General features: G+C 36.7%; 58 protein-coding genes and 2 pseudogenes (1 of these 60 running past the window's edge). 50 read left to right on the plus strand and 10 right to left on the minus strand.

Going from position 1 to position 57,671, the window contains the following annotated elements:
* Positions 1-406 precede the first annotated feature (406 nt).
* On the plus strand, positions 407-1,306 hold the full coding sequence (gene rocF / locus BABA_RS05065; RefSeq protein WP_007084063.1) for an arginase: 900 nt from the start codon (positions 407-409) through the stop codon (positions 1,304-1,306).
* A gap of 38 nt (positions 1,307-1,344) precedes the next feature.
* On the opposite strand, the gene BABA_RS05070 is transcribed toward rocF, so the two are convergent.
* Complete coding sequence (locus BABA_RS05070) at positions 1,345-1,497, minus strand: aspartyl-phosphate phosphatase Spo0E family protein (RefSeq protein ID WP_157273109.1); 153 nt, start codon at positions 1,495-1,497, stop codon at positions 1,345-1,347.
* A 233-nt stretch (positions 1,498-1,730) separates the two neighbouring features.
* Between BABA_RS05070 and sigW the strand changes: the two genes are divergently transcribed.
* From sigW to BABA_RS05150, 18 genes are all read left to right on the plus strand, one after another.
* On the plus strand, positions 1,731-2,294 hold the full coding sequence (gene sigW, locus BABA_RS05075) for an RNA polymerase sigma factor SigW (protein ID WP_007084065.1): 564 nt from the start codon (positions 1,731-1,733) through the stop codon (positions 2,292-2,294).
* 17 nt (positions 2,295-2,311) lie between these two features.
* Complete coding sequence (locus BABA_RS05080) at positions 2,312-2,932, plus strand: anti-sigma factor family protein (protein ID WP_007084066.1); 621 nt, start codon at positions 2,312-2,314, stop codon at positions 2,930-2,932.
* Positions 2,933-3,099: 167 nt separating this feature from the next.
* Positions 3,100-3,927, plus strand: coding sequence for a diadenylate cyclase CdaA (cdaA, locus tag BABA_RS05085; protein WP_007084067.1), 828 nt, complete (start codon positions 3,100-3,102; stop codon positions 3,925-3,927).
* Positions 3,920-5,149, plus strand: a complete 1,230-nt coding sequence (locus BABA_RS05090) for a CdaR family protein (RefSeq protein WP_007084068.1) — start codon at positions 3,920-3,922, stop codon at positions 5,147-5,149. The genes cdaA and BABA_RS05090 overlap by 8 nt, the downstream gene beginning before the upstream one ends.
* Before the next feature lie 38 nt (positions 5,150-5,187).
* Positions 5,188-6,537 carry a phosphoglucosamine mutase gene (gene glmM, locus BABA_RS05095; protein ID WP_007084069.1) on the plus strand — a complete coding sequence of 450 codons (1,350 nt, stop codon included), beginning with the start codon at positions 5,188-5,190 and terminating at the stop codon, positions 6,535-6,537.
* Between the two features lie 478 nt (positions 6,538-7,015).
* Positions 7,016-8,818, plus strand: a complete 1,803-nt coding sequence (glmS, locus tag BABA_RS05100) for a glutamine--fructose-6-phosphate transaminase (isomerizing) (RefSeq protein WP_007084070.1) — start codon at positions 7,016-7,018, stop codon at positions 8,816-8,818.
* Positions 8,819-9,643: 825 nt separating this feature from the next.
* Positions 9,644-11,944, plus strand: coding sequence for an ATP-binding protein (locus BABA_RS05105; protein WP_007084071.1), 2,301 nt, complete (start codon positions 9,644-9,646; stop codon positions 11,942-11,944).
* Entirely contained in the window at positions 11,937-12,089 is a 153-nt protein-coding gene (locus BABA_RS27180) for a hypothetical protein (protein WP_157273110.1), read from the plus strand. The genes BABA_RS05105 and BABA_RS27180 overlap by 8 nt, the downstream gene beginning before the upstream one ends.
* A gap of 147 nt (positions 12,090-12,236) precedes the next feature.
* Positions 12,237-13,229, plus strand: a complete 993-nt coding sequence (locus BABA_RS05110; RefSeq protein WP_235749584.1) for a hypothetical protein — start codon at positions 12,237-12,239, stop codon at positions 13,227-13,229.
* A gap of 51 nt (positions 13,230-13,280) precedes the next feature.
* Positions 13,281-13,505 carry a hypothetical protein gene (locus tag BABA_RS27975; protein ID WP_235749586.1) on the plus strand — a complete coding sequence of 75 codons (225 nt, stop codon included), beginning with the start codon at positions 13,281-13,283 and terminating at the stop codon, positions 13,503-13,505.
* A 77-nt stretch (positions 13,506-13,582) separates the two neighbouring features.
* Positions 13,583-14,185 (plus strand): hypothetical protein, encoded by a 603-nt coding sequence (locus tag BABA_RS05115; RefSeq protein ID WP_007084072.1) that lies wholly within the window; start codon positions 13,583-13,585, stop codon positions 14,183-14,185.
* A 769-nt stretch (positions 14,186-14,954) separates the two neighbouring features.
* Positions 14,955-15,506, plus strand: coding sequence for an RNA polymerase sigma factor (locus BABA_RS05120; RefSeq protein WP_040345345.1), 552 nt, complete (start codon positions 14,955-14,957; stop codon positions 15,504-15,506).
* On the plus strand, positions 15,499-16,257 hold the full coding sequence (locus tag BABA_RS05125) for a hypothetical protein (protein ID WP_007084074.1): 759 nt from the start codon (positions 15,499-15,501) through the stop codon (positions 16,255-16,257). Before BABA_RS05120 ends, BABA_RS05125 begins: the two co-directional genes overlap by 8 nt.
* Position 16,258: 1 nt before the next feature.
* Entirely contained in the window at positions 16,259-17,134 is an 876-nt protein-coding gene (locus BABA_RS05130; protein ID WP_007084075.1) for an ABC transporter ATP-binding protein, read from the plus strand.
* A gap of 5 nt (positions 17,135-17,139) precedes the next feature.
* On the plus strand, positions 17,140-18,402 hold the full coding sequence (locus tag BABA_RS05135) for a hypothetical protein (protein ID WP_007084076.1): 1,263 nt from the start codon (positions 17,140-17,142) through the stop codon (positions 18,400-18,402).
* Between the two features lie 11 nt (positions 18,403-18,413).
* Positions 18,414-19,556: a DUF2254 domain-containing protein gene (locus BABA_RS05140; RefSeq protein ID WP_007084077.1), complete on the plus strand. Its 1,143-nt coding sequence runs from the start codon at positions 18,414-18,416 to the stop codon at positions 19,554-19,556.
* 1,677 nt (positions 19,557-21,233) lie between these two features.
* Positions 21,234-21,758, plus strand: a complete 525-nt coding sequence (locus BABA_RS05145; RefSeq protein WP_007084078.1) for a sigma-70 family RNA polymerase sigma factor — start codon at positions 21,234-21,236, stop codon at positions 21,756-21,758.
* Positions 21,751-22,482: a hypothetical protein gene (locus tag BABA_RS05150; RefSeq protein WP_007084079.1), complete on the plus strand. Its 732-nt coding sequence runs from the start codon at positions 21,751-21,753 to the stop codon at positions 22,480-22,482. The genes BABA_RS05145 and BABA_RS05150 overlap by 8 nt, the downstream gene beginning before the upstream one ends.
* Before the next feature lie 138 nt (positions 22,483-22,620).
* On the opposite strand, the pseudogene BABA_RS05155 reads toward BABA_RS05150, so the two are convergent.
* Positions 22,621-22,926, minus strand: a pseudogene (locus BABA_RS05155) (cupin domain-containing protein); the annotation flags it as partial.
* Positions 22,927-23,212: 286 nt separating this feature from the next.
* Positions 23,213-23,667, minus strand: a pseudogene (locus BABA_RS05160) (MerR family transcriptional regulator).
* A 54-nt stretch (positions 23,668-23,721) separates the two neighbouring features.
* Here BABA_RS05160 and BABA_RS27185 point away from each other — a divergent pair.
* On the plus strand, positions 23,722-23,841 hold the full coding sequence (locus BABA_RS27185; RefSeq protein ID WP_235749588.1) for a zinc-binding dehydrogenase: 120 nt from the start codon (positions 23,722-23,724) through the stop codon (positions 23,839-23,841).
* A 78-nt stretch (positions 23,842-23,919) separates the two neighbouring features.
* Here BABA_RS27185 and BABA_RS05165 read toward each other — a convergent pair whose 3' ends face one another.
* Entirely contained in the window at positions 23,920-24,789 is an 870-nt protein-coding gene (locus tag BABA_RS05165) for a LysR family transcriptional regulator (RefSeq protein WP_040345366.1), read from the minus strand.
* Positions 24,790-25,003: 214 nt separating this feature from the next.
* Between BABA_RS05165 and BABA_RS05170 the strand changes: the two genes are divergently transcribed.
* From BABA_RS05170 to wrbA, 11 genes are all read left to right on the plus strand, one after another.
* Entirely contained in the window at positions 25,004-25,891 is an 888-nt protein-coding gene (locus tag BABA_RS05170) for a DMT family transporter (RefSeq protein ID WP_007084082.1), read from the plus strand.
* A gap of 57 nt (positions 25,892-25,948) precedes the next feature.
* Positions 25,949-26,746, plus strand: coding sequence for a pyrroline-5-carboxylate reductase (gene proC / locus BABA_RS05175; protein WP_007084083.1), 798 nt, complete (start codon positions 25,949-25,951; stop codon positions 26,744-26,746).
* A 214-nt stretch (positions 26,747-26,960) separates the two neighbouring features.
* Complete coding sequence (locus tag BABA_RS26370) at positions 26,961-27,227, plus strand: DapH/DapD/GlmU-related protein (protein WP_476703714.1); 267 nt, start codon at positions 26,961-26,963, stop codon at positions 27,225-27,227.
* A 520-nt stretch (positions 27,228-27,747) separates the two neighbouring features.
* On the plus strand, positions 27,748-28,173 hold the full coding sequence (locus BABA_RS05190; RefSeq protein WP_007084086.1) for a MarR family winged helix-turn-helix transcriptional regulator: 426 nt from the start codon (positions 27,748-27,750) through the stop codon (positions 28,171-28,173).
* A 59-nt stretch (positions 28,174-28,232) separates the two neighbouring features.
* Positions 28,233-28,631 carry a DoxX family protein gene (locus BABA_RS05195; RefSeq protein ID WP_007084087.1) on the plus strand — a complete coding sequence of 133 codons (399 nt, stop codon included), beginning with the start codon at positions 28,233-28,235 and terminating at the stop codon, positions 28,629-28,631.
* Between the two features lie 129 nt (positions 28,632-28,760).
* Positions 28,761-29,699: a ring-cleaving dioxygenase gene (locus tag BABA_RS05200; RefSeq protein ID WP_007084088.1), complete on the plus strand. Its 939-nt coding sequence runs from the start codon at positions 28,761-28,763 to the stop codon at positions 29,697-29,699.
* A gap of 23 nt (positions 29,700-29,722) precedes the next feature.
* Entirely contained in the window at positions 29,723-30,331 is a 609-nt protein-coding gene (locus BABA_RS05205; protein WP_007084089.1) for a flavin reductase family protein, read from the plus strand.
* Positions 30,332-30,356: 25 nt separating this feature from the next.
* Positions 30,357-30,968: an alpha/beta hydrolase gene (locus BABA_RS05210; RefSeq protein ID WP_007084090.1), complete on the plus strand. Its 612-nt coding sequence runs from the start codon at positions 30,357-30,359 to the stop codon at positions 30,966-30,968.
* A gap of 157 nt (positions 30,969-31,125) precedes the next feature.
* Positions 31,126-33,447 carry a M20/M25/M40 family metallo-hydrolase gene (locus BABA_RS05215; protein ID WP_007084091.1) on the plus strand — a complete coding sequence of 774 codons (2,322 nt, stop codon included), beginning with the start codon at positions 31,126-31,128 and terminating at the stop codon, positions 33,445-33,447.
* A 544-nt stretch (positions 33,448-33,991) separates the two neighbouring features.
* Positions 33,992-34,159: a hypothetical protein gene (locus tag BABA_RS05220; RefSeq protein ID WP_007084092.1), complete on the plus strand. Its 168-nt coding sequence runs from the start codon at positions 33,992-33,994 to the stop codon at positions 34,157-34,159.
* Positions 34,160-34,206: 47 nt separating this feature from the next.
* Positions 34,207-34,872, plus strand: a complete 666-nt coding sequence (gene wrbA, locus BABA_RS05225) for an NAD(P)H:quinone oxidoreductase (protein WP_040345354.1) — start codon at positions 34,207-34,209, stop codon at positions 34,870-34,872.
* 68 nt (positions 34,873-34,940) lie between these two features.
* Here wrbA and BABA_RS05230 read toward each other — a convergent pair whose 3' ends face one another.
* The 4 genes from BABA_RS05230 to BABA_RS05245 all read right to left on the minus strand — a co-directional run bounded on the left by BABA_RS05230 (position 34,941) and on the right by BABA_RS05245 (position 38,037).
* Positions 34,941-35,366 carry a threonine/serine exporter family protein gene (locus BABA_RS05230; RefSeq protein ID WP_007084094.1) on the minus strand — a complete coding sequence of 142 codons (426 nt, stop codon included), beginning with the start codon at positions 35,364-35,366 and terminating at the stop codon, positions 34,941-34,943.
* A 19-nt stretch (positions 35,367-35,385) separates the two neighbouring features.
* Positions 35,386-36,138: a threonine/serine exporter family protein gene (locus tag BABA_RS05235; protein ID WP_007084095.1), complete on the minus strand. Its 753-nt coding sequence runs from the start codon at positions 36,136-36,138 to the stop codon at positions 35,386-35,388.
* Positions 36,139-36,586: 448 nt separating this feature from the next.
* Positions 36,587-37,351, minus strand: a complete 765-nt coding sequence (locus BABA_RS05240) for a hydrolase (protein ID WP_007084096.1) — start codon at positions 37,349-37,351, stop codon at positions 36,587-36,589.
* Between the two features lie 350 nt (positions 37,352-37,701).
* Positions 37,702-38,037 (minus strand): 2Fe-2S iron-sulfur cluster-binding protein, encoded by a 336-nt coding sequence (locus BABA_RS05245; RefSeq protein WP_007084097.1) that lies wholly within the window; start codon positions 38,035-38,037, stop codon positions 37,702-37,704.
* Between the two features lie 330 nt (positions 38,038-38,367).
* Here BABA_RS05245 and BABA_RS05250 point away from each other — a divergent pair, with 330 nt between their 5' ends.
* The 4 genes from BABA_RS05250 (at position 38,368) to BABA_RS05265 (ending at position 41,524) form a co-directional block, all read left to right on the plus strand.
* Positions 38,368-38,841 (plus strand): CBO0543 family protein, encoded by a 474-nt coding sequence (locus BABA_RS05250; protein ID WP_235749590.1) that lies wholly within the window; start codon positions 38,368-38,370, stop codon positions 38,839-38,841.
* A 14-nt stretch (positions 38,842-38,855) separates the two neighbouring features.
* The gene (locus BABA_RS05255) at positions 38,856-39,341 is read left to right on the plus strand and encodes a hypothetical protein (RefSeq protein WP_007084099.1); all 486 of its coding nucleotides are present in this window, start codon (positions 38,856-38,858) and stop codon (positions 39,339-39,341) included.
* Between the two features lie 191 nt (positions 39,342-39,532).
* Positions 39,533-40,156, plus strand: coding sequence for a sporulation-specific diadenylate cyclase CdaS (gene cdaS, locus BABA_RS05260; RefSeq protein WP_007084100.1), 624 nt, complete (start codon positions 39,533-39,535; stop codon positions 40,154-40,156).
* 42 nt (positions 40,157-40,198) lie between these two features.
* Positions 40,199-41,524 carry a glycosyl hydrolase family 18 protein gene (locus BABA_RS05265; RefSeq protein WP_007084101.1) on the plus strand — a complete coding sequence of 442 codons (1,326 nt, stop codon included), beginning with the start codon at positions 40,199-40,201 and terminating at the stop codon, positions 41,522-41,524.
* 185 nt (positions 41,525-41,709) lie between these two features.
* Here the strand turns inward: BABA_RS05265 and lspA are convergent, their stop codons facing one another.
* Positions 41,710-42,147: a signal peptidase II gene (gene lspA, locus BABA_RS05270; protein ID WP_007084102.1), complete on the minus strand. Its 438-nt coding sequence runs from the start codon at positions 42,145-42,147 to the stop codon at positions 41,710-41,712.
* A gap of 774 nt (positions 42,148-42,921) precedes the next feature.
* Here lspA and rpiA point away from each other — a divergent pair.
* From rpiA to BABA_RS05320, 10 genes are all read left to right on the plus strand, one after another.
* A complete protein-coding gene (gene rpiA / locus BABA_RS05275) occupies positions 42,922-43,593 on the plus strand; it encodes a ribose-5-phosphate isomerase RpiA (protein WP_007084103.1) in 672 nt (223 codons plus the stop codon).
* A 267-nt stretch (positions 43,594-43,860) separates the two neighbouring features.
* Entirely contained in the window at positions 43,861-44,358 is a 498-nt protein-coding gene (locus tag BABA_RS05280) for a hypothetical protein (RefSeq protein WP_007084104.1), read from the plus strand.
* Between the two features lie 42 nt (positions 44,359-44,400).
* Positions 44,401-44,721 (plus strand): winged helix-turn-helix transcriptional regulator, encoded by a 321-nt coding sequence (locus BABA_RS05285; RefSeq protein ID WP_040345375.1) that lies wholly within the window; start codon positions 44,401-44,403, stop codon positions 44,719-44,721.
* A 297-nt stretch (positions 44,722-45,018) separates the two neighbouring features.
* Entirely contained in the window at positions 45,019-45,153 is a 135-nt protein-coding gene (locus tag BABA_RS05290; protein ID WP_007084106.1) for a BA3454 family stress response protein, read from the plus strand.
* Positions 45,154-45,194: 41 nt separating this feature from the next.
* Entirely contained in the window at positions 45,195-46,142 is a 948-nt protein-coding gene (gene glpX / locus BABA_RS05295; RefSeq protein ID WP_007084107.1) for a class II fructose-bisphosphatase, read from the plus strand.
* Between the two features lie 44 nt (positions 46,143-46,186).
* The gene (gene zwf, locus BABA_RS05300) at positions 46,187-47,689 is read left to right on the plus strand and encodes a glucose-6-phosphate dehydrogenase (protein WP_007084108.1); all 1,503 of its coding nucleotides are present in this window, start codon (positions 46,187-46,189) and stop codon (positions 47,687-47,689) included.
* Positions 47,690-47,717: 28 nt separating this feature from the next.
* A complete protein-coding gene (gene tkt, locus BABA_RS05305; RefSeq protein ID WP_007084109.1) occupies positions 47,718-49,712 on the plus strand; it encodes a transketolase in 1,995 nt (664 codons plus the stop codon).
* A gap of 49 nt (positions 49,713-49,761) precedes the next feature.
* On the plus strand, positions 49,762-50,655 hold the full coding sequence (gnd, locus tag BABA_RS05310) for a phosphogluconate dehydrogenase (NAD(+)-dependent, decarboxylating) (RefSeq protein WP_007084110.1): 894 nt from the start codon (positions 49,762-49,764) through the stop codon (positions 50,653-50,655).
* A 31-nt stretch (positions 50,656-50,686) separates the two neighbouring features.
* Complete coding sequence (gene fsa / locus BABA_RS05315; protein ID WP_007084111.1) at positions 50,687-51,355, plus strand: fructose-6-phosphate aldolase; 669 nt, start codon at positions 50,687-50,689, stop codon at positions 51,353-51,355.
* Between the two features lie 100 nt (positions 51,356-51,455).
* A complete protein-coding gene (locus BABA_RS05320; protein WP_007084112.1) occupies positions 51,456-52,793 on the plus strand; it encodes a glucose-6-phosphate isomerase in 1,338 nt (445 codons plus the stop codon).
* A 67-nt stretch (positions 52,794-52,860) separates the two neighbouring features.
* On the opposite strand, the gene BABA_RS05325 is transcribed toward BABA_RS05320, so the two are convergent.
* A complete protein-coding gene (locus BABA_RS05325) occupies positions 52,861-53,637 on the minus strand; it encodes an IclR family transcriptional regulator (protein ID WP_007084113.1) in 777 nt (258 codons plus the stop codon).
* A 219-nt stretch (positions 53,638-53,856) separates the two neighbouring features.
* Here BABA_RS05325 and BABA_RS05330 point away from each other — a divergent pair, with 219 nt between their 5' ends.
* The 5 genes from BABA_RS05330 to BABA_RS05350 form a co-directional block, all read left to right on the plus strand.
* Positions 53,857-55,020, plus strand: a complete 1,164-nt coding sequence (locus tag BABA_RS05330) for a Gfo/Idh/MocA family protein (protein WP_007084114.1) — start codon at positions 53,857-53,859, stop codon at positions 55,018-55,020.
* A 117-nt stretch (positions 55,021-55,137) separates the two neighbouring features.
* Positions 55,138-56,334: an MFS transporter gene (locus BABA_RS05335; RefSeq protein ID WP_007084115.1), complete on the plus strand. Its 1,197-nt coding sequence runs from the start codon at positions 55,138-55,140 to the stop codon at positions 56,332-56,334.
* Positions 56,335-56,371: 37 nt separating this feature from the next.
* Positions 56,372-56,764 carry a VOC family protein gene (locus BABA_RS05340; protein WP_007084116.1) on the plus strand — a complete coding sequence of 131 codons (393 nt, stop codon included), beginning with the start codon at positions 56,372-56,374 and terminating at the stop codon, positions 56,762-56,764.
* Positions 56,765-56,825: 61 nt separating this feature from the next.
* Positions 56,826-57,113 (plus strand): putative quinol monooxygenase, encoded by a 288-nt coding sequence (locus BABA_RS05345; RefSeq protein WP_007084117.1) that lies wholly within the window; start codon positions 56,826-56,828, stop codon positions 57,111-57,113.
* 50 nt (positions 57,114-57,163) lie between these two features.
* Positions 57,164-57,671, plus strand: partial view of a Gfo/Idh/MocA family protein gene (locus BABA_RS05350; protein WP_007084118.1) — the 5' portion only. It continues 467 nt past the right edge of the window; 508 of the gene's 975 nt are visible here — the first part of the coding sequence; the start codon lies at positions 57,164-57,166; its stop codon lies off the right edge, out of view.

The raw sequence follows: 57,671 nt of genomic DNA on the forward strand, positions 1-57,671 counted from the left end.
GATCCCGCTAGGCTCCACCATCACACTACATATTTCGCCTTAAATCAGATTGCTGATTTAAGGCTTTTTTAATTTTGATATATGGAAAGTTCTTTAACGTAATGCTAAGACGTGGCAATGCATGTATGTTACCTTTTTTTAGTGAAAGAACCTTTTTGGTCACGTAGAGTCCTTCTACGAGCCCTTTTTCTAATTAATAGAGCCATTCAGTCACGTAGAGCCCTTCTACGTGACCAACTGTTAAATAACAAAGTCTTTTCGGTCACATAGAACCAGTTCGTCTGCATCGTCGTTATTTGCAATCCAAATTCAACGACGCATATATATACATTATTTTGTCGAGTTGAGTCAATTGTATGAAAGCGGTTAAAATAGTACTTATCAAGGGCTAGGGGGAATACACACGATGAGTAAGAAGCTATCAATTATTGGAATGCCGATGGATTTAGGTCAGATGAGACGAGGAGTAGATATGGGGCCGAGCGCCATCCGTTATGCGGGGATTAATGAACGATTAACACCCCTATTTGATGAAATTCATGATTTAGGTGATATTCCAATCGGGAGACCGGAAGTGGTGGTCGATCAAGAATCTAACCTGAGGAATTTAGATTTAGTAGCTGAAAAAACTGCTATGCTTGCTGAAAAAGTTGATGAAGCAGTACAATCAGGCTCATTTCCACTAGTACTAGGCGGCGACCATAGTATTGCAATTGGTACCTTGGCTGGTGTCTCCAAGCACTATAAGAACCTTGGCGTAATTTGGTATGATGCTCATGGTGATTTGAATACGGCTGAGACAAGCCCTTCGGGAAACATTCATGGGATGCCGCTAGCAGCGAGCATTGGGTTAGGTCACACAAAATTAGTAGAAATCGGCGGCTATTTTCCTAAAGTTAAACCTGAGAATGTCGTGATTATTGGTGCAAGATCACTTGATGAAGGTGAGCGAGTGTTAATTAAAGAAAAAGGGATTACAGTCTATACCATGCACGAAATTGATCGAATGGGGATGGCGAAAGTCATGGAAGAAACCATTGCCTACCTAAGGGAAAAAACCGATGGCGTACACTTGTCGCTTGATTTGGATGGTTTAGATCCAAGTGAATGTCCTGGCGTTGGGACACCTGTGATGGGCGGAATAAGCTACCGTGAAAGCCATTTGGCAATGGAAATGCTTGAAGAGGCAAAAATTATTACTTCAGCAGAATTTGTGGAAGTAAACCCAATTCTAGATGAAAAGAATAAGACAGCTTCTGTTGCAGTTGGATTAATGGGCTCACTATTCGGTGAAAAACTTTTATAGGAAAAAGCGGCAGCTGTATTCAAAACAATGCAGCTGCTTTACTTTTCTGTTAATTGATTTAATAAATGATCTAATCTTTGACTCGTTTCAATTACTTGTTTATTGTTTAATGATGTTTCAGATGCTAATCGAACCATTTTGTCTCGGCAAATTTCAATTTCTTCTTTTAATCCGCGAAATTGATTACCCATTTTAATTACCTCAATTCTATTTTTATTCTGCATTTACGAGCAAACTTCTGCAAATGAAAGATGCACCCCAATGTATTATCTGTATCTCCATGTGGAAAAACTTTAAACTTATATTACCCAACTATAGTAAATTTTTGTTAATATTATAGGTATTGAAAGATTTCGCCCAAAACGAAACTTTTTCGCTAGCGATTCGTAGTATCGTATAGCAGCATTGGAGCTGAGGAAATTTAATGGAAGCTATTGTAAAAAAAAGAATAAAACAAGTCATCAAAGGAGATCAGGATGCCTATGGTGAAATCGTTGAAATATATAAAAATAGTGTCTATCAGCTATGTTTCAGAATGCTTGGGAATCGGCATGAAGCAGAAGACATGGCGCAGGAGGCATTTATCCGAGCCTTTGTGAATATCAGAACCTTTAATCAGAATTTAAAATTCTCTACATGGCTTTTTCGGATTGCCACAAATCTATGTATTGATCGAATGCGAAAAAAGAAACCGGATTATTATTTAGATGCAGAAGTAGCAGGAACAGAAGGGTTAACGATGTATTCGCAGATTCCTTCTAAAACACCGTTGCCGGAGTCGGAAGTAGAAAGTTTAGAGCTGCATGAAAATGTGCAGAAGGAAATTTTAAAACTGCCGGAAAAATATCGATCCCCGATTGTATTAAAATATATTGAAGAGTTGTCCTTAAATGAAATAAGTGAAATTCTTGATTTGCCCCTCGGAACGGTAAAAACGCGAATTCACCGTGGCCGAGAAGCGTTAAGAAAACAATTACGTTATGTGTGATAAGAGGTGAACCGTACATGTGTCCAGAACAAATCATCGAACTAATGCATGAATATTTAGATGAAGAAATTGAACCTGAAGAGGAACAAATACTGAGGGAACACCTCCAAAGCTGTAAAGAATGTGAAATGATCTTTAATGAATTAAAAAAGACCGTTGCTTTTGTCAAAAGTCTTTCACATATGCAGGCTCCCCCAGATTTTACAGCCCATGTTTTGGCACGTCTGCCGAAGGAAAAGAAAAAGGTTTCGATGCAGCGTTGGTTAAGGAATCATCCTATGCTCGCCGCAGCCTCGGTGTTCTTAATTTTAATGATGGGAAGTTTATTTTCCACCTGGAGCCAGGATCGGGAGTTTTCAGTTTCGAAACAAAAAAATTTGATTGTTAAAAATAATACGGTCATCGTTCCAAAGGGAGAAACGGTCAAGGGTGATGTCGTTGTTCACAATGGAAAATTGAAAATAGAAGGCGAAATCCAAGGTAATGCAACAGTCATTAATGGTGAAAAGTATCTAGCCTCAGCGGGGCACGTAACAGGCCAAATTGAAGAAGTGAATGAAGTATTCGACTGGATTTGGTATCAAATGAAACGGATCTCACAAGAAGTGATTGATGTCTTTGACCAGCCGGAAAACTAATGAGTAAACAAATCACTCTATTGCGAGTGATTTGTTTTTTTAAACAGTTATGTATTGATCGAAAAGCTTCGTGGAAACCCATAGCTTTAGATATGGGAATACTCGTGTTATAATAAATTGGTTGTATTCACCATTATTAGTTTTTAGAAAGTTACGGAGGAAGAACAATGCAGTTTGCTGATTTCACTGTATGGAAGTATCTAGCTAGTATTGTTGATATTGTCCTCGTATGGTATGTCATTTACAAACTGATTAATGTGATAAGAGGAACGAAGGCTGTTCAGTTATTAAAAGGGATTCTCGTTATTCTTCTTGTCAGAGTAGTCGGTGGGTGGCTTGGCTTAACGACATTAAGCTTTATGATGCAGCAGGCCATAAATTGGGGATTTCTTGCCGTTATCATTATCTTTCAGCCTGAGCTTAGAAGGGCACTTGAGCAATTAGGAAGAGGGCGTTTCTTTTCCAGCAGTAGAACGCAGGATGATGATAATCAGGAAAAAACAGTCGAAGCCATTGTGAAGGCGACGGATTATATGGCAAAGCGGCGAATTGGGGCTTTAATCTCAATTGAACGAGAGACAGGTATGAGCGATTACATAGAAACGGGTATCCAGTTAAATTCTAATATTTCTTCAGAATTGCTCATTAATATCTTTATTCCAAATACACCGCTCCATGATGGTGCGGTAATTATTCAAAAAAGTAATGTTTCAGCAGCAGCATGTTATCTTCCCTTATCCGAAAGTCCGTTTATTTCAAAGGAACTGGGCACGAGGCATCGCGCTGCATTAGGAATCAGTGAAGTTACCGACAGCGTGACAGTTGTCGTATCGGAAGAAACAGGTAATATCTCTTTGACAAAGAATGGCGAATTGCATCGAGATATAAAATTAGAGGAATTAAAAGAAATACTTGCGAGGGAAATGGTGATACAAAACAAAACGAAACAGGCTTCTTCAGCTCGTTGGAACTGGAGGGGGAAAAATAATGGATAAACTGATGGATAACCGATGGTTTATAAAGATCCTTGCCTTGTTGTTGGCGGTCTTGTTATATTTTTCTGTACCGTCATCTAAGGGAAAAAATTTTTCCGATGTCAATGTCCCGGGTAAGCAAACGACAGAGACGATCAAAGCTATGCCCGTTAAGGTTTATTACGATGTAGAAAATTTAGTGGTATCTGGTATTCCTAATACCGTTGATATCACGATCAAAGGTCCTATTTCACATGTCCAATCTGCTAAGACATTAAAGAACTTTGAGGTCTATGTTGATTTAACAAATGCCAAGATTGGCAAGCAAAAGGTAAATATAAAAGTAAGAGATTTATCAGATAAACTGAAGGCGACTATAAAACCAGCCAGTGTAAATGTGGCGATTCAAGAAAAGATTACGAAGGAATTTAAAGTAGAGGCCGAAATTAATTCAGGCCAAATTGAAGACGGCTATTCGGCCGGAGCACCAATTATCGAACCTAAAAAGGTGAGAGTCACAGGTGCTAAAGATATTATCGACCGGATTACCTATGTGAAGGCAACGCTTGATGAAAAGAGTAAACTGTCAGAAACCACGACGAAGGAAGCCCGGATTCAGGTACTGGACAAAGTATTAAATAAGCTGAATGTCACCGTCGAGCCAGAGACAGTTAAGGTGACAATTCCCATTAAAAGTAACAGCAAGACGGTTCCTATTAATGTGGTGAATAAAGGAACAGCTCCAGCAGGCGTCACGATTGAGTCAATTGAACTGGATGAAAAAGAAGCGACCATTATGGGGAATGAAGAGGTTTTGAAAAATACGGAAAGTGTCCGAGTGGAAGTGGATCTTAGTAAAATTTCCGAAAATACCACACTGACTTTACCTGTCATCATCTCAAACGGGATTACAAAGGTAACCCCGCAAACGGTTAAAGCAACGGTAGTAGTCAAAAAGCAAGAAGAGAAAACTGTCTCAGGAATACCATTAAACGTCCGGGGATTACCGGATAAATATAAAGCGGATATAAATGACCCGGCAAATCATACGATTAGTTTAGTTGTAAACGGTCCAAGCGGTACAGTCGCGGGACTAAGACAAGAAGATTTTACTGTGTTTATTGACGTGTCAGGGTTAATAGAAGGAAGTCATGATGTAAAAATACAGGTAGAAGGCCCGTCCGATATTAATTGGAAACCTGATAAATCATCTGCGAAAATTACGATAACAAATAATGCATAATATTCAGCAATTCATATGTTGAAGGAGAGATTTTTAAAATGGGAAAATATTTCGGTACCGATGGGGTACGCGGTGTTGCGAATAGCGAATTAACACCTGAAATGGCCTTTAAATTAGGCCGCTTTGGCGGTTATGTATTAACAAAGGACAAGGATCGTCCGAAGGTACTAATTGGCCGTGATACACGCATATCAGGACATATGCTTGAGGGAGCTCTTGTTGCAGGTTTACTTTCTATTGGTGCAGAGGTAATGCGCGTAGGAGTTATCTCAACTCCAGGTGTTGCATATTTGACAAAAGCATTGGGAGCCCAAGCAGGTGTTATGATTTCTGCTTCACATAATCCAGTGGCGGATAACGGAATTAAATTTTTCGGACCGGATGGTTTTAAGCTATCGGATGAACAAGAGGATGAAATTGAAGCGTTAATTGATTTACCGGAAGATCAACTGCCACGGCCAACGGGGGCAGACCTTGGTCAAGTTATGGATTATTTTGAAGGTGGGCAAAAGTATCTGCAGTACTTGAAAAATACGGTTGAGGAAGATTTTTCAGGCATCCATGTTGCCTTAGATTGTGCACACGGTGCAACATCGTCGTTAGCCAGCCATTTGTTTGCTGATTTAGATGCTGATTTGTCTACAATGGGCGCGTCACCTAATGGCTTAAACATTAATGAAGGCGTGGGATCTACACATCCCGAAGCATTGGCCGCTTTGGTTAAAGAAAAAGGCGCAGATGTCGGACTTTCTTTTGATGGCGATGGCGACCGTTTAATTGCCATCGATGAAAACGGAACAATTGTAGATGGCGACCAGATCATGTACATTTGTGGGAAGCACCTGAAAGAACAAGGCCGCTTAAAGCACGGTACGATTGTTTCAACCGTAATGAGCAATCTTGGTTTTTATAAAGCCCTTGAAACCCATAGCATCCATAGTGTACCAACAGCAGTAGGTGACCGCTATGTGGTGGAAGAAATGAAGAAGAACGGCTTTAATCTTGGCGGGGAACAATCAGGTCATATTATATTTTTAGACTATAATACAACAGGTGACGGCCTATTATCAGGAATACAATTAGTCAATATTATGAAGTCGACCGGAAAGCCTTTATCAGAGTTAGCCGGCGAAATGAAGAAGTATCCGCAAAAGCTTGTAAATGTTAGAGTCACGGATAAACATCATGTGACGGATAATTCAAAAGTAAAAGAGATTATTGAACAAGTGGAAGCGGAAATGGCTGGAAACGGGAGAATTCTTGTCCGTCCATCCGGAACGGAACCGCTTGTCCGTGTCATGGCAGAAGCAGCAACAGAAGAATTATGTGCATCCTATGTGGATCGCATTGTTACGGTAGTAAAAGAAGAGATGGAATTAAAAGAATAATATCTAATGAATATGCATAGGGGAACTTAAAGTGTCCCTTATGCATATTTTATTATGTATTATTGTTTTTGAATAAAAGTGTTACCGTTTATTTTTTTGTTGACGGACGACTGACAAATCATGTAAAATTAATCTGCTATGCTGTTTAAATAGCAAAATGGAACCATTTTACCTTTGAAAGGAGGGCAGGAGAGAAGCTGTATTTAAAAGCGCCTGAACTAATCTTCAGTGGTTAGATTAGTTGACGAGGTGGAGGTTTATCGAAAATTCGGCGGATACCTCCCGGTTGGAGACGCACAACCGAAAATTTCGTCTTTAAAACACAGAGGCAACTCTGTGCACAAAGAGAGGAAAATGCGCATACTACCAGTAATGTTTAAAAAGGTATAGACAGATACCTAACAAAAAAACAGAGATAAGGGGGCAAGACTGCCCTCAGAAAGCAACTTGCCCACTGTATTAGGGAGGAACAAGAAAAATGTGTGGAATTGTTGGATATATTGGTCAGGACGACTCGAAAGAGATTTTATTAAAAGGCTTAGAGAAGCTTGAATATAGAGGCTATGACTCCGCTGGGATAGCTGTGAAGAATGAGAATGGCGTTCACGTTTTTAAAGAAAAAGGCCGCATTGCGGATTTGCGCATGATCGTTGATAAGGATGTAATGGCGAATATCGGAATTGGTCATACCCGCTGGGCAACACACGGGGTACCAAGCAAAGTGAATTCTCATCCCCATCAAAGTGCAACCGGACGCTTTACCCTTGTTCACAACGGTGTAATCGAAAACTATGATCTTTTAAAGCGTGAATATTTAACAGACGTTGATTTTATCAGTGAAACAGATACAGAAGTCATTGTTCAATTGATTGAGCTGTTTGTAAACGAAGGCTTAGAGGTGATCGAAGCTTTCCGCAAAACATTGACCCTTTTACACGGTTCATACGCGATTGCGCTTTTAGATGAACAAAACAGTGAAACCATTTATGTTGCAAAAAATAAAAGTCCGCTGCTTGTTGGATTAGGTACTGATTTTAATGTGGTCGCAAGTGACGCGATGGCTATGCTACAAGTAACAAACCAATACGTAGAACTTATGGACAAAGAAATCGTTCTTGTGACAAAGGATCATGTAACGATTCAAAATTTAAATGGTGACATCATTAACCGTGAGCCATATACAGCAGAACTTGATGCTAGTGATATTGAAAAGGGCACATACCCACACTATATGTTAAAGGAAATTGATGAGCAGCCGCTTGTGATGCGTAAAATCATCCAAACATATCAAAATGAACAAGGGCAATTAGTAATTGACCCACCAATTATCACTGCTATGAATGAATCTGACCGAGTGTATATCATTGCAGCAGGGACTTCGTATCACGCGGGTCTTGTTGGCAAACAGTTCATTGAAAATATGGCTAAGCTTCCTGTTGAAGTTCATATTGCCAGTGAATTTGTTTACAATATGCCGCTTCTAACGAAGAAGCCGTTGTTTATCTTTATCTCACAAAGTGGAGAAACAGCTGACAGCCGTGCTGTGCTTGTGAAAGTGAAGGAAATGGGTTATCGTACATTAACAATTACCAATGTTCCTGGATCAACTTTATCGCGTGAAGCTGATTATACACTATTGCTCCATGCCGGCCCTGAAATTGCGGTTGCCTCTTCGAAAGCCTATACTGCACAATTAGCTGTGTTAGCTATTTTAGCTGAAGTAACAGCGAAAAGCCAAGGAATTGCCGTTGACTTTGACCTGATTCATGAGCTTGGGATCATTGCTAACGCAATGGAAGTCCTTTGTGATTCAAAAGAGTTGTTCGAGCACATTTCAAGAGAATTTTTATCAGTTACTCGTAACGCTTTCTTCATTGGCCGTGGTGTTGACTACTATGTTTGCCTAGAAGGTGCCTTGAAGCTGAAAGAAATTTCTTATATTCAAGCAGAAGGTTTTGCCGGAGGCGAATTAAAGCACGGTACCATCGCTTTAATTGAAGAAGGTACACCGATCATTGCTCTTGCTACCCAAGAAAGTGTCAACCTAAGTATTCGCGGAAACGTTAAAGAAGTCGTTGCCCGCGGAGCAAACCCATGCATCATTTCGATGAAGGGTCTTGAAATGGATGAAGACAGCTTTGTCATCCCAGAAGTACATGAATTATTAACACCACTTATCTCTGTCATTCCAATGCAATTAATTGCTTACTACGCAGCACTGCACCGTGACTGCGATGTAGATAAACCGCGTAACCTTGCTAAATCGGTAACGGTTGAGTAGAAGGAAAGTATGTCTTAAATTTGTTGTGTCCCTATATAAAATTAAGGTTCCTTAAATAAAGATAACGGTTCTTAAATAAAAATAATGTTCCAAATCCGAAGGTTTTCCGGTACTTTTCCCGGCAGACCTTCGGTTTTTTTGTGTGAAATTCGGTAGGGTTCCAATCGTAATCCAATCCCACTTTCAATCAAAATTCAATCCGAATCCAATCGTTTTTTTCAATTCCGTATTCCTCCAATTCCTTGTCCAGTAAGGGTCCAGTCTAACTCCAGTTCTTTTCAGTTGGTTACCCCACGCTATTGAATCGGTAACCTTTCCAGTGTTTTTCCTCACTCATTAGAATCAGAAAGTCCTCAATCATCTACTCTGTATTCGTCTATTCTGGGAACGTAATTTTTTTATCAAAATCAATGCAAAATCGGTACAATTTTGGGAGAAAATTGGCAAAAAGGCGGGAACGTAATTATTCTATAACAGAAAATGGAATGGGTATTGAAAGGGGCGTGGACCCTTGTGAGAGAAGGGGTTGAGGGGAGTGAGAAGGGGAAGGGGCGGTGGAACGTAATCTTTTGATGGGGACATAGTAGACGGGATGGGACTTTTGAAATAGAGGTAGGATTCGAATGATGTATGAAAAAATAAAAAAACTAAAGGAATATGTCTGTACAATTTGGGATTCTCTTTTGTCTGTATCCAAAATGTCGAAAAATGTTAATAAATGTTTGAATATTTAGTGTTCCAGTTATGTTTGTAAAACTTTTCCTGTAAAATAGAAATTGACAACAGGCAAAATATTTTAGAAAAGGGAAAAGGCGGGGGGATAGAATGATAGAAAAGATTAGGATTAAGGAAGTTGCTTCTTATGATTCTACAGGAATTGAGGTGAATTTGGGTAAGATCAATTACATTTATGGAAGTAATGGTACAGGAAAGACTACTATTTCTGAGATGTTAAGAAATAGAGACAGAGAGAAGTTTTCTTCTTGTGGCATTGAATGGAAACCAGGCGTTACTGACTTTGACATGTTTGTTTATAATAGGCATTTTGTCGAGGAAAATTTCAATATACGCAGTGATATTAAAGGCATATTCACTTTAGGCAAAGAATCTACTGAGATTTTAGCTTTAATTGATCAAAAAAAGCAGGATGCTGAAAAACACCAGGGGCGGATTGGAAATTTAGAAAATAACATAAAGCAAAGAACAGGGCAGTTAGAAACCTTAAAAACAAATTATACAAATCAATGTTGGGATTTAAAGCAAAAATATGATGAAACTTTTAAAGAGGCATTCACGGGTCTTCGTAATAATAGAGAGAGATTTATGGAAAGGTGTTTGGATGAAGCCGGAAATAACAGCAATGAACTGTTTACATTTGAAGAATTAAAAAGCAGAGTAGCTTCTGTCTTTAATGGCCCCCAAGTAAAAGTTGGAGTAATTTCAACAATTCACTATGATAGTTCCATAGAGGAACAATCTATATTTCAAACAAAAATTATAGGTAAAAAAGATATAGATATTGCTAGATTGATTTCCAAGCTAAACATCAGTGACTGGGTGCAACAAGGACATAAACACACAGAAGGAACAGATAGTATATGTCCATTTTGCCAACAAGAACTACCAATCGGTTTTAAGGAAAAGTTGGATGAGTATTTTGATGAAACATACACTGAACAAATACAAACTCTCAACTACTCCATAGAAAAATATAAAGGAGAAACGATTAGCTTTTTTGAACGCATCCAATTTCTTATCGCTGAAGACGTACCTTTTATTAATAAAGAGAAAGTAGCTTCCCAATTTGAAATAATGAATTCAACATATAAGGAAAATATTCAATTACTTGAAAAGAAGGGAAATGAACCAAGTAGAAATGTTGAGTTAAGTTCAATAAGAAGTTACGTTGAGGAAATAAAATCATTGGTTGAAAAGGCGAATATTCAAATAGCAGAATTAAATAGGGTAATTGATAATATCAAAGCAGAAAAAGCAAGGTTAGTAAAAGATATATGGCGATTTATCGTGGAAGAAAACAAGAGTAATAATGAATATTACATAAGTAATTTAAGAAAAGGGAATAGAGCTATTGATGGACTGGAAAAGGGGATTGTCCAACAAGGGGAATACAAAAAGGGGCTAGAAGAAGAGGCTATTGAACTTCAAAATCAACTTACGAGCGTTTTACCTTCTATTAATGAAATTAATACGCTTCTTAAATCATTTGGTTTCACAAATTTCCAGTTAGCAGAATCTGATGAACGGGGTAATTACAAGATTGTAAGGGAAAGCGGTGAAGATGCAAACGAAACGTTAAGTGAAGGAGAGAAAACCTTTATTACCTTCCTCTATTTCTATCAGCTTATTAATGGAAGTAATGATCAGGACAAAGTAAATACAGCAAGGGTAGTTGCGATTGATGACCCGATTTCTAGCCTAGATAGCAATATACTATTTATGGTAAGCAACCTGATAAATAATTTAAAGAAAAAGGTAAGGAGTAAAGATTCGAACTTTAAACAATTGATAATATTGACCCACAATGTTTATTTCCATAAGGAAATTTCTTTCAATAAAAGCATGAGTAATAAAAGGCAGCCTGATGAAACATTTTGGATTATCAGGAAGACTGGTAATATATCTCGCATTAGTTGGTATGAAGAGAATCCCATTAAGAATTCATATGAACTACTTTGGAAAGAATTACGGGAAAATCCTAATTCAATAACAACACCAAATATTATGAGAAGGATATTAGAAAATTACTTTAAGTTCTTCAGGAACGTTGATGTTAATGAAATTGTTGAAGGGTTTCCTGATGAGGATAAAGTGGTATGTAATTCGTTACTTTCTTGGGCTAACGATGGTTCACATCATGTGAACGATGATTTGTATGTAGATAGCAATCCAGAACAGAATAAGATCTATTTTGAAGTATTTAGAAAGATCTTTATTAATTCTAATCATAAATCTCATTTTAACATGATGATGGGGGACTTTATGATTGATGTTGAAGGAGAGTCTGCCGAACGAGAAGCTACAAGAGAAATCCAATTAGCAGTGGAGCAAGCTGCAGCTAGTCAGGAGCAGGTAAACAACTATAGAAGGGGTGAGGTATATGAGTAAAGAGTGTGAATTCTGTATGTGCCAAAGTAATAAGGGCGTACATGCCGTCGAAGGGGAATTTGGATATTGGCTGTATTGTACCGAATGTGATAGAAAGATAGAAGATGAATTTCATTATTATAATGAACCGGATGACATCTACTAGATTAAAAATGCTTTCCTATAATTAGAACACTACACGTTTTGACAAATGAACGAGGTATATTGTGAGAATGTGTAGTCCAACATAATAGGTGTTAAAATTGGCGAGCGTTGGACATTATTTACCTTACTAGAATATGGGGAGATTGAGATGGACAAGAGAATAAAAGAATTAATTGATATTACAAGAGAAAAATACTGTTTACACGAATATTATTTACATACATTTGACATTCATCGTAATACAACAATTTTCAAAGATACGGTTTATAGACTAAGCATGGAATGGTTTCCAAATCATATTAAAAATTGGGATGATGAAACCTATAATCCAGAAGGGACAGCATGTATTGAGATAGACATCCATTCAAGAAAGACAAAACATGTGATTTTTAGTGAGGGAATATCAACTGTTGATGGTATGACGTTTGATTTGAATAACAGGGATGAAATTATCAAGTGGATTGAAAAGGAAACGGGTCTGATTTATGGAAGGCAGTTTGAGTTCTGGAAGGAAGAAGAAAGGGAGCTTCATTTCAAGGAATGTATAGATGGGGTTGCAGTTTCTCCGTCAGGTTATATTGAATTTAAACTGGATAAAGAAGGGAAACTCACCTTACTTTCTGTTTATGGACAGTTTCCTTCTGAAAAACTTGTAAAACAAGAAAAGTATATGCTTTCTCTTGAACAAGTAGAAGAGTTAGCTAAGGAACAATTGAAGTTAATTGAGTTTCCAGTCATTGAACAAAAGAAGATCGTTCCCGCATTTGCAATCGAGGAGATTTATATTAAGAATGATTGTTCTTCTACTTTGCCTTTTGAATTTATTGTAGATGATAAATTTCCTTTGCGAATGGACAAAGTGATAGAGTGGGATGATCCTATTCAAAAAACTTTTCACGGAAAAATATTATCTCTTGTTGAAAATGTCACACCAGAACAAGCATTTTGGTGTGAACCACATCCAGATTTGCAGCCAATAACAGAGGACGAAATTAAAAAGTGTATCAGTACCATTCGGAAATTTTTAAGTCAAGAATACACGAGTGATTCAGGAAAATGGGCATTAATGTCGCTATGTCGAGATAAGGGATACATCCATGCAACATTAAAGGTAAAGGAACAGAAAGAGCGTGTATTTTAACGAAAAATGAAGCTATTCATTGACTCGGACACTTATGAAGTATTGAATTACATGGATAATAAGCCGTTTCTAAAAATGTATATGGATTTAAAAGAAGCAGAGGAAATAAAGGTTACAAAAGAGGAAGCATTTGAGAAATTAAAAGAATTAATAGAGCTAACACCATATTATGTATATGATTTTGAGCAAGGGTACTATGTATTATGTGGAAAGTTAGATAGTCACTATGCAGTAAAGGCGTATAACGGTGAAGTTGTTGAATTGAGCGAATTGTAATAAAAGCTGTTCTCTCAACAAGAAGCTCATTTTAACGGATTAAAATTATCTTAATTATTTATCTTGGAGGCGTGAATATGAAGCGAATGGCATTTCAACCACCAACAGATCACTACAATGAACAGATAGAATCAATAGATGAACAAATTTGTCATTTAATTAAGCAACGAAAGGATCTTTCGAATAATAATCCTGGTTTTCCAACTAAACACCTTATTGCAAGTTGGTCAAAAAAATATAATTTTTATGAGGATTTTCTAAACAGCATCTTTTCAGATTTCCTACATGAAGAAATATATAAACCAATTGTAGAGCCAAAAGGATTTCTTAAAAATGTACCGATATTAAAGTCATTTGAAAAAGACGATACATTTTACTCGGTAACTTTTATACGACAGTTTGGAAATGCAAGTGTTGTTCATTTGAATATTGATAGCAACTCTACTGATGACGTATCTGAGTGGCATCAGCGAGAACATACCCATTTTGAACTATCAATAGAAGGTGAAAAGACACATTATGATTGTCGAAATGATGGCGGTGGAGGAACGATGGGACATGAAACCTTTACTTTCATTGTAACGCCTGCATTACCCGACGATACCTCGAAGATTAAATTAGTCTTTAAGGAGTATAAAGTACCATTCCAAAAACCGACTGGTTTCGAATTTATTATATAAAGGGGAAAACTAATTTAGCTAATTAAACCACTCATCTTCTAGCTCACTATGGGCTTTGATGGAAAACGGTGAAAACCTATACTAAATCATTATCCTTTAATCTTTTTCTATTGTGTCTCCCTGTAACTCCCTTGGTTCCCATGTAACTTTGTTCTTCCCTGATGGAACTCAGTTGGTTTCCAAACGGGAAAGAGTCGGGGGAAAGCAGAGAGCAGTCTATTATGTATTCAGCTTTCAATCAAACGTTTGTTTAATTACAAAACCAATAAAAATCCAAGGCTGGGTCCAATGTGATCCAGTCCTTTTTCTTTTATCCAATAATCATTTAATCTCCGGTCCAATCTTGTCCAATAGTGTGATCGGTTGTTTTTCAATCATTTTCTATACAGTTTGGAAGAACACTGGATAGAAGAAAGGGTTCGGTTAGTAAACAAACAGTATTTCAATCAGATCCATTAGAAACGTTCTTTATTTACAATATTGTATTTAAAATAAAGATTCGATGTTTGAAAAAAAATTAAGATGTTTTCCCCCTTTGATAATGGCTTTTTTAAAAGGGGTTATTATGGTGAAAGAAAAAGTATTTCCGAATCAAAAGGAGCATTAGGAAAAATGTTGAGTAACAATAGAGGTGTTCTACAATCGGTCCTATTGTGGAGAATATAATGATATATTAAATTTTTTTGTGAAATACCCAAACTATTTTTGAACTTTTTACGGATATAATTATAGGGCGTTAATGATTATTGAGGAAGCAAGTGGTGGAAGTATGGATAATGATAAGCGTTTGATTATAAAAATAAAGCGAAACGCAAGTGATGCTGCAGCGAACGAACTTATCTCGAAATATTACAAAGAGATGTATGCCTTCGTTTATAAGCAAACCCTCGATACAGAATTGTCGCTAGATCTTACTCAGGAAATTTTTATAATTGTGTTGAAATCAATTCATAATTACGATAGCAAAAAGGCAGCGTTTCGAACTTGGCTTTATAAGTTGGCATCTAATCGGCTAATTGATTATTACAGGTCGAAAAACTACAAAGAAGCACAACGAGTAGAACCAATCGAAGATTACGAATTTGAAGACGAATATGATATGACTATTTCGCTGGAGTACAGAGAGGATTTTGAAAAGGTTACTGCTCTTGTTAACGAGCTTGATCCAAGTTCTCAGCAAATCATTCGACTAAAACTATTCGGGGAATACACGTTTCAGGAAATTGCATTGATCGAAATGATTCCAGAGTCGACGGTGAAAACGAAATATTATGCCGCATTGAAACTAATTAGAAAAGGAATGGAGGTTCACCATGGATAAAGAAAAATTTCATATCCCTTTTCCGGATGAACGAACAATACAGAACCAAATTAAGCAAATTGTCGCTTCAGGCGTAAAACACAATGATTCTTTTCTTAGTTATTTAAAATCAATGTATCGACAAATCGGGATTAGACAATTAATTTCAGAACGTTCTGAGCTTGTTTTTATCCTATTTATAGCAGTCAATTTGCTAAGTGTTTTACTAATTAAATCAGGAACTCTACTAGGAGAAGTGGAAAATTTGTATGCCTTTATTTTTCTGATCTCACCAGTTTTATTTATCGCCCTTTCGGTATACACCTATTCAAATAAAATCATGAATGCTACTTATGAAGTCGAAATGACGTGTAAATATAATGTTTATCAAGTCATAGCATTCAGGATGCTTGCATTTAGTATCATAGCTATTTTGGTCAATTCACTGACAATATCCATCATGGTTATGGCATATAATAATGTTCAATTTATTAGGGCATTTATGATTTCCACTACAGGATTATTCATCTTTTCCATTGTTTTTTTATATACCTTGATGAAAAGACGTACAACAATTGTCGTGGCTATGACTATCTTTGGGTGGGTAATGGGAAATCTCCTTTTAATTTTCAAATTCAACAAATTGTATAGTGACATTCTAGTCAATATGCCGTTATTTGTTTATGCGATTGTCTTATTTGGCTGCATTTGCATTTACTTTAATTTTTTAAGTAAATTGATTCATTTTAAACATACGGAGGGAGCTTTTTAGCATGATTATTGTAAAAGATGTAAGCAAACAGTACGGGGATTTTTGTGCCTTAAACAATATCAATCTGGAATTCACATATGGCGTATATGGCTTACTAGCCCCAAATGGTGCGGGGAAAACTACGTTGATTAAGATGCTTGCAACTCTAATTTTTCCAAGTAAGGGTGAAATCCTATATGAAGGTAAAAACATCCTTGAGATGGACGAAGAGTATCGAGCTTTACTTGGCTATTTGCCGCAGCAGTTTGGTTTTTATAAAAATTACACACCAAAGCAATATTTATTATATTTAGCTGCCTTAAAAGGGATTGGAAAAAAGGATGCAGTGAATATTATTGAGGACCTATTGGAGAAAGTGGCATTAAGCGATGTTACGAATAAAAAAATGAGGAAATTTTCTGGAGGAATGATTCAGCGTGTTGGAATTGCACAAGCACTATTAAATGACCCCAAAGTCCTAATTCTGGACGAGCCAACTGCGGGACTGGATCCAAAAGAGCGGGCAAGATTTCGTCATTTACTCTCTGAATTAGCTAGGGATCGACTTGTTATTATTTCAACTCATATTGTATCTGATATTGAATCAATCGCCAATGAAGTAATCATGATAAAGAATCAAAGTATCCTTTACAAAGAGTCTGTTGAAAAAATTTGTGAGTCCCTAGAAGGGGCTGTTTATGAAACAGCGATTAGTTATGAACAATTAGATGAGTTTAGAAAGCAATATGTCATTCTTTCCGAAAGGCAAGAAAAGGGCAATATGAGTGTTCGCTTTATTCATAAAGGTGAAAGGGAATCAGAATGGCAATTAGTAGTTCCTAATTTAGAAGACGTATTTCTGTATGAATACCGTGATGAAATACAAGGGGAAGTGTGAGTTAAATGAGAGTAATTTTTTATGAATGTAAAAAGGCATTTACTTCGCTAATTCTCATTATGCTTATTCTTATATTTACTTCTTTCAATATCTTTACAATTTTTAGTAATGCAGATTTTAAAGAGGAATTGAAAGTTGCTAACGAGTTAGCTGGAACATATGGAGTTAAGATAACCGATGAATCCTTACAAAAACTCAAAAAGGATCTACAAAAAGACTTGATAAAATTAAATCAAATTACAAGAAAACACACTAACCAGCAATTTAGCAGTGTTAAAGAATTTTTTGATAGTTTTCATTATAAAGACCGCAATCTATATAGCGATGGGGAATGGAATACTCTAACTAAATTTCTGTTGAAAGAGCAGTATTTGAGCTTAGCAGAAAATATCGACAGCGAATATGAGAATATGGACTGGAAACAAATTGCTAAGACTAGAACTGAGATGTATGGATTAAGTGGCAGTGCTGAAAAGACTTTACAAAATGAATACGATAAGCTCTCAAAACGTTTCGAGGAAATGAAAGAAAATGGTGAACATAAAGAGTGGTTTTTCATAGGTGAGCAGTATAAGATGCACAGCCTTTTGTTCAGAACCATATTTGGACATATGATTTTTGAATCAATGATTATAATTGTGTTAGCAACGGCTTTAATAACAAATTTTGAATTTGAAAATAAAACACATCTTGTTATGTATCCCACAAAAAGGGGACGACGGTTGATGAAAGATAAGGTTGTCGCTTCCTTGATAGTGGCGACGGCGATTACAGCATTATTGATATTGATTACTCTTGGTACTTACTTTTTTGTGTTTGATTACTCTTATTTATGGGGCAGTTCGATTAGTAGTGCGTTGAACTGGGAATATACTTTACCATATATAGCATGGTGGAATCTATCATTTTTATCCTTTCTTTTTTGGAGCATTCTACTTGTCTATGTGTGTATGCTTCTATTTTCAATCATTACTTTTTCTATTTCTATTATTGTGAAAAATAGTTATTTTACCTTCTTTATTTTTGCTGCTTTTTTCGCAATAGCTTTAATGGTGCCAGGCTATATGCCTACATCGTCACAAATGGTTATTACTTCCTCATATACCCTATCAACACTTGTATTGAATCCACATATGTTCTTTATGGGAAATGCCGGGCTAACTATGGACAAATATTATGAACTAATTACAGTGGTCGTGTGGACTTTGATCTCCATGATCTTGTGTTTTTACTGTCTAAAAAGATTTAACAAACAGGAAATTTATTAAGGAGAAAATTTATGCAGATTTTATTACATGAAATTAAGAAGATTCTAACCTGGAAAATGCTTATTTTACTTATTTTTGTCAATTGGATTGTCTACTTTCTTTTTATTGAATATGACGTTAATTATTTTACGAATGGAAAAAATGATTCCTATCGTATAGGGATTGAAATGGTCAATAAGTATGGGATAGATATGGACGAGAAGGATTTTTTGGATTTTAAAAGGGTTTATAATGAGGAAGTAGAAAAAGCGAATCATTATTTGCAGTCAAAAAAAGCATTTGTGAATGCAGGAATGGGAACGTATGAGAATTTTGAAAATAATTATGATCCAAATAATAAAGAGCAGAATGCACTTTATCAAAAGGTCTTTTTCGAGGATAGAGTTAAAGTGTTTTGGGAACTTCAAGAACGAGAACGGTTGATAGAACATTTTGAGGATAAAGAAGTTCTTATGGCAAATGAAAGAAAATATGCAAAAGATTACCAACGAATTCGATATGATGAATTAATAGGTTCCGGGTATTATCCAGTGTATTCGGGAGTAGCCATAGAGAACTTTGAAAGATTTATTAAGAACGTAGCTATTGCCATTATTTTAAGCGTAGTGCTTCTTTTATCGCCAATCTTTATAAAGGATCGCTATAGACGGTTGCAAGATTTACAATATACAACGAGAAAAGGACGGAATCTATATAAGACAAAGACTGTGGCGGGACTGATTTCCGCCTTTATGGTAATGACTATCTTACTCATTATTTATTTCAGTCTTTATTCTTTACATCATATATCTATATCCGTATTTTTTAAAGTGCCAGTTCATATGTTTAGTGGGCTTACGTATTGGTACGATCCGACATTTTTTCAGTATATTGTGCTTACGGTTATAGCTATATACATTTTAGGATTTGTTTTCTCACTATTAGCGATGTCCTTCTCAAGCATAATGCCAAATTATATATCCCTAATCGGTATTCAAATCCCATTTGTAATGGGTATTCTCATATTTGGATTAACCTATTTGCTTTGGCATATCATAAGCATTAGGATGCCTCAATGGGTCGTTCCGATATCGTATAGTGTCATGCTTGTAGTTAGTGTAGCGTTTATTTTTCTAATATGGCAGAGAGAGAAAAAGTACGATATCGTTTTATAGAGGCTAGCATAAGGCGACTAACAGTCGAACGCTACTTCTGTTAAAATAAAACAATTTGCAGTTGTTTTAAGGGCTTATAACTGCAATTTTTAGTTTTATTTATTATTATAAAATTGCCCAAAAATTCTACTAATGGGAAAGGCGTTTAATATTGAATCAGATAATGAATAATAAATAGTAAAGATGATAGTGGAGAAGTATGGGTTAAAATTGCCCAAGGCGATATAAGAAAGAGAAGGGAAGGAAAAGAGCAGGCGAGCAATATGTACTAAATTTTGATTCAATCGTAAAATCAATACAAATTCAGGCTGGGTCCAATACAAATTCAGGCTGGGTCCAATACAAATTCAGGCTGGGTCCAATAGTGATCCAGCCTTTTCTTTTGCTCAATATCTGTCCAATCCTTTGTCCAATAAGGATTTTAGTAGTCTCTCCAATCCATAAATCCACAGGATTTCCAATCTGTATTCAGTGTGTTTCCTAACTGTATTAACCATTCCAGGTTGCTGCACTTCCGGTCTTTTCTCCATATTCTTTCCTCCATTACGGGAACATCCATTTAACATTGTCAAAATATTGAATACAAGCAAGAACGGAAAAAAAAGAGGGCAAAAATGGGGGTTAATCAACTTCAAGAAGAACAATGTGAATTTCAGTTAATATGGGAAGGGAATGGTTCGATATAAAAGGTATTTCTTAATTCAGTATTCTTCCATCTACTATATCTCCCTGCATTATAGTTGGTTCCCATGCTATATAGTTCTTCCCAACTGTCACATAGTTGGTATCCAAACGGCAAAGGAAGCGAGAAGAGCAGCGGGCAGATCTTTATGTAATCAATCGTTATTCAATCAGTTTTTTCAATCATAAATCAATCAGAATTCGGGGCGGGTCCAATAGGACTTCGTCCCTTTTTCTTTTGCACATTATTCCTCCAATCCCTTGTCCAATAAGGGTTTAATCATCCCTTCTCATTCTTTTCTTTCTTCCATTCTGTTGTTTTCCTCACTGTATAAACCCGTAGGGTTCCAGTTGTTTTTCAGGCATTTTCCAATGGTTTTGTTTCACTTTTTCCATTCTTTTCTCTTGATTCTTCCATCCATTCCGGGAAGAACTTAATTACATAGTCGGAATATTCCGTACAACCCAGAACGGAGAAAAGAGGAGGAATAGAGAAAAAAGATGTATTTGAGGGGAGAACTTTTTAGCAGAAAAAAGAAGGAGAAAAGAGGGTGTGGAGCCTTGAGGGAGTAAGGTTTGAGAGGGATGGGGAATGAGAAGGTGGAAATTCCAACTTAATAACAGGTAAATATGTTGTTGGAAGACAACAAAGTCGGGTACTAATGCAATTTGACAAAAAGGGATTTGAACAAAAAATTTCTATCCAATAAGACCCAATCCAATAAATATAGGATTGGGTCTTATTCATTCAGTTCGGACAGAGATACTAAAAGTAAGTGATTTTAATTTTTTTGTATATATGTAATTACCAAGGGTAGATCTTGTTCAACAGTGTAGTTTAGTGCAGAAAGGAATCATAAAAAAGATAAATTAACAAACTAATTTAATCGTCCTTTTTTGGACGGTTATTTATTTTTTAAAAAAAAATTAAAAAGGTTTGAGCCAAATTTATTTTTCAATTGTCTAATAGATGTAAGACAAAATAAGAGAGGGTGAATGGCGATCATTAAGTTAGTAAAAAGGGCTCAAAAGGGTGATGATAGAGCCTTTTTGAAACTTTTCCAAAAATACGAAGAAGATATTTATAGGATGGCTTATGTATATGTCAAAAATGAAAGTGATGCATTAGATATGGTTCAAGAAGTGGCGTATCGTTCTTTTAAAAAGATAGATACATTAAAAAATCCAGAGTATTTCAAGACATGGTTAATAAAAATAGCCATCACTTGTTCTATTGATTTAGTTAGAAAAAACAAAAAGGTAATTCAACTAAAACCAGAGTATGAAGAGTTTATTGGTTCTGAAAGTGATGATGTCCCTCTTTCAGTTACTCTTCAAGAATTACTAGATCGGTTGAACGAAGACGAAAAAAGTATTGTCATTTTAAAATTCTATGAGGGTTATTCATTTAAAGAAATAGCAGATTTGTTAAATATGCCTTTAGGAACGGCAAAATCGACTTTATATCGTGCATTAGGCAAACTTCGTAAAGAATTTAAGGAGGCTGATATTTGTGAATAATATTAAACAAAGGTTAGATAGAATTGAGATCCCAAAAGAATTACACGAAAGATCAAAACTTGGTGTAAAAAGAGCGAAATTAGAACAACCAAAAAGAAAATTAAAAAGTCCCTTAGTTGCAGCGGTAATGGTTACTGTTTTGGGCTGTGGTTTCCTGCTTTCGCCTACGGGTCAAGCGATGTTTGAAGGTTTATTTCAAATATCAAAATTTGAAAAAAGTGCAAACAACGAAGAGATATCTTTTGGTTATCATTTTGATAACCTAGATATTTATGAAGAAAACGATTATGATTCTTTAAATGAAATAGAAGACACTTTTAACGTGAATATTCCTTTTCCAGAACAACTATTAATTGAAGAAACAAACAAAGAAACAATAGAAAATAGAGTTTCAACTGATGAAAATGGGGATTTATCTTCTTACCGATATAATTTATCTACACCAAAGAGAAGTTATAGTGTCCTTGCTACTAGCATTGTTGATGCAAAAGCAAAATTTTCAGCAGAAACAACTGATGGAACTGGAATTGAGAAAGATATTATGATTAATGGTGTTTCATCAAAGTTGTTAGGGATTAAAGAGATAGACGGTTATACAATTTATATAGAAAACGAGAACTGGAAATTGATTATCTCTTGTTTTGACCGTGCAAGTAACTTAAAGGGCGTGTCAGATGTAAAAGAAGAAGAAGTCATCAAAATAGCTGAAAGTATTAAATGGTAGTAAAATTAAGGGTTCTTAAATAAAAATTACGTTCCAAAAACGAAGGTTATCCGGTATTTTTCCGGCTGGCCTTCGTTTTTTTATTCCAAAATCGGAATATAGAAAACGCATCGAACCAATAGATTCGATGCGCTCATTTTATAGATTGCTGTACCATTCATCATCGACAGGTTCCAACCATACTGGGGTACCTGCAGTGATTGCAATATGTTCAAACCAGCTATCTTTTGTAGCACCATGCCAGTGTTTTACACCATCATGAGTAACAATAACATCACCAGCCTTTAAGAATTGAGCAGGTTTTCCTTCTTCTTGGTACCAACCTTCGCCACCAGTGACTAATAAAAATTGGAATCCACCACGATGAATATGCCAGTTATTTCTGCATCCTGGTTCAAAAGTTACATTTCCAACACCAACATTCACTTTGGGGTCAGCAATTAATGTTCAAGTTCATTAGCCGCTAAAGCATGTTTGATAAATAGGCGGAGAAATTTCTCTTAATTAGGAAATAACACTGAAAATCGAATCAATAGACGGGAAATTTCCGACTATTGATTCGAAAAAAGTGAAAATGGGTAATTTTCCTTTGCTTAATCGGAAAACTTCCGCTTATATACCCCGACCCGAGCCCATTCTGGTGTTTAACCGGAAAATCTCCGCTTGCTTTAAATATCACTGGTTACATAATTAATAACAGCAAAGAGTCCAGACATACTATTAGTAATTATTAATGAGTAATCGGCATTTCACCTTTTGCCAAAGGACAGGACGTATTTGGCATTTTATCATTGTCCCAATTGTCCGGATTGGTATCATCGGGAATCACTCCGTTTAGAATGTCACGGTAATGTTTTTCTTTATTCGTAATAAATTCTGCCATTATTTTAGCTTCCTCTAGTTGAGCAAGGACTAGCTCTTTTTGCTTCTGTATCATTTCATAACGTTCCGCAATGGTTGATTCTCCTTCTAAACAAAGGTCTACATATTTTTTAATGTCTTCCACTGACATACCACTTTTCTTTAATCTTTTTGCACCTGTAAGCCAGTGTATGGAGACGTCATTAAACATACGATTATTATTTTGTCACGCTGTAAACTTGGTACTAATCCCTTATCCGTATAGAAGCGAACGGTGTGTTCAGTTAGATCAAGTAGTTTCGCAACGTCTTTCACAGTGTACATGTAAGTCCCTCCATGCTTTAGTCTGTATAAAGTTAAAATAAATTAATTGACTTCGTGTTACTCGAAGGTGTTTTAGACAAAACCTTTTCGTTGGAGGAAGCAACCGATGCACTACTGAGAATGGAAAAGGGAGAAAACTTAGGGAAAATCGTTTTGACCATTCCACAAGATTAACGAATACCCAGTTAAAAAATTAAATAATGCTTCAAGCAGGCTGTCGTGTGTGTTTTAAATTTTGTTCATCATACTCATTCACTCTCTGTTCCTATATGATAAATATTCTAAAAATTTTTTGGACGCAAGGGAAAGTGATTTTTGATCCCTCATAGCAACTCCAATATTTCTAAAAGCAGGAACTTCAAGCTCTTTCGCTATAATTTTGTGAGGAATACGCTGTAATATCAATTCGGGTAATATACTGATTCCTAGCCCATTTTCCACCATAGACATAATGGCATAGTCATCCCATGTTGTAAAATTAACATGCGGTGAAATATGGTGTTTCTCGAAAATCTCAGAGATTTCTGCTTTTGCCCCTTTTTCCAACAGCATAAACGGACTGTTCAGTAAGCTGTTGATGGGGAATTTTTCGCAATTAGCAAGTGGATGATTTTGTGGAATCACTACCAGCAACCGGTCTTGTTCTAAAAAGATTGTTTCAAGTTCTGCCTTTGACGGCAGCCGCAAAAATCCAAAGTCAACACGCCCATTTAGGATCCAACTCTCAATTTCTGTATAATCACCAAGCAGAAATTCAAAATCTATCATGGGGTAATCCTTCTTGAAAATTTTAACAATGTTAGGGAGCCAATGAGATGCTACGCTGGAAAATGTCCCAATACGAATCATCCCAGATTCCAAATTATTTAATTCCTCGATCTGCTTCATTAAGATTTCATACTCATTGCAAATTCGCTTTAATTGGGGCAGTAACTTTAAGCCATCCAAGGTTAAATTGATACCGGCACGTCCCCTTTCAAAAAGAAAAATCCCCCATTCCTTTTCTAAATCGTTAATCATACGGCTAATCCCAGACTGTGAATAGTCTAATATTTCGGCAGCTTTTGTAAAACTACCGTATTCTACTGCTTTGACAAATGCCATATATTTTTGGATATTCATATCTCTTTCCTCGCCCCATCTGATTTTGTCATACATATCATGATAAACATTCGTTTTTGTAATGTATGTAATCATGATATATTTTTACTATTAATTATTCAAGTTAGGAAAGGAATAGGTGTAGAACGATGTTTTTTGTGAGTGATATTTTTGAAAAACTAAAAACGGATTAAGAATCTGCGAAATAAGTTTCGTGGATTCGTAGGAGTAGATGATGAAATCAAAAATTCAGTTTATATTATCAATGATGATTTTCGGTACGATTGGTATAATTGTTCGATATATTGATTTATCTTCGAGCGAAAGAGCTTTACTAAGTAGTTTCATAGGGTGCTTATTTTTATTGTTAATATTCTTCATGATGAAGAAAAGAATATCATGGAATTTAATTAAATCTAATGCATTAATTTTGATTCTTTCAGGTATTGCATTAGGAGGAAATTGGATTTTTCTTTATCAATCGTATGACCATACGACAATTGCCAATGCAACGCTAGGTTATTACTTTGCACCTGTATTTGTGATGATTCTTTCTCCATTTGTACTTCGGGAACAATTATCCATCAAGAAAATGGTGTGTATTGGTGTTGCGATTATAGGGATGTTACTGATTGTAGGAGAAGGCGTGAGAGCATCCAGCTCAGACGATCTTCTTGGACTGTCCTTCGGATTGATTGCAGCTGCATTTTATGCTGCGTTATTACTTCTAAATAAATTTATTAAAGATATAGGAAAGTTAGAGCTGACCATCATTCAGCTTGGAACAACCACTTTACTTCTTATGCCATATGTTTTCTTGACTTCCGGTTTTGGTATTTTTGGAGCATCAAGCTCTTCCATTCCTTTTATTTTAATTTTAGGGATTATCAATACAGGGATTGGGTTCTGGTTATTTTTCTCTGGTATGGAAGGATTAAAGGGTCAAAGTATTGCTATGCTAAGTTATGTGGATCCATTTGTAGCTATATTGATTTCTGCAATTATCCTGCAAGAACAAATGACAATTGTTCAAATGCTTGGTGGTATACTGCTATTAGGCTCTACATTTGTTAGTGAAACAAGATTTCCGAAAGACTACAGAATTAGAGTGACCTACCCCTAATCGGGCAAACTATCCTGATGAAGGCAGCATATACAACACAGAAAAAGGTGAACAACAATGAGTATCAATAAAAAACATGTATTATTTATCGGGGCAGGGCGAATGGCCCAAGCCTTGATTAAAGGACTAGACAAAAATGAATTTGCCATTCTTGTTGGCAACAATGGAAATGAACAGCGGCTACGTGATATAAAAGAAACCTTTAATGTGGAAATTACCACTCACTGGTCACAAGAGATACACAAGATGGATATCATTATTCTTGCCCTGCCACCAGAGTCTCATGAAGACATTCTCGCAAAATTATCTGAAACCATTAGTGGACAAATAGTCATTACGGTAGCTGCCGGAATTGATCCAACTTACCTTGAATCAAGGCTTCCTAAAGGGACACCTGTAGCTTGGGTTATGCCTAATACAGCGGCTAAGTTAGGTAAATCAATGACTTTATATGCACTCGGTCAACACGTAAACCAAGAACTACAAGAGTGGATTGAGGGATTAATTTGTGGTATTGGTGAATTTGAAAAAGTGACAGAGCAGCAAATTCATGAGCTGACCGCTGTAACTTCAAGTGCCCCTGCATTTATCTATCGGGTAGCGGAAGCACTCGAAAAAATAACATTAAGGTCAGGTGTCAGTAAAGCTCAAGCAAGAAAGCTAGTAGCCAACATGATTGCCGGCTCTGCAGAAATGCTAAAAACAAATGTGGCCCCTGCTGAACTTGCAGGTGAGGTAGCAACTCCTGGCGGTTCAACAGCCGCTGGTTTAGAGGTACTAGACACAAATCATTTGGACGACTTATTGATTAACGCCATTGAAGCATGTCGCCAAAAAGCAATGGTGCAAGAGTAAGCAGACATTAAATTTAGTCTAAAATAGACTCTTGTAAATTCTTTAGCGTTTCTAACAAATCTTTATATTTTTCCTTCCCAATACCCTGTTCAGCTTTTTCTTGTATTCGCAGCCAAATAGGCGTTGCTTCATCTAATTTGACAAGACCTAGATTGGTTATCGAAATAGACTTTGTTCTTGAATCATTTTCATCTTTTGTAATGTTAACGTTAGTTTGTATACACCCAATCATGCAATTGATGCAGATGAGCGTAAAGCAGGGTATGAGCGTTCTTTACCAATTAACATAGGGGATAATGTTTGGATAGGTGGTTCCGTTACGATTATTCCAGGAGTGACTATTGGTGATAATAGCATTATTGGGGCTGGGAGTGTTGTAACAAAAGATATACCTTCAAATGTTATTGCAGCAGGTTTGCCATGCAAGATTATCAGACCAATAACTGAAAAAGATAAAATTGGATTAGCAAACGTAAAATAAGCGGATATTTTCCGGTTAAATGCAGAATAGAGCTCGTTTCGGGGTAAATAAGGGGAGATTTTCCGATTATGCAAAACAAAATCTCCCCTTTTTGCAATTTTCGAGTAAATAGACGGAATTTCTCCGTCTATTTAAGCCCTTTTTTATTAAAAAATACTAAATAGACGAAATTTTTCCGTCTATTTAGCAGCTCAGGTGCTAAACCTGATCACCAACCGATAAGTGCGGATCCATACCGGAGATGTTGTAGCGGTATCCACTCAAAGGAAAACCTGGAACAACAAATTATTAATGAAGAAATAAAAAAACGGAAAGTTAGTGGATTTTCCGAAGGGATGGCTTGTGGGGTTGATGGATGTTAAATAGAAAAAAAAGAGTTGGAGTATACGGCAGAAGAACTTCTGTCTCCTATTCCTACCCTTTATTAATATAAAAGTATTGACATAAAAATTAATAAGTTGTATTATTATCTCATATTCAAGATATTTTAATTAAGGATATATGTTGGGAGGTGAAATAAATGAACAGAAAATGCACAAATTTGCCCTTTCTTTTGTTGATGCAAACATCTAAAGCAGTTCAGGAGAAAATGAAGTTGGAGATGGCAAAAAACAACCTTAGCATTACAGAGTTTTCTGTTCTAGAGGTGCTTTATAACAAAGGTAAACAAACCATACAGCAAATCGGTCACAGAATATTAATTTCTAGTGGTTCTATGACGTATGTTATTGATAGATTGGAACAGAAAGGCTTGTTAACTCGAAGTGCTTGTCCAGATGATCGTAGAGCAATACATGTAAATTTAACTGATGAAGGTATCCACTTGATGGAGCATATCATGCCAAAACATCAAGGATGGGTTGATAACATGTTTAGTTCTTTAACTACTGAGGAGTCTGAAATATTCGTTAAACTTTTGAAAAAGATAAATAATAAAAAAGAGTAATGATTTTTTTTGAACTAATATCTCGAATTCAAGACAAAACATTTAGGAGGATATTTAAAATGATAAATCTTGGTCTGTTAATTATTCGATTGGTAATTGGTGTTTTATTTATTGGTCACGGTGCTCAAAAGTTATTTGGCTGGTTTGGCGGGTATGGTTTAAAAGGTACCGGAGGCTGGTTTGATTCTATTGGTATAAAACCAGGTGTAACAATGGCTCTTTTCGCTGGATTAGCAGAACTTATTGGGGGAGTTTTGTTTGCGTTAGGATTATTGACCCCACTTGCAGGAATCTTGATTGCTGGGACGATGGTTATGGCTATTGTGAAAGTGCATGCAGCAAACGGAATTTGGTCAACTTCAAATGGATATGAATATAACCTTACATTACTTGCTGTTGCGATTGGGATAGCTTTAATTGGCCCAGGTAGATATGCTTTAGATGCATTTTTATTCTAATATATCCTAGTTTAGAGATTCTTGGAATAAGTCAAATAGTATGAGGTTTTAAATCCCGTAATAAGAACAAAATAAGGTATTATGTTCTGATAGATAGGTGGATTTAACATTATAAAGGGGTGGACAGTAATGAGTAAAAAAACAATGGGTATTCACCATATCACTGCAATCGTTGGACATCCACAGGAAAATGTAGATTTTTATGCTGGTGTATTAGGATTACGAATGGTAAAACAAACGGTCAATTTTGATGACCCAGGTACGTATCACCTTTATTTTGGTAATGAAGGTGGAAAGCCAGGAACAATTATTACCTTCTTTCCTTGGGCAGGGGCTCGCCAAGGAATTATTGGAGACGGTCAAGTAGGGGTTACTTCTTATGTAGTTCCGAAAGGGGCCATGGAATTTTGGGAAAATAGACTAGAAAAGTTCAACATTCCATTTACTAAAATGGAACGCTTTGGAGAACAATTTTTAGAATTTGATGACCCTCACGGTCTTCACTTGGAAATTGTTGAAAGGGAAGAAGGGCAAGTCAATAATTGGACTTTCGGCGATGTAACAGCGGAGGTTGCAATAAAAGGCTTTGGCGGAGCAACTCTATTATCGACCCAGCCTAAAAAAACGGCTGAATTGCTAGAAAAAGTAATGGGACTCGAATTAGTCGGTAATGAAGGTGATTACGCTCGTTATCGTTCTACTGCGGATATCGGAAATGTTATTGACGTTAAATTAACCCCTATTGGCCGTGGGAAAATGGGTGTGGGTACAGTACACCACATTGCATGGCGAGCTATCGATGATGAAGATCAATTGGATTGGCAAAAATACGTTGCATCCGAAGGGTATGGGGTTACCCCTGTACAAGATAGAAATTACTTTAACGCAATTTACTTTAGAGAGCATGGGGAAATTCTATTTGAAATTGCTACTGACCCTCCTGGATTTGCTCATGATGAATCTCAAGAGACAATGGGTGAAAAATTGATGCTGCCTGCGCAGTATGAATCTCATAGAGAACAAATTGAACAAGGTTTGCTGCCATTTGAAGTAAGAGTCCTAGACTGATTTTACGAAAGGGAATGATTTCTTTGCTTTCGATTGATCCTGCCTCAATGTCTGAAAGAGAAAATTATAAATTTTTAATAGGTAGTATCATACCTAGACCAATTGCTTTTGTCACAACGATGTCAAAAGACGGCGTTTTGAACGGTGCGCCATTTAGTTATTTTAACATCGTATCATCCAATCCCCCGATGATATCATTATCTATTCAACGGTCAGCTGGGAGACAAAAGGATACAGCGAGAAACATCATCGAGTCTAAGGAATTTGTGGTCCATATCATTGATGATCAAAATGTTGAAAAAATTAATAAAACAGCTGCAAGTCTTCCTCCTCAACAGAGCGAAATTGAGTTAGCTAATTTAACTCCAGTAAACAGTGTAAAGATTGCAGTACCAGGTATAAAGGAAGCGAAAATTCGAATGGAATGTACATTAGAGCATTCTTTGGAATTGGGAGGTTTAGATTCGCCTGGGTGTGATTTTATTATAGGAAAAGTTGTTCAATTTCATATTGAAGATGATATTTATGAAAATGGAAGAATCGACCCTAGTGGCTTAGCTGCAGTAAGTCGATTGGCTGGAAATAATTACGCTAAAATAGGTGAAATTTTTGAAATAGAACGACCTAAATAGGTTGTGTTCTGGAAGGAGATCAATAATGAAACATATATTTAATAAGGGACAAGATCCAACAAAACCGACATTATTATTGCTTCATGGTACGGGCGGCAATGAATTAGACCTGCTGCCACTTGCAGGAATGATCGATGCTGAGGCAAATGTTTTAAGCGTTCGTGGGAATGTGTTAGAAAATGGCATGCCTCGATTCTTCAGAAGATTAGCTGAAGGTGTGTTTGATGAAGAGGACCTAATCTTTCGCACAAAAGAATTAAATGAGTTTCTTGATGAAGCAGCAGAAAAGTATGAGTTCAATCGTGATAATATGATTGCAGTAGGTTACTCAAATGGCGCGAATATCGCTGCGAGCTTATTATTTCACTATCAAAACGCACTAAAGGGTGCAATTCTTCATCACCCTATGGTACCTAGAAAGGGAATTGATCTCCCTGATTTGGCAGGAAAGTCTGTGTTCATTGCTGCCGGGACAAATGATCCGATTTGCTCGCCATTGGAATCGGCCGAACTACAAAAGTTATTAGAAAATGTAAATGCAAAGGTAGAACTTCATTGGGAAAATAGAGGTCATCAATTAACGAGGGAAGAAGTCCAAGCCGCGGCAACGTGGTATCAAAAAGTAATTATCAAATAAAGATTTCAAAGGAATAATGTTTTAGGGTCAATGTCCCATCTTTTTATTAAAAAAGGGGATATTGACCCTTTTTTTGAAATATATGTATCCTAAACTTTATTTAACAGTATATACTTATTTTGGTAGATGTAACTTTTAAAATAAAGGGGAGGATTAGTTGGAAATCATACCATCTGCCCAGGTAGAGCCACAATCTCGTAAAAGCGTAAAGAAATCTGTACTTGTATTCATTATTCTTGCAGCCATTATTTTAGGAACAATTCTCTTAAGTTTATTACAGCTGCAATCTCCAAAGGTGATCCCGGCTGATCAGGCAGCAAAAACATTTTCTGCTGACAGTGCCTTCTCCTATTTAGAGGGGTTTACTGTGGCCCCGCATCCTCTTGGATCAAAAGAACATGATAATGTTCGAGATTACTTGGTTACAACCTTAAAAGAATTAGGAGTTAACCCTGAGATTCAAAAGGCAAATTCTCTTTATACTCGCCCAGCTTACATATCGGGAGGTACAGTTGAGAATATTGTAGGTAAAATCGAAGGAACAAATTCCAAGAAAGCCATTATGTTAGTTGCCCATTATGATTCTGTACCGGGTGGGCCTGGTGCAGCAGATGACGGGGCTGGAGTTGCGGCCATTATAGAGACTGTAAGAGTACTAAAGGAAATGAAACCGCTTCAAAGTGATGTAATTATTCTGTTAACAGATGGTGAAGAGAATGGCTTACTTGGGTCAAAGGCATTTACCGAAGAACATCTATGGGTAAAGGATGTAGGATTAGTGTTAAACTTTGAGGCACGTGGGAATGAAGGCCCAGCTTTTATGTTTGAAACGAGTGACAACAATAGTTGGCTTGTAAACGAGTTTGTTCAAGCCGCTCCTACACCAGTTGCCCATTCATTTATTTATAGCCTCTATAAACTTATGCCAAATGATACGGATCTCACTGTATTTAAAGCAGCGGGTCTTAATGGGTTAAACTTTGCCTTTGGTGAGGGACTTGGTCATTATCATACAACAAGCGATAACCCTGGAGAGCTTAGTAAAAATAGTCTCCAGCACCATGGTGAATATATGTTAAGTCTTGTTCGTCATTTTGGGGACTTAGACCTGACGCAAACGGGGAAGGGTAATACGTTATTTTTTAATATATTGGGTACGAACATGATTACCTATTCGGAAGATCTTGTTATTCCATTCATGCTTTTTGCCGTAGTTCTATTTGTATTAACCATCATCCACGGGGCTAGACGGAAGAAACTATCACTTCGTGGTACGCTTGCCGGATTGCTTATTATGCTTGGTGGATCGATTGGGTCGTTTGTTATTGGATTGGGTCTTTGGAGTCTATTAACAGCTATTCTTTCTGAGAAGGAGTGGTTAATGGGGTCTGACAGTTTAATTGGAACCACCTACTTGATTAGTTTTTCCTTGATGATCTTCGCCTATTTAAGTTTTCTTTATAAAATGGCTAACAAAAAAGTAATGGTTGGCAGCTTAGCAATGGGTGCCTTACTCATGTGGCTACTTCTTGCCGTGGCAGCAAGTCTGTTTCTAAAAGCAGGCAGCTATGTTCTCGTCTGGCCGTTAATATTTGGGTTGCTGGGGGAAAATATCTTCTTTCGGTTAAAAGAAAATTCATGGGCCGGATACCTTGTTACAGCCGTTTTTGCTATTCCAGGGCTCCTGCTGTTTTCACCAGTGGTCTACCTCATTTATATACTTGCCTCCATGAAGCTTGCAAGTGCACTTATGGTCTTTGTCTTCCTTGGTGGGGCATTGTTAATACCGATATTTAGCACATTAAAAATAAAATCAAATGGGGTAATTCCAGCTATACTGTTAGGAGTTGGATTACTAGTCATGGTTATAAACAGCATTAATCTACTGAACATGCCGACAGAGAAACATCCAAAAGCAAGTGATATTACTTATTTCATGGATGCCGATACACAAAAAGCCTTTTGGGCTGCGAGACAACCGTTAGATGAATATACAGCCATTTATATTAATAAGGATGTCAAGGAAGGCAATACATCTACGTTCTTCCCTATATTAAACTGGGATGTTACGTATGCTAAGGCTGATGTATATAACGTTGACGGGCCAAGTATGACGGTTTTGTCTGATAGGACGGAAAACGATAAACGGATGATTGAATACCAAGTAAAAACGAACCGCCAAGCAGAAGAAATTGTTGTTCAGTCTTTGTCGTCAATGAACATTTCAAGCCTGCTCATCAACGGTAAAGATGTTGAATTAAACAAAACGAAATTTACAAAAAAGGCGCCATTACTATTTGCGTACATTGCAGGCCAAACAGGAGAGTTAAATGTAAAAGTAACTATAGATGCTAACGATACGATGGAGTGGATTGTTGCGGATCGTTCTTACAGTATCCCTGAGACAAAAGGAGAGCGTTCACCAAAATTTAGTACCTATGGGGATAATTCGTTTATCATGAAGACCATTCGTGATTGATTTCCATTATTAAAAGAGTTATATAATAGGGCAGTCTCCCATTCGTTAAAGCAACGGGGGACTGCCCCTTTTTTAGTTTTTTTATATAGGATAGGGAATAGTAAATGGAAAGTTAAGTAAACTATTGGTTGTAATGATTTGGATATTGAACACTTACTAAGGATTTCATTTTTATGACAATGAGACTTTTTTTGGGATTAAAATTATCTCGAATTAAAAATTCCTGCATCTAGGATCAAGAGGGTCAGCACTTATCGGTTGGGGGATCAGATTAAGCACCCGGTTGATAAATAGACGGAAAAATTCCGCTTAATCAGTAATTATTATTAAGAAAGGCTTAAATAGACGAAGAGATTCCGCTTATTGACTTGAAGAATTCAAAAATGGTGGATTTTCCTTTGCATAACCGGAAAACCTCCCCTTATTTTCCCCAAAACGAGCTCTATTCTGCATTTAACCGGAAACTCTCCGCTTATTTACTTTTGCTGGTTAATCGATTAAGGACAAGGCATCTTATTTAAAAGGGAGTGAGAATCCAAGAGAAGTGAAACTTGCGGTTGGTTTATTAGGAAATGGTCAAATGGCTGGATATGAGTTAGATTTAGCATTTTTAGCAATTGCAGTTTATCTTGTAACCAATGGGAGCAAACTATTATCAGTTAGCCAATTGATTTTCCAAAAAGATTCAAATGAGTTCAAAAGAGTTGCTTAATAAATGAATGTAGATTTAAAAGGAAAAACATAATAGGGGGTGTAATAATGGGGTTCTTATCCAAATTATTTGGAAATTCATCTGATAAGGGGACAGAAAAAATGACAAATGTAAAATTAGCAGTAATTTATTACAGCATGGGTGGAACAAACTATCAACTAGCAAAGTGGGCAGAAGAAGGTGCGAAAGAAGCTGGTGCAGAAGTAAAAGTATTAAAAGTTCCTGAACTAGCTCCACAATCTGCAATTGAAGGAAATCCTGTTTGGAAATCACATGTTGAAGCAACTAAAGATGTACCAGAAGTGAAATTAGACGACTTAGAATGGGCTGATGCCATTATTTTCAGTGTACCAACTCGCTTTGGTAATATGCCAGCACAAATGAAACAATTCCTAGATACAACTGGCGGTCTTTGGTTTAATGGAAAACTGATGAATAAGGTTGTAAGTGCTATGACTTCAGCACAAAATCCTCATGGCGGTCAAGAGGCAACCATTTTATCACTTTATACATCTATGTATCACTGGGGTGCAATTGTCGCTGCTCCTGGTTATACTGACCCCGTTACATTTGGTGCAGGTGGTAACCCATACGGAACAAGTGTTACCGTTGGTCAAGATGGGAAAATGATTGAAGATGTACAGGCAGCGGTTAAACATCAAGCGAAACGTACAGTTACAGTTGCTGAATGGGTTAAAAAAGCAAATCAATAAATAATAAGAAGCTAATCGAAACTTTCGATTAGCTTTTCATGTCTTTAGATATGGATCCTGCTATGATTTTAGGCCTTTCTTATTTTTAAGATTTGGGTGAGGGCTTCGGATAACACAAGCCCAACAGCAATTGCGCCAGATGTCATTAATGCTTTCGCGGCAAACTGAATAGCTAAGTCATAATGATTTTCAACAAAGTTTCTTGTTGCATTATACGCTAAACCACCAGGAACTAGGGGTATTATTCCTGAGATGGTAAATATTATAGTCGGCGTTTTATAAATCTTTGCAAATATTTGACTAATTACAGCAAGAAAAAATGTTGCAGATAAAGTGGCCAAGACTGCATCAATGTTATTGTTATTCAGCAAAATAAGTAAAAGTCTACCTATCATACCAACCAAGCAACATTGTAATAAAGAATTAAGTGGAACATTAAAAATTACTGCAAATGCTCCTGAAACAATAAAGTTTGTTAAAATCTGTACTATCATTTTGATAATTCCTTTCACATTAAAAAAGTGAAAAAACGATTGCGATGCCTGAGGAAATTGCAAATGCGGTTAAGGATGCTTCGGCACCTTTTGATAAGCCGGATACGAGGTGTCCTGCCATTAAATCCCTTACCGCATTGGTAATTAGAAGACCTGGGACCAGAGGCATCACTGAAGAAATGATAATATTTGATAGATCATGGCCAACACCAATGTGTATAAAAAAATATGACATTAGTCCAATTAAAAGAGACGCTAAAAATTCCGCAAAGAACTTTATATTCAGTAATCGGTCAAGATATATTAGGCATGTAAAACCTGCCCCTCCTATAATGAATGAAGACAAAAAGTCATTCCATCCGCCATTAAACATAATTAAGGAAAAGCCGCTTGCTATAGAAGCTGAAGCAATGGTTATAAACATGGGATACTCAGGATTTCCTTCTTCAATTTGTCTTAAAGTTTTGTAAGCTTCTTCTGCTGAGATATTACCCTTACTAATGCTTCTAGAAATATTGTTTACTATGATAACTTTGTTTAAATTCGTTGTGCGTTTGGTTATTCTTAGCAATTTTGTTTTCTCAGCGCCATGTAAAGAAAATATAATTCCGGTCGGAGTAACATAGCATTGGGGATCATTGCCACCGAAAGACCTAGCCATCCGCATCATAGTATCTTCCACTCGATAGGTCTCAGCCCCACTTTGTAACATAATTTTTCCAGCTAGTAAACATACTTCATCAATTTTATTCGTTTCTTTCCTATAATACATCGTTCTTCTCTCCAATGGTAAAGTAAGTGCCTTCTTAAGGTGTCCAATACGCAAATGAAATGTTCAATGCTAATGAAGGTAAATAATTGAAAAGAACATTAAATTTTGACGAGTAAGTGCCTGATGCCAATAACTAGAAGATTGGTTTAAGTTTTTACTAATTTGTATTCCTTAATCGGGATATCAATTATAAGTGAAGGAAATAATAGGCGGGGGAAAAATGGGAATTAACAAGTAAGGAGAAAAAGCAACTGGAGGGAATATTGACGTAACTCTAAAGGTTGTTGAATAATACGGAGTCGGTAGTATGATCCATTTTTATACATAAAAGAAAAGGAGACAATTGCAGAATGGGTAAAAAAAGCAGATCAATAATTTTTTAATAAAAAACTAATCGGAACTTCGATTAGTTTTTGTATTTTTAGATATAAGATTTTTTAATACAAAACTAATATTGGTCTTCAGCAAAATGATTAATCCCTGTTCTTCTGTAATGAGTCCCAAACATCTCATTAGCATATATAACTCCTAATCCGTAAGCACCTCCGTGCTGCTTAACAATATCGAGTGTCCCATTGTAGGTTTCTTTAAGAGCCCAATCACGTTGTAACTCTAGCAAATATTGCAGCCAAGTAATTGGGGTTGCTCCAGCTTGTGTCATACGTATAACCGCCATATCGTGGGCCTCTTTAGTTACTCCACCTGAGGCATCCGAAACAAAATATACTTCATACCCATCGGAGATAGCACTCAGAACCGGTTCAAGCAAACACACCTCTGTCCAAAGACCGGCGATGACTATTTTTTGTTTTCCATATTCATTGATTTGTCTTACTACTCTTGGATCCTCCCATGAGTTCATCGTAGTCCGATCAATAGGTTGCTGATCAGGAAAGACTGATTGGATTTCCGATAATATTTTTCCGCTGAAAGTTGCTGCGGCTATTGTTGTCAATATAGTAGGGATACTGAATAATTTCGCGGTTTTTGATAATCCGGCGATATTGTTGCGTAAGTCTGCAATATCATGTGATTGGACTGAAAAAATCATTTGCGGTTGATGGTCGGTTAAAATCAGAATATGATTAGTCGGAGTAAGCAAATACTGGGAATTACGCCCTGTTGTGGTACTCTTTGAACTTATAGGGACTGGGGAAGGAATACCATAAAACTGGTTTCTACAAATTGGGCACCAATAAACAACAGGATTCATGTTAATACCCCCATAATTTTTGGGATTAATAAAATTAAATTCATCAAAGTATATGCATAAAAACAATAGGGAGTGAATTTCTCTTGCTAATATATATTCTATCACCCAATTTCGGACATGTTTATCCTCAAATAAATGGTAATACTAAGTAAAATAATTACAGTTAAAGGAGCGAATTTATGTCAAAACACACAAAAAAATGGCGTTCTTCCTGGCTATGTTTTATGGCTCATAATCAATTGAACAAACTAATTAAAATTAAAATAACCACTCAAAACGGTAGAGTGGTTGAGCAGTTCATATGTGGAATTCGATTTGGACTATAATCATTTAATAAATTGCAGCTAAATTTAGTCCGCTGGTCTTGGACCGGCAGCAAGACCAGTGGTTTCTACTGTCATAATGGGACGAACAGTAATATCTCCATTCACAAGGATTTGACAAGATAAACGCAGACAATCATCAATGAACTGATCCTCTAATCCTTTATCCGCAAAGGCCATTTTTTCTTTGTTTGTTACATCAAGATAATTACCTGCCAATATCTCTACTCTGCAAGTTGTACATTTTGCTTGTCCCCCGCAGTGATGAAGAATATTGATGCCATTATCCTCTAATGCTAATACTAGCTTTTTTCCAATTTCCACTTCAACAGTGCCACGACCTGTTACAGTTATATAGGGCATTTTTATTCCACCTTATTAAAAAACCATTTGAATACACAACACCAGTGGTTACTGTTTCCACCTAAAACATAATATTTATTTTTGGATAAATATACCTATTTATACCTTATTATTTCATTCTTCCTAATTTATATCCGTAAACATGAAGATATTTTTATTTTTAGATTAAGCTGTTTATACCACTGGGCTGCAGCTTCTACTTCTTCAATCTTCCTTTGTACTTCTCAAATAATACCATTCAAGCAATTCAGAACAGGTATAAATACTTTTTTAATGGAAATTTTAAAAAATAATAATACTAAAAAAGGATGATACCTAATGGAGAAAAAGTTGTTAAATTTACTTACTGGATTGTGTGTAGTTGCCCTGCCATTTCTATTTAGAGGTTCAAAAATGAGAGAAAACCTTGTTATTTTTTTCTCGAAAGGGGTTCTTGCGACTCTAGTTGATGCTTATGTTGTCGGAACCAAAAAGATTGAATATCCAGTTCGTCCTTTAGGTAAAATTTTTAAAACTAACATTATTTATGACATGTTGTTTTTTCCTATTTTAAGTGTCATTTGGGTGAAAATGTCCTATAACGACAATTTTGGAAAAATCTTATTGAAAAGTTTGGTGTTTAGTGTTCCGATGAGTATCGGTCAGTGGTATTTTGAAAAGAATTCTAGATTATTTAAATGGAAAAAGTGGTCACCATTCCATACATTCGCTAGTGTGAATTTTACATTATTTACGATCAGAGGTTTTGTGGGATTAATAAAAAAATTAGATAAAATAAAGGGTAATCAAAATATAACCGAATAATAAAGGTTGATATTATGAATAAAACGTATAAGTTAGAAGCAATTCTTTGGAGTATTGCCTTTCCAGGTTTTGGTCAATTATTAAATGGTCACCTTGTAAAAGGAGTTTTGTTTATCCTTTTAGAATTCATCATTAATGTAAACAGTTTATTTAATCAAGCGATCATGTTTAGTTTTCTTGGGAAGATAGATGAGGCTGCCGGAGTGGTTGATTACCAATGGCTTATGTTTTATCCATGTGTTTATATGTTTGCCATGTATGATGCCTATAAATTTGCGGAGGGTGAGAATCCTCGATTATCGTTTGTCCCATTTGCTTTTGGAGCCTATTTTGTCACAGTAGGTCTTATGTATTCACCAAAGATATTTTTTGGTATATCATTTGGTCCTATTTGGCTTCCAATATTGTCTTTGATACCTGGGTTAGGAATTGGATTTATCATTCGTTATATATTAATAAAAATTACTTCTAAAACCAATTATCGTGGGAGACATTCTTAATTTCAAAAGAGCCTATCTGCATGGGCTTTTTTTTTGAGGCACATTAGCGGGGTTGTTAGTTTTTGATTATCATCCAAACGAGAAAGGGCATGTTATTAATGTAAAGAAGAATGTGGTCTAGCAGATTGCGTGGAAAGAATTGTTCTATTCAATAGGTTTAAAAGGATAAAACAGTTGTTGGAGGGAAACAGATGGACAGTCAAAATTGCGATTTTTCACCAATGAAGCAGAATTTAGCAGATGGAATTCAACACCTAATCCAACTGCTCCAAATAAATCTAAATGTACTCGATAACGAAAACTATTGTGTTTTGGGAAGTCTAGAGGATGTTAAAGAACATCTAAATTCTATTGAATCAATGGCGGCCACTTTTTATTTAAATTGTTATTTGTCATCGTACACTGACACATATGAGGATTTAACCGCTACAGCTCAGCATCTATCAAAACGTAAACATGGTGGGCTGATTGTAATTGAACGAAGTGACTCTCTTGACAACGTTATCCAAGAAGGAACAACTATCGGTGCAAAGGTAACACCAAAATTATTAGAATCCATTTTTTATCCGGGTAACCCTCTGCATGATGGGGCAGTATTAATTAGAGGAAACGAAGTTTATTCAGCGGCTAATATTCTTCCATTAACGAAGATGATTACAGAAAAAAAACTTGGAACACGCCACCGTGCTGCTATAGGTGTATCAGAACAAAGTGATGCTCTTGCATTGGTTGTTTCTGAAGAAACAGGTAAAATTTCATTTGCCCTAAACGGAAAATTATATCCGATTAACACGACACAACAAATTGTGTTCTAAGGTATCTAAAAGGATTAGGAAAAACCTTTCAGGAGGATCTTTATGGCCAAGAATTTATTGATATTGATCATTGCAGCTTATATGGTAGTAATGACTCCTATATTGACTTATGCTCAAGTCATTCATGAAGTGAGGTCAGGAGATAGCCTTACCAAAATATCAAAACAATACAAAATTGACAGAGCTGAACTTTCTAAACTAAATGGTTTAGCTAAGAATAGCCAATTAGTCCTTGGCCAGGCGATGTTGATACCCGGTTCAACCTATTTTGTGCAGGCGGGTGACAGTATATGGGCCATTGCTAATCGTCACGCCATTAGTGAAGAAACATTAATGAGACAAAATCATTTAAAGAGTCGTGTCATTGCGCCCGGTCAGAAATTAAGCATTCCTAGCCCTCCAAAAATGAATGTTTGGACCGGAACCTATTTTGTTCCAAAAGATAAGAATGCCAATGCTTGGATGCTTAACAATTATAAAAAGACCCTTTCAAGTATTTTCGTGTTTGAGTATCGTTCCGATGAACAAGGAAATATCATTGAAACACCTGAAAACCAGGCACATAAGATTGCTTGGAAAGAGAACCTCTCACCATATGCTACAATTACAAATTTAAGTGAAAAAGGGTTTGACCCAAATCTTACTCATCGATTAATAAGTACGCCATGGTTAAGGAAAAAGCTGGTTAACAATATTTATTCCCTTTTAGATAGTCATGATTACAAAGGGATTGTCGTGGATTTTGAACAAGTGAAAACGCAAGATCGGGAAAATCTCAATCTGTTTATTAAAGAATTAGCTGCAAAGCTTCATCCAACAGGAATGGAAGTTATGATGGCCGTTCCGCCAAAAGAAGGGGATCGGATGCCATCCTATTCCACAGCTTATGATTACAGAACGCTAGGAAAATACCTGGATAAAATGTTTTTGATGACTTATGATTGGCATTGGCCTGGAGGTCCTTCCGGTCCAATTGCTCCAATTGACAGAGTCAAAGCCACCCTGGATTATGCTGTCTCAGTTGTTGATAGATCGAAGCTGATGCTGGGAATTCCACAATATGCGTATGATTGGGTAATAGGAAGTAATAAGCGTTCCGGCTCAGCTTATTCAACCCAACATGCCATTGATTTATATACTGGATATCAAAGCCCGGTTCACTATGATGAAAATGCTGCTGCCCCATCGTTTCGTTATGTTGATAATAAAGGAAAGTTACATGAAGTGTGGTTTGAAGACCCACGAAGCCTGCTTGTTAAACTCCGTGTTATTCGACAATATGGATTAGCGGGGATGGGCTGCTGGCACCTTGGTCTAACTATGCCTCAGACCGAGGAAATGATCCTAGATGAATTCAATGTGCAGTAAAACACCTTATTTGCATTAGTATCACAAAAGAAAAAGGCTAAATTTGGGGATCTGTCCCCCGCTGCGGTAAAGCGGCGTGGGGATGACCCTAATTATGGTTCCTTTTTTTAGAAAATAATCAACCTTTTTAATAAAAACAAGGGTGATACATATATAACAATGCTTGATATCCAATTCTAGAGAATCTAGCGCACTTTTTTCAGCCAGCTAACGACTCCATAAATAATTAGCAGGAACACACCCATCTCAAGGGCATGGTCGGCCAAGTTAAGAACTCCACCGGAGCGAATAATAAAATCGGTCACCTGCCCAAACAAAAGCCGATCAACGCCATTTCCAATTGCTCCTCCGACAAGAAATCCGAAGCTGCTATCAATCAGAGTACCCTTCATTTCTCCTGTTCTGCGTAAATAGAAAACACCAATCACGAACAACACAGCCGCAATGCCGAAGAGCCGTCCATAGCCTTGAAATAAACTTCCAGCCATCCCGCTATTTTCGATATGTGTGAGCTTCATTCCCCATAATGTAAATACTTGGTCAATGTCAATGTAGGTACGAATCAGATATTTAGAAAGCTGATCAGCCATAATAACAAGGATTGCAATTACATAAAATAGCATATATAGCCCTTCTTTCTTGCAGAATTATCAAAAAGCAGCATAAAACCCCTAGCTTTTATGGGGATACTCATTTACATCCCTACTCATCAGTATAATTGAACGCATAGAAAAAACATCAAAAACGTTCTTACTTGGATCAATACCCATCTGCAGGCAGGGATCGTTTTATGAAAAAAAAGTCGAGTGATTTTTGACATTATTTTTATCAATTTCCCGGGAAAAACCAAATGGGAGAAGGATTTAAACCAGATCCAATCAAACGTTTAGTTAATACGGAAATATGGGAATACCTGTCGAAGAGTGTAATATTAGCTTAAAAGGCCTGTTTTTCTCCATGGTTCGCACATAAAAGTAAAAAGAAGAGCTTATTTTCGACAGTATTTTATTCGAATTCATGGGTAAAACCCTTAATTTATAAGCGATTGATTAGGTTTTAAACAAACATTTGATTAGTATTTTAAAAACTAACCAATTGTTTGATTGAAAACGTAATAATCTTTGAAAATAATGAGTTTCTCTTCAAACAACTGCTAAAAAATTGTTGAAATATAGAAAATCCATACAAGTAATTAGTGCATAAAAAATTGAATACCTTTAATTCGAAGTAATTTACTTGACGACGATTATTTTAAGAAATAATATAGTTACGAAAAGTAACTTTAAATATAAAGCTACTTAAATAAAGAAAAGTTATGATTCGTGTAATAAACAAAAATTTTTTTATATGTATAACATATGAAGGAATTGACTACATTTAATTGGAGGTAAAAATCCATGAATGATAAAAAAGTGGTTGGAGAAAAGGCTGTAGAATACGTGAAAGATGGTATGGTAGTTGGACTTGGAACGGGGTCTACTGTATTTCATACCATTTCTAAGCTTGGAAAATTGGTTGAAGAGGGACTGTCTATAAAAGGGATTCCAACTTCAAAACAAACGGAGAAATTGGCAAAAGAAGTAGGAATTCCACTTGTTATGTTTAATGAAATAGAACAAATTGATTTAGCAATCGATGGTGCAGATGAAGTTGATGATGATTTTAATCTCATAAAAGGAGGGGGAGGTGCCCTTTTAAGAGAGAAAATTATCGCAAAAGCAGCCAAATCTTTTATCGTTATAGCCGACCCGCACAAAAGGGTGAATAAATTAGGGGCGTTCCCACTTCCAGTAGAAGTGGTGCCTTTTGGATTTGAAATGACGATGAAACATATCCAAGATCTTGGATGTAGCCCACACCTAAGGCAAAACAATGGGATCCCATTTTTAACTGATAATGGTAACTATATTTTTGATTGCCATTTCCCGAAAATAAGCCAACCTGGTGAACTCGAGAAAAACTTGAATCTGATCCCGGGTGTTGTCGAAAATGGACTCTTTGTTGGAATGGCTGATAAAGTCATTACCTTGAATAGAGAAAAGACCATTATCATTAATGGAAGAGTATAAGATATTGACATAATGCAGAAAAGGGATTACAATTATCTTGTATTCAAGATATTTAAATTCGAGGTAATATAGGGGCGGTTAAATGGAAGGAAAATGCAGACCCAATCACCATATTAACTCATCAACCGACTTTATGAAGGAATAATAGAAAATATGGGCGGAAATTAATTGTTACTCTTTTTTTTGCCAATAAGGTTACTTTTTATACACATGTTACTTTTTGTTTAAAAATAATTATTTAAAAAAATATAAAGTGAGGTCTTTAAAATGAACTTGTTAGAATCAAAGGTTATCCAAACCAAGTTTGAAAAGGAAATATTTATTGACGAAATTTCAAACATTGAACTTAGCGGTTTTCAATATCCAAATAAGAATTTTTCCTATTATGAAATGATGATTGGCGTAGATTTATTGCGGATACGGAATAATGAATTTTATGGAACGAAAAAAAGTTACTTTGGTTTGAAAATTACAGAGGATTTACAATCTATCGTTATATTTGAACCGGATCTACAAAGCATCTTTGCAGTTAAAAATGAACAGGAAAAGCAGGCTGCAATCGAACTAATTGATTATTTATTAATTGAATCTCCAAAATTCAAGGAATTAGTACGGCACATGATCTATAATAATAAACAAGCAAACGTAGTTAGTGATATGGAAATCCAGGAACATAATGCAAAACTTTCAGTGTTAGAAGGATTATTAAACGTTGGTAATCTAGATGTAAAAATGGCTGTACAAACGAAAAATATAGCTTGTTGATCATTTTTACTGATTCCAATAAAAAGGAGAGCGAGATATTTGATAGAAGAACAGGCAGAACTTTGTCCGGAGATTGAAAAATCCTTTGAATTAATTGGGAAAAGATGGACAGGGTTGATTATTTATGTGTTATTTAGTGGTCCAAAACGGTTTAGTGAAATTCATACGTTGATCCCTGATTTAAGTAAGCGAGTGCTAACGGAGAGAATGAAGGAATTGGAAGGGCATGGGATAGTATTACGGCATGTAATTCCTGAAAGGCCAATAAGAACAGAATACCTATTAACAAAAAAAGGAAATGAGTTAGCGAAAATTCTTGGACCTATTAGTCAGTGGGCAATAAAATGGATGAAGGTTAAATAAAGTGAGGCCAATAATACAATCTTTTGGGATTTTTACTTCCCGATTTAAACACGAACACTACTATGTTTTTCTAGTTCACAAATTAGACACAAATATCTTGACGAACTAATAAAAAAGTTTTATTATGGTTACGTAAAGTTACCTAGGAACAAAAATACTAAAGCATATTTTGGTATTGAGTAGGCAATAGGGGCTTTTCTTTTTCAATAATATCTTGAATTCGAGAATTATGAATTGGATGCAACGTAAACAGATATAGGAATAAATATAAAAAGTTGTCGAAAGGAGAGGCAGGACATGATCGAAGTAACTGTCACAGTTTCATTTAAAGGGAAAAATTATAAAACAAATGTCATTGCTAAAAAAGGTATAACCAATAAAGCAATTAAGAATATTGCCGAAAAACAGGTGTTAAAACAATGGAGTGAATAAATAGTCAAATTAAAAATCTAATAACGAAGGGGGAATATAAGATGGACAGAAATTTTTCAATGGAACTTGTTCGAGTCACTGAAGCCGCGGCTTTAGCTGCTGGACGATGGATGGGTAGAGGGAAAAAAGACGAAGCAGATGAAGCAGCAACGCAGGCAATGAGAGACATGTTTAATTCCATTCATATGAGAGGTACCGTTGTTATTGGTGAAGGTGAGATGGACGAGGCCCCTATGTTATATATTGGTGAACAACTAGGCATAGGTGATGGACCTAAAGTAGATATTGCTGTTGACCCATTAGAGGGAACCAATATTGTTGCTGCAGGAACATGGAATGCACTTGCTACTATAGCAGTCGCAGAGCATGGAAATCTATTACACGCACCAGACATGTATATGGAAAAAATCGCTGTAGGTCCTGAATCTGTAGGGAAAATTGATATTAATGCACCAGTCATAGACAATCTAACAGCAGTCGCAAAGGCAAAAAATAAAAATATTGAAGACCTAGTTGTGGCTATTTTAGATCGTGAACGACATAAAAAAGTGATTCAGGAAATTCGTGATTCTGGAGCAAGAATTAAACTTATGCAAGACGGTGATGTGGCAGCTGCCATAAATACAGCATTTGAAAATACGGGTGTTGATATAATGCTTGGTTCAGGTGGCGCCCCTGAAGGTGTATTGGCTGCCACCGCATTGAAAAGCTTGGGAGGAGAATTCCAAGGTAAGCTTCTTCCACACACAGAAGAGGAAAAAATTCGTTTAAAGAAAATGGGCATTAACGACTTTAATAAAGTTTTATTAATGGATGACATTGTGAAAGGCGATGATGCTTATTTTGTAGCAACAGGTGTAACAAATGGTGAACTTCTGAGAGGTGTCCAATATAAAGGGAATGTTGGGACAACACATTCTGTAGTTATCCGTGCTAAAACTGGGACAGTTCGGTTTATCGAGGGACAACATGGTTTAAACAAGAAATAACAGTGAAAATAATTTGAAGAAAGCAGCAGCAAGGAGGAACGATTATGGATGGAATGACTTTCGTCTTATTTGGCGCAACAGGTGATTTAGCGAAACGGAAAATATTCCCTGCCTTATACAATTTATATCATGATCAAAAAATGCCTCAGTCCATTTCAATTATTGGTCTAGGTAGACGTGAAATGTCCGATAGTAAGTTTCAAAATCATGTTGAGCAATCAATCAAGACATTTTCAAGGCGCGTTGTGGATAATCGTGACAAAATGGATGCTTTTCTTGGTGCATTTCGTTACCAGACTCTAGATGCAGCAAACGTGGATGACTATGGGAAGCTTTTAAATCTCGTTCAACAACGTGAAAGTGAACTAAATATTCCGGAAAATCGGATGTTCTACCTATCTGTTGGGCCGTCTTTCTTTGAGACAATCGCTTTGAATATTAAAGAAAGTGGATTAGGTTCTACAAAAGGTTGGAAACGCCTTATCATTGAAAAACCATTTGGAAGAGATTTAGAGTCAGCCCGGGAGCTAAATGCAAACTTAAGTAAAGCTTTTGAAGAGGATGAAATCTATCGAATTGATCATTACCTAGGTAAGTCAATGATTCAAAATTTGGGAGATTTACAATTTTTAAATCCTGTCATTCAAACCTTATTGAACAATCAGCATATTGCTAATGTCCAAATTACGGCAAGTGAAACAGTTGGGGTTGAGGAACGCGCAGGATATTATGATCAATCTGGTGCCATTCGCGACATGGTCCAAAATCATATGCTGCAAATCTTGATGATGACAGCCATGCATATGCCAAAGAAAATCAGCCCGAAGGAAATTCGAAATGAAAAGAAGAAAGTGATCGAATCTGTTCGCCGCATAAAGAAAGAAGATGTAATCCTAAATGTTGTTCGTGGCCAATATCGTTCAGGCGAGATAGTGGGGCAGCCAGCTGTAAGTTATCGAAATGAACCGGGAATTGAAGCTTCCTCCCAAAATGATACCTTTGTGGCAGCAAGACTTTGGATTGATAATCCATTTTGGCAAGGGGTACCATTCTATATTCGAACAGGAAAAAGAATGGCTGAAAAATCTACACGGATTGTCATTGAATTCAAAAATGCAGGTCATAAGGGTTCGGCAAAAAAAGTGGCATCCAATCTTTTGATTATCGAGATTGGTCCAAATGAAAATGTATCCTTACAACTAAACAGCAGGAATCCTAGAAATGGAAAAGTAGAACCTGTGAAGATTGGTTTTTCAACTGAACAAAAAGAAGTACCTGAAGCATATGAACGGTTGATATTTGATGCCATTCGCGGGGATTCTACGTTCTTTGCTCATTGGAAAGAGGTAGAATTGTCATGGGAATGGGTACAACCCATTCTTGAGGCCTTTAAAGGAAATCTCTTACCCCTTCATTTATATCCAGCAGGTTCCAACGGCCCTTCGGCAGCACATCGACTGCTTGAAGAGGACGGATTCAAATGGTGGCTGGATGATGAAAAGGTACAAGATTTAAGTCAGCCCGTTCAAGAATTAGTGGCACAATAAGAAAGTTCTCGAGGAGGAAGTCTATTTTATGAATAAAGCAATTGAAACATTAGCTGTGAATACAATTCGTACTTTATCAATCGATGCCATCAACCGTGCAAACTCTGGTCATCCAGGCTTGCCAATGGGAGCAGCACCAATGGCCTATGCACTTTGGGCAAATCATTTATCACATAATCCCAATCATTCAAACTGGTTCAATCGTGATCGCTTCGTATTATCTGCAGGTCATGGTTCTAGTATGTTATATAGCTTGCTCCATCTTAGCGGCTATGATGTCTCTATCGAAGATTTAAAAGGCTTCCGTAAATTAAACAGCAAAACACCAGGCCATCCTGAATTTGGTCATACAGATGGTGTCGATGTCACGACCGGCCCATTGGGACAAGGGATTGGCAATGCTGTAGGGATGGCAATGGCTGAAGCTCATTTAGCTGCGAAATTTAATAATGATGCTTACCCAGTGGTTGACCACTATACGTACACATTAGTTGGCGATGGCGATTTATCAGAAGGTATTTCCTATGAAGCCATGTCAATGGCTGGCCATATGAAACTAGGGAAGTTAATTGCTTTATATGATTCCAACGATATTTCACTGGATGGGGAATTAAATCTTTCTTTCTCTGAAGATATTAAAAAAAGAGCGGAATCGCTTCATTGGCAATATCTTCGAGTAGAAGATGGAAATAATGTCGAAGAAATCACAAAAGCTATTGCAGAAGCGAAATTAAATCAAGAGCAGCCAACATTAATCGAAATTAGGACGATTATTGGTTTTGGCAGCCCTAAAGTTGCTGGAACGAATAAGGCACATGGTAATCCACTTGGTGCCGAGGAAGCGAAAGAAACGAAAAAGGTGTATGGCTGGGAGTACGAAGAAGATTTTTATGTCCCAGAAGAAGTAAAAGTCCACTTTGAAGCACTGAAACAAAATGGAGTACAAGCTGAAAATAAATGGGATGAATTGTTCAAAGCCTATAAAGAAAAGTATCCTCAACTTGCAAGTGAACTTGAGGATGCAATTGAAGGAAAAGTATTGATCGATGTAAAAGATATCTTAACTTTTAATCCTGAAAAAACTGTTTCAACACGTGTTGCTAGTGGTGAAGCCATCAATCATTTTGTGAAATTGGTTCCTGCTATTTTTGGAGGAAGTGCAGACCTTTCTCACTCTACTATGACTGATATCAAAGGGGAAACAGCTTATGCTGTTGAATCTTTTGCCGGCAGAAATGTATACTTTGGCGTTCGTGAACATGCAATGGGAGCGGCTGGTAACGGAATGGCGCTTCACGGCGGCGTGAAGCCATTTGTAAGTACCTTCTTTGTTTTTAATGATTACTTACGTCCATCGATTCGTCTGGCAGCCCTGCAAAAACTGCCTGTGACATATGTATTTACACATGATTCTATCGCTGTTGGTGAAGACGGCCCGACACATGAACCAATTGAACAGTTGACTGCCCTTCGTGCCATTCCTGGTCTTACAGTTATCCGTCCATCGGATGCAAATGAAACAGCGAGTGCTTGGGCATATGCACTTCAAAACACAGATGGTCCGGTAGCGCTGATACTTAGCCGTCAAAATTTACCGGTATTTAACGAGACAAAAGCAAATATCGAAGACTTGTCAAAAGGCGCTTATGTGTTGGCAGAAACCAATGAAAATCCAGATGTTATCTTAATCGCAACTGGCTCTGAAGTAGCATTGGCTTTAAATGCAAAAACAGAACTTGAAAAAGAACAGGTATCCGTTCGTGTAGTTGCAATGCCAAGTTGGGAACTTTTTAATCGCCAATCTGACCAATATAAAGAGTTTGTGCTTCCATCAACCATTAAAAAACGAGTGGCAATTGAAATGGGGATCTCTCTTGGTTGGGAGCGCTATGTAGGACAAGAAGGAAAAATAATCTCTATTGAGACATTCGGCGCATCTGGAACAGGAGCGGCTGTCATGGCGTTATTTGGATTTACAACTGAAAATGTTGTTCAAACAACCAAAGGACTATTAAATTCTTAAAAGTGAAACATACTATTTTATGTAAAGATACATTTGAGGAGGAAGAAAAATGCAAGTTGGATTAATTGGATTAGGTAAAATGGGGCTAAATCTAGGTAAAAACTTAATTGACCATAAGCATCAAGTTGCAGCATATGATTTAAATCCAAATGCTGTAGAGGAAATTCAACAATATGGAGCAAAAGGTACGACTAATCTAAGTGAATTGTTCCAATCATTAGACAAACCAAGAGTAATTTGGATAATGGTACCACACACTGTTGTGGATTCTGTGCTTAGTGAAATCACACCATTTTTAGAAAAGGGAGATATTGTGATTGAAGCAGGAAACTCCCATTATAAAGAATCTATCCGTCGTTATAACCAACTAAAAGAGATAGGGGTTAGCTATATGGACGCTGGAACATCTGGCGGAATGGCAGGTGCTCGTAATGGTGCAAACTATATGGTAGGCGGGGATCCGGAAGCCTGGGCGGTTGTCGAACCTATTTTCCGTGATACAGCTGTAGAAAATGGATATATTTTTACAGGTAAGGCAGGGGGAGGGCATTTCCTTAAAATGGTTCATAATGGAATTGAGTATGGCATGATGGCTGCAATAGGTGAAGGATTTGAGGTATTAGAAAAAAGTGAATTTGATTACGACTATGAGAAAGTAGCCCGAGTATGGAATAACGGTTCTGTTATTCGCTCATGGTTAATGGAATTAACCGAAAAGGCATTCTCTAAAGATGGAAAACTGGATGAAATCAAAGGTATCATGCATTCTTCCGGTGAAGGGAAATGGACAGTTGAAACGGCTCTAGATCTTCAAGTCGCAGCTCCAATAATCACCATGTCCTTGTTAATGCGCAATCGTTCCTTAGAAAATGATACATTTACCGGAAAAGTTGTCGCTGCTCTTCGCAATGAGTTTGGCGGACATGCTGTAGAAAAGAACTAAAAACTATTATTAAAAATGGGGGAATATGATCATGAAGTTTTTTATCGATACTGCAAACTTAGTGGATATTAAGAAAGCATATAAAATGGGTGTATTATCTGGTGTAACAACAAATCCATCGTTAGTTGCTAAAGAAGGTGTGAAATTTGAAGACCGGATTGAGGAAATTCTCCAAGCTGTACCTGAAGTAGAATCTGTATCTGCGGAAGTATCACCATATGCTGAGACAGCTGAACAAATGATTGCAGAAGCTGAGGAACTTATCAAAATTAATGGCGGGGATGAAAAAGTCACTATTAAAGTGCCAATGACGGTAGCAGGATTGGAAACTACCCGTTATCTTGCCAAAAAAGGCGTGAAAGTCAATGTGACATTGATCTTCACCGTGAACCAAGCGCTATTAGCAGCCCGCGCAGGTGCAAGCTATGTTTCACCATTCTTAGGCCGCCTTGATGATATTTCTGAAGATGGTGTCCTTTTAGTAAGTAAGATCGCAGACTTGTTCCGTATTCATAACTTAGATGCGCAAATTATTGCTGCATCCGTCCGCCACCCTGACCATGTAACGCGTGTAGCGATGGCAGGTGCTCATATTGCTACAATCCCTTACAGTGTCATTGAGCAACTTACTAAACACCCATTAACAGACCAAGGCATTGAAAAATTCGCAGCGGATTGGGCAAAAGCACCTAAAAACTAAGTTATATTTTTAGCGTATCCAGCTTTAGATAGTTCATTAGAGATCAATCGGCTAATCCCCGATTGATCCGCATCATAAGATGATATTAGGAGGATCTACAATGACTATTTCTTTTGATTATTCAAACGCGTTATCATTCATGCAACAAAATGAAGTTGATTATTTAGATGAATTCGTGAAAGTTGCCCATAATAGGTTACACGAAAAGAAAGGGCCAGGGTCTGATTTTCTCGGATGGGTAGATTTACCGAATAACTATGATAAAGAAGAATTTTCAAGAATAAAAAAGGCTGCTGAAAAAATTCGCAGTCATTCAGAGGCCTTAGTTGTAATTGGGATCGGTGGCTCATACTTAGGGGCAAGAGCTGCCATTGAAGCACTATCGCATACCTTCCACAATCAAATGAGTGGTACTACCCAAGTATATTTTGCAGGTAATAACATTAGTTCTACATATATTACACATTTACTTGAATTATTAGAAGGGAAAGACATTTCGATAAATGTGATTTCAAAATCAGGAACAACAACCGAACCAGCTGTTGCCTTTCGTATTTTCCGTGACTACATGGAGAAGAAATACGGGAAAGAAGAAATGAAGAACCGCATTTTTATTACAACAGATAAAGAAAGAGGAGCCCTTAAAACATTGGCAGACGCTGAAGGGTATGAAACATTTGTTATTCCTGATGATGTCGGTGGAAGATATTCCGTTTTAACAGCCGTAGGTCTTTTACCAATTGCGACAGCTGGTCTTGATATTGATCAAATGATGGAAGGTGCAAAAGCAGCTGCTAAAAAATACAATAACCCAGAGCTTTCAACAAATGAAAGTTATCAATACGCAGCCGTACGCAATGCTCTTTATCGTAAAGGAAAAACAATAGAACTTTTAGTCAACTATGAACCATCTCTTCATTATGTATCCGAATGGTGGAAACAATTAAATGGTGAGAGTGAAGGGAAAGATCAAAAAGGACTATTTCCTGCTTCTGTTGATTTTTCAACTGATTTACACTCGATGGGACAATATGTACAAGAGGGTCGACGTGACTTAATTGAAACTGTTCTTCAGGTGAAGAAGCCAAAAATTGAGTTAACCATTAAAGAAGATCCAGATAATATTGATGGCTTGAACTTTCTAGCTGGGAAATCGATGGATGAAGTAAATAAAAAGGCGTTTCAAGGGACCGTCCTGGCGCATGTGGATGGCGGCGTACCAAACTTAGTCGTCGAATTGGATGAATTAAATGAATATACCTTCGGTGAAATGGTGTACTTCTTTGAAAAAGCTACGGCTATAAGCGGGCATTTGTTAGGTGTCAATCCATTTGATCAACCAGGTGTTGAGGCATATAAGAAGAATATGTTTGCCTTACTTGGAAAGCCGGGATTTGAAACAGAAAAAGAAGCTTTACTAAAACGTTTATCTAAATAACCTCAGCATGTTACGGGAGTATAACCATCCTTTTATTAGAAGAAGAACCGGGGAGACCCGGTTTTTCTTATTGTTGAATATCAAAGTGCTGGTTGATGCGTTGACAAGTTTTCAGAAGAGAAGCTGTTAACTTTTCTTCATTACCATCAAAACGAGTGGATGGCAGCGGTATGGAGACGGCGCTTAGATTTCTCATCCGATCGTAGACAACTGCACCTACCGCACAAATCCCATGGATATGCTCCTCCCTTGAAAAAGCAACGCCCTCTTTTCGGATCACTTCTAATTCCTTTAACAATTCCTCTCGATTCGTAACCGTGTTTTCAGTGTACTGTTTTAAATGTTCTGGCAATAGTTTCTCAACCTCAACTATAGGTAATGAGGCGAGTATAGCCTTTCCGTTAGCCGTGCAATGTAATGGAAAGGCTGCACCGGGTTGTGAAGTCGCTTGTAGTGGATGTGCTGCGATGATTTGATCCACAAAAAGCACTTTTCCGTTATCTAATATAGAAAGGTCGACTGTTTCATTCACTTGGTTAGATAGTTGGATTAAAAATGGTCTGATTTCCTCTCTTAGATCACTATGGACAGCAGCGGCAAGCATCGCAATCTCAGGTCCGAGACGGATACCGCCTTTTTGGGAAGCGGCTGCTACAAAATTTTCCTGTTCTAGTGCAGCAACAATTCTTTGAACCGTCGATCTGGCTAAGTTCACTTCTTTTGCAATCTGTGACAAGCTTAATCCCTTGGGATGCTCTCGGAGAATTCTCAGTATGTTAGCCGCACGAGAGATAACCTGAACACTAGAGGGTTTATTTTTATTATCCTGTTTATCGATGTTCAAAAGTTCGTGCTCCTTCCTCTTTATATAACAATTCTATCATATTTGAAATATTATTATGAGCAATGAAAATTGTGTATTACCGCGGAGTAAAGTGAAAAGAAGACATAAGTAATTGACAAAAGTTTTAACAATTCATATACTTAAATTAACCGGATTACAATACAAGTGTATCACATTGTGGTTAAATTATAGAAGATGGATTAATAGGGGGGATTAGGTATGGAGTTAGTTAAGGTTGGTGTAATTGGAATTGGAAATATGGGCAGTTCACATGTTCAATTGCTGGATAAAGGACAAATTGAAGGTGCAATGTTAACAGCAATTTGTAGTAGTAATGAAAGTCGAATTGAATGGGTGAAAAGTCATACAAAAGGAAATGTGCAAATTTTCGGGGATGAAGAGACGTTCTTTAATGAATCGGGAATTGATGCTGTTCTTATTGCAACCCCACATTATAGTCATCCGGAACTAGCCAAAAAGGCATTTGCTAAAGGAATACATGTCCTCATTGAAAAACCAGCTGGCGTCTATACAAAAAATGTTTTGGAAATGAATGAAGCAGCTAAAGTCAATGGTAAAGTATTTGGTATCATGTATAACCAAAGAGCGAATCCCCTTTATCAAAAATTACATGACCTTATTCATTCAGGAGAACTTGGTGAGATGAAACGGACCAATTGGATTGTGACTGATATTTATCGTTCACAAAGTTATTATGATTCAAGTAAATGGAGAGCTACATGGAAAGGCGAAGGTGGCGGTGTTTTATTAAATCAGGCACTTCACCATTTAGATATTTGGCAGTGGACGACAGGGTATATGCCAAACCGGATTCGGGCAACTTCTAGCGTAGGTAAGTACCATGACATTGAGGTTGAAGATGATATAACCGCATATGTCGAATATGATAATGGGGCGACGGGTGTATTTATTACTTCAACAGGAGAAGCACCAGGAACAAATCGCTTTGAGATCATAGGAGATCGTGGAAAAATCGTTGTTGAAAATGAAGAACTTACCTTCTACCAATTAACACAATCAGAACGTGAATTTAATAAGGCGTACAAGGGTGGTTTCGGTCAGCCGGAATGGAAGAAAATCGATATTCCTGTAAAAAGTGAAAATGCGAATCATCCAATGATTATTCAAAACTGGATTGATTCGATTCGTAAAGGTTCACCTTTACTTGCACCAGGAGAAGAGGGAGTAAAGGCGTTAGACATTGCAAATGCCATGTACCTATCTTCTTGGTTAAATGAAACAGTAGAATTACCCGTCGACCCAAACTATTATTTTGAAAAATTACAAGAAAAAATCAGTACTTCTACTTTTGAGAAAAAGAATGTAACAAACACACTATTAAATGTAAAGGGAACTCATTGATATTTTTAATGATTGGTTTGTCAGAATTGGAAACGAGGCTTTTGAAAGTATAAAATAGTCAGCTTAGAAAAATAGTGGACAAAATACTTTATTGTTTTGAAAAAAGGAGGCATAGAGGTGAATACATCGAAATTATGGACAAAAGAGTTTATCATCATGTCAGTATCCACTTTTTTTGGAAGTTTGACCTTTTATTTATTAATAACTACTTTAACTGTTTATGCGATGGAGGAATTTAACACTTCACAAAGCATGGCGGGCCTTGCGTCTAGTATCTTTGTAGTGGGTGCGCTAGTTTCGCGTCTTTTTGCTGGAAAATATATTGAGATCATTGGACGTAAACAGATGCTTTATGGCGGATTATTTTTATTTTTGATTATGATGTTATTATATTTTATTGTAGACAACATGAATCTATTATTATTTATTCGTTTTATTCATGGAGCAGCGTTTGGATTGTTTACCACAGTTATAGCAACAGTTATCATGGATATTATTCCGAATGAACGTCGAGGAGAAGGAATAAGCTATTTTTCATTAAGTATAACTCTTGCAATGGCAGTTGGCCCTTTCCTAGGTCTTTATATCAGCCAACAAGGAAGTTTTACGATAATATTTGTAGCTTGTACACTTTTCTCTCTCATAAGTACTATTATTTTATTATTTGTGCAGATCCCTGAAGGACACATCACAAAAGATCAGCTTGATGCAATGAAAGGCTTTAAGTTGAAAGATTTTTTCGAAATAAAGGCGGTTCCTATCGCTATCATTATTGCAATTATGGGTTTTGCTTACTCAGGTATCCTGTCATTTATGACTTCTTATGCAAAAGAAATTAATTTAATGGAGGCCGCAAGTTTCTTCTTTCTTGTATATGCTGTCTTCATCTTGATTTCAAGACCATTTACTGGACGGCTATTAGATAAAAAAGGGGATAACATTGTGATATATCCAGCGCTACTATTATTTGTGATCGGATTAATCACTCTTAGTCAAGCCAACCAAGGATTCATTCTCCTTTTAGCTGGAGCGCTAATTGGTCTTGGCTATGGAACAATGAACTCCTGCTGTCAAGCTATTGCCATAAAGGAATCACCACGGCACCGTGTCGGGCTTGCAACATCAACTTTTTTCGTGTTTATGGATTCGGGAGTAGGTGTTGGCCCTTTTCTATTAGGGTTTATCATTCCATACGTTGGTTTTCGTGGCTTGTATTTAAGCTTGGCGGTGATCGTATTTGCGAGTATTTATTTGTATTATGTACTCCATGGAAAAAAGAAACATACAGAAAACAATATCCTACACGCGATCTAGTATTTAGAAGATGCATATTATATGGGGGGATTTGAAGATGATTAAAGGGATTAATCATGTGGGATTGAAAGTAGTAGATATGGAACGGTCATTAGATTTTTATTGTCATAAACTCGGATTTAAGAAAGCGTTTGAATTGAAACAAACAAATGGTGAACCATGGATTGTATACGTGAAAGTTGCTGAAGGGTGCTTTATCGAATTGTTTTACCATGGTAGTGAGAGTGTTAAAGAAAGAGAAAATCATATTTGTTTTGAAGTAGAGGATATTCACGAAACAGCGGAAAGTTTAAAGAAAAAAGGAGTAACACTAGCAGCAGAAATTACTCAAGGGATGAGTTTAAACTACCAATTCTGGGTAGTAGACCCCGATGGGAATTGGATTGAGTTTATGGAGATGCATCCAGATTCATTGCATATGAGAAGTTAATAAAGAAGAAAAGGAAACTTAATATAATACGACACTTATAAAGTGAGAGGGAGTTTATAAAGTGATTAGAGTTGTTTGTAAAGCTAAATTAAAACCAGGTGTAAACATTGAGGAATATTTAGAAATTGCTAGGGAAGTTGTTTTAGAAACTAGAAAAGAAAAAGGGTGTATTATGTACACTCTTCATGAAGATATAAATGACCCTTCCATCCTAACCACGCTCGAAGAATGGGAGGATGAAGAGTCTATTAATCAACACAATAAAAGTAAACATATTTTAAGGATGGTTCCAGAGCTTAGAAAACTTCGAGAAAGTACAGAAATCAACCTTTATAAAGAAGTAAAATAATTTTCATAATCAGTTGTTTCTATATATAAAAGAAGGGGGAAAATATTGTCATGAAATTTGAGAAAGTTCGTTGGGGCATTATTGGATGCGGTGATGTGACGGAAGTGAAAAGTGGACCAGCATTCCAAAAAGTTAAAAATTCGGAGTTGGTTGCCGTTATGCGAAGAACCAGTGAACTAGCAAAAGACTATGCGGAGAGACATCATATTCCGAAATGGTACGATGATGCCGACGCACTTATTAACGATCCAGATGTCGATGCTGTCTATATTGCAACACCACCCAGTTCACATAAAGAATATACAATTAAAGTTGCAAGGGCAGGAAAACCTGTTTATGTAGAAAAGCCAATGGCACTCAATTTTGCTGAATGCAATGAAATGATAGCTGCTTGCAAGGCGGCTCGCGTCCCTTTATATGTTGCTTACTACCGCAGGGGGCTGCCTCGATTTGTAAAAATAAAAGAGTTGCTAGAAAACAAAGCGATCGGAGATGTTCGTTTCGTATCAACAACACAGTATCAAAAAGCTTCAGAAGATGTGTTTGACTCACAAAATC

Origin of the sequence: Neobacillus bataviensis LMG 21833 (assembly GCF_000307875.1) — a bacterium.
GTDB classification, from domain to species: domain Bacteria; phylum Bacillota; class Bacilli; order Bacillales; family Cytobacillaceae; genus Neobacillus; species Neobacillus bataviensis.

Bases quoted from the DNA above. Each gene is read 5' to 3' on its own strand.
- rocF (WP_007084063.1), top strand. From the start codon at position 407: ATGAGTAAGAAGCTATCAATTATTGGAATGCCGATGGATTTAGGTCAG.
- BABA_RS05070 (WP_157273109.1), bottom strand. From the start codon at position 1,497: ATGGGTAATCAATTTCGCGGATTAAAAGAAGAAATTGAAATTTGCCGA.
- sigW (WP_007084065.1), top strand. From the start codon at position 1,731: ATGGAAGCTATTGTAAAAAAAAGAATAAAACAAGTCATCAAAGGAGAT.
- BABA_RS05080 (WP_007084066.1), top strand. From the start codon at position 2,312: ATGTGTCCAGAACAAATCATCGAACTAATGCATGAATATTTAGATGAA.
- cdaA (WP_007084067.1), top strand. From the start codon at position 3,100: ATGCAGTTTGCTGATTTCACTGTATGGAAGTATCTAGCTAGTATTGTT.
- BABA_RS05090 (WP_007084068.1), top strand. From the start codon at position 3,920: ATGGATAAACTGATGGATAACCGATGGTTTATAAAGATCCTTGCCTTG.
- glmM (WP_007084069.1), top strand. From the start codon at position 5,188: ATGGGAAAATATTTCGGTACCGATGGGGTACGCGGTGTTGCGAATAGC.
- glmS (WP_007084070.1), top strand. From the start codon at position 7,016: ATGTGTGGAATTGTTGGATATATTGGTCAGGACGACTCGAAAGAGATT.
- BABA_RS05105 (WP_007084071.1), top strand. From the start codon at position 9,644: ATGATAGAAAAGATTAGGATTAAGGAAGTTGCTTCTTATGATTCTACA.
- BABA_RS27180 (WP_157273110.1), top strand. From the start codon at position 11,937: ATGAGTAAAGAGTGTGAATTCTGTATGTGCCAAAGTAATAAGGGCGTA.
- BABA_RS05110 (WP_235749584.1), top strand. From the start codon at position 12,237: ATGGACAAGAGAATAAAAGAATTAATTGATATTACAAGAGAAAAATAC.
- BABA_RS27975 (WP_235749586.1), top strand. From the start codon at position 13,281: ATGGATAATAAGCCGTTTCTAAAAATGTATATGGATTTAAAAGAAGCA.
- BABA_RS05115 (WP_007084072.1), top strand. From the start codon at position 13,583: ATGAAGCGAATGGCATTTCAACCACCAACAGATCACTACAATGAACAG.
- BABA_RS05120 (WP_040345345.1), top strand. From the start codon at position 14,955: ATGGATAATGATAAGCGTTTGATTATAAAAATAAAGCGAAACGCAAGT.
- BABA_RS05125 (WP_007084074.1), top strand. From the start codon at position 15,499: ATGGATAAAGAAAAATTTCATATCCCTTTTCCGGATGAACGAACAATA.
- BABA_RS05130 (WP_007084075.1), top strand. From the start codon at position 16,259: ATGATTATTGTAAAAGATGTAAGCAAACAGTACGGGGATTTTTGTGCC.
- BABA_RS05135 (WP_007084076.1), top strand. From the start codon at position 17,140: ATGAGAGTAATTTTTTATGAATGTAAAAAGGCATTTACTTCGCTAATT.
- BABA_RS05140 (WP_007084077.1), top strand. From the start codon at position 18,414: ATGCAGATTTTATTACATGAAATTAAGAAGATTCTAACCTGGAAAATG.
- BABA_RS05145 (WP_007084078.1), top strand. From the start codon at position 21,234: ATGGCGATCATTAAGTTAGTAAAAAGGGCTCAAAAGGGTGATGATAGA.
- BABA_RS05165 (WP_040345366.1), bottom strand. From the start codon at position 24,789: ATGAATATCCAAAAATATATGGCATTTGTCAAAGCAGTAGAATACGGT.
- BABA_RS05170 (WP_007084082.1), top strand. From the start codon at position 25,004: ATGAAATCAAAAATTCAGTTTATATTATCAATGATGATTTTCGGTACG.
- proC (WP_007084083.1), top strand. From the start codon at position 25,949: ATGAGTATCAATAAAAAACATGTATTATTTATCGGGGCAGGGCGAATG.
- BABA_RS05190 (WP_007084086.1), top strand. From the start codon at position 27,748: ATGAACAGAAAATGCACAAATTTGCCCTTTCTTTTGTTGATGCAAACA.
- BABA_RS05195 (WP_007084087.1), top strand. From the start codon at position 28,233: ATGATAAATCTTGGTCTGTTAATTATTCGATTGGTAATTGGTGTTTTA.
- BABA_RS05200 (WP_007084088.1), top strand. From the start codon at position 28,761: ATGAGTAAAAAAACAATGGGTATTCACCATATCACTGCAATCGTTGGA.
- BABA_RS05210 (WP_007084090.1), top strand. From the start codon at position 30,357: ATGAAACATATATTTAATAAGGGACAAGATCCAACAAAACCGACATTA.
- wrbA (WP_040345354.1), top strand. From the start codon at position 34,207: ATGGGGTTCTTATCCAAATTATTTGGAAATTCATCTGATAAGGGGACA.
- BABA_RS05230 (WP_007084094.1), bottom strand. From the start codon at position 35,366: ATGATAGTACAGATTTTAACAAACTTTATTGTTTCAGGAGCATTTGCA.
- BABA_RS05235 (WP_007084095.1), bottom strand. From the start codon at position 36,138: ATGTATTATAGGAAAGAAACGAATAAAATTGATGAAGTATGTTTACTA.
- BABA_RS05240 (WP_007084096.1), bottom strand. From the start codon at position 37,351: ATGAATCCTGTTGTTTATTGGTGCCCAATTTGTAGAAACCAGTTTTAT.
- BABA_RS05245 (WP_007084097.1), bottom strand. From the start codon at position 38,037: ATGCCCTATATAACTGTAACAGGTCGTGGCACTGTTGAAGTGGAAATT.
- BABA_RS05255 (WP_007084099.1), top strand. From the start codon at position 38,856: ATGAATAAAACGTATAAGTTAGAAGCAATTCTTTGGAGTATTGCCTTT.
- cdaS (WP_007084100.1), top strand. From the start codon at position 39,533: ATGGACAGTCAAAATTGCGATTTTTCACCAATGAAGCAGAATTTAGCA.
- BABA_RS05265 (WP_007084101.1), top strand. From the start codon at position 40,199: ATGGCCAAGAATTTATTGATATTGATCATTGCAGCTTATATGGTAGTA.
- lspA (WP_007084102.1), bottom strand. From the start codon at position 42,147: ATGCTATTTTATGTAATTGCAATCCTTGTTATTATGGCTGATCAGCTT.
- rpiA (WP_007084103.1), top strand. From the start codon at position 42,922: ATGAATGATAAAAAAGTGGTTGGAGAAAAGGCTGTAGAATACGTGAAA.
- BABA_RS05280 (WP_007084104.1), top strand. From the start codon at position 43,861: ATGAACTTGTTAGAATCAAAGGTTATCCAAACCAAGTTTGAAAAGGAA.
- BABA_RS05290 (WP_007084106.1), top strand. From the start codon at position 45,019: ATGATCGAAGTAACTGTCACAGTTTCATTTAAAGGGAAAAATTATAAA.
- glpX (WP_007084107.1), top strand. From the start codon at position 45,195: ATGGACAGAAATTTTTCAATGGAACTTGTTCGAGTCACTGAAGCCGCG.
- zwf (WP_007084108.1), top strand. From the start codon at position 46,187: ATGGATGGAATGACTTTCGTCTTATTTGGCGCAACAGGTGATTTAGCG.
- tkt (WP_007084109.1), top strand. From the start codon at position 47,718: ATGAATAAAGCAATTGAAACATTAGCTGTGAATACAATTCGTACTTTA.
- gnd (WP_007084110.1), top strand. From the start codon at position 49,762: ATGCAAGTTGGATTAATTGGATTAGGTAAAATGGGGCTAAATCTAGGT.
- fsa (WP_007084111.1), top strand. From the start codon at position 50,687: ATGAAGTTTTTTATCGATACTGCAAACTTAGTGGATATTAAGAAAGCA.
- BABA_RS05320 (WP_007084112.1), top strand. From the start codon at position 51,456: ATGACTATTTCTTTTGATTATTCAAACGCGTTATCATTCATGCAACAA.
- BABA_RS05330 (WP_007084114.1), top strand. From the start codon at position 53,857: ATGGAGTTAGTTAAGGTTGGTGTAATTGGAATTGGAAATATGGGCAGT.
- BABA_RS05340 (WP_007084116.1), top strand. From the start codon at position 56,372: ATGATTAAAGGGATTAATCATGTGGGATTGAAAGTAGTAGATATGGAA.